We start from the raw sequence: 46,245 nt of genomic DNA on the forward strand, positions 1-46,245 counted from the left end.
GCTATGACAATGCGATGGCCGAGACAATTAATGGCCTCTACAAGGCTGAGGTCATTGAACATGAGGGCCCTTGGCAAGGCAAAAAAGACGTCGAATTTGCCACGCTCGATTGGGTCCATTGGTTCAATCACGAACGCCGCTTTGGACCCATCGGATACATTGCTCCAGCACATGCAGAAAGGAACTTCTATGACAGCCTGAACACTGTTACTCTCGCCGCAGAATAGGAACTCAACTGTCTCCGATAAACCCGGTCTGGTTCAAATTGCAAAAGGTGGCAAGACTTGCTTCACAGTTTCAGCTTTTATCATTTCCGACCGACTAAAGCTACGCGACACCTTAATCGACGAAATGCAAGACGCGCATAAGTTCGATTTTGTGAAAATGAATGACCATCTAGAACACATCATAGAGGCCGCCGAAGCACATCATGACCACTGAACTCACAGCCCTCACCCTCGCTGCCATCCTGCAAATGTGCCAATTCGGTGCTTATGCTTGGATCGCGAATAAAGAACTCGGCACAAAATACACGATGGGCAACCGTGACGAGGAAGCAAAACCTAGCCAATTGCTTGGCCGTCACAAACGCGCGCTGAACAACCACTTTGAGGGCCTCGCCCTTTTCACCATCGCCGTAATCGCCGTGCAATTTAGCTTTGCCTCAAATGGCGTGACGCAAGCCTGCGCAGGTTTCTACCTTGGCGCGCGCATCCTCTATGTGCCCGCTTATGTCCTCGGCCTCACGCCCGCGCGTTCCATCATCTGGGCTGTCGGGTTTCTTGCGACCCTCATCATGCTCATTGCTGCCCTGCTTTGATGCATTTCCGTTTCACAACTATCCCGGGGGAATTGGCGTTCGCACATATTGGTGACTACGCCTCGCTCCCCCTTCCAATGCGCCAATCATCTGCATAGTATGTGCATAACTTGTGCATACTTTGTGCATCCCCATTTCCGCCCTCAGGAGAATACCAATGGCATCATATGACGTAATCATTATCGGCGGCGGCCCTGGCGGCTATGTTTCCGCAATCCGCTGCGCTCAACTCGGCCTGAAAACCGCTTGTGTCGAAGGCCGCGACACGCTTGGTGGCACCTGCCTAAACGTGGGTTGTATTCCGTCAAAGGCGCTGTTGCATGCATCCCATTCCTATCATGAAGCCACCCATAACTTCACCAAAATGGGCCTGATGGGCAAATCCCCGTCCATCGACTGGAACCAAATGCTGTCCTATAAAGACGACGTCATTGGCCAAAACACCAAAGGCATCGAATTTCTGTTCAAAAAGAACAAGGTAGATTGGCTTAAAGGTTGGGGTTCCATCCCCGAAGCAGGCAAAGTCAAAGTCGGCGACGAAGTACATGAAGCGAAAAACATCGTTGTCGCAACTGGATCCGAAGCCGCATCCCTGCCAGGTATTGAAATCGATGAAAAGATCGTCGTCACATCTACCGGCGCGTTAGAACTTGGCAAAATACCCAAGAAAATGGTTGTCATCGGCGCTGGCGTCATCGGCCTAGAGATGGGTTCCGTTTACGCACGCCTTGGTTCCGAAGTGACCGTGGTCGAATTCATGGATAACGTCTGCCCAGGCATGGATCTGGATGTTTCCAAAACCTTCGCGCGTTCACTGAAAAAACAAGGTCTTAAGTTGGTTTTGGGCGCAGCGGTACAGTCTGTGGAAACCACAAAAACCAAAGCCAAGGTCAACTACAAGCTTAAGAAAAACGACAAGGAAGCCACTATTGATGCGGACGTCGTTCTTGTCGCGACGGGTCGCAGACCTTTCACTGACGGTCTTGGTCTAGACGCGCTTGGCGTCGCCATGACACCACGCGGACAAGTCGCCACCAATGATCACTGGGCAACCAATGTTCCGGGCATCTACGCCATTGGCGACGCAATCGAAGGCCCAATGCTGGCCCATAAAGCCGAAGACGAAGGCATGGCTGTTGCCGAAGTCATCGCAGGCAAAAAAGGTCATGTGAACTACGGGGTTATCCCCGGTGTGGTTTACACAGCACCCGAAGTTGCGACAGTTGGTAAGACTGAAGAGCAGCTGAAAGAAGAAGGCCGCGCTTACAAAGTTGGCAAGTTTTCCTTCATGGGCAATGGCCGCGCAAAAGCCATGTTTGCCGGCGATGGTTTCGTGAAGCTTCTGGTTGATGCAGAAACAGATCGCATCCTTGGCGGACACATCCTTGGCCCGCAAGCTGGCGAGATGATCCACGAAATCTGCGTCGCAATGGAATTTGGCGCAAGTGCCGAAGACATCGCCCTGACATGTCACGCCCACCCGACCTGTTCGGAAGCCGTGCGCGAAGCGGCACTCGCTTGCGGTGATGGCGCGATCCACGCATAGATCCCTCGGGGGAGGTTTTTATGACTTCCCCCGACCTTTAATCCGCGTTAACGGTACCGACCTTCGGGCAATTTACGCCCCAGTTTCAATCAGTACAGGTCAACAGTTATGCGTTTTCTATCCGCACTTCTTTTCATATTCACCCTTCCATTACTAAGTGTCACCAACGCCGAAGCCCGCGGGTTCGGTGTGATTGCAGGGTCGTCACAAAATCTGGAATACGTTGAAGACTCATCCATTCCCCCCGCAGAGTTCGGGCGATCATCTGGCGTTATTTCGGTGTGTCGCGTCTCCAAAAGTTACCATCTGTTCTTTCTCAGCATCTGGAAAGAAGCTGGCCACTATGGGTTGTCAGACGCCGGTTGCACGGGCGAATCTTATTACACGATTTCACGATCAGAATTTCAACAGGCCCAGCGCGACAATCAGATCAGCAAAGATCTTCCTTCACGCCCGACCCTGACGTTCCTTGAACTTCTTATGGGCAGCTATGGGTTATTCGTCTTTCTCGCATTGGGTTTATACCTGTTGAACAGATATAAAAAACAACAACTTAAGGACAAAGAATTGCAGCAAAGCATGGATCAGGCTGATCCTGCGGACCTTAAGGCGCTTGGCGCCATGACCTATATCGCGGGTGTTGATGGCAAAATTGACGCCGATGAGATCGCGCTTATTCACCGAATTTGCCGTGAAAACCTCGGGGATATTTTTGACACGGACTTAATCACCCAGGTTTGTAACGACGCGGCTGCAAGTCTTACACATGAGCATTTCAAAGATTACGCTCCCGATCTAACACCCGAGCAACATCTAAAAGTTCTGAAATCTGCTTTTCAGGTGGCGAGCGCTGATGGCGAGATATCTGACAAAGAACGCGATTTTCTTGAAATACTAAGCGCCGACATGGGCATCAGCACAGAGGTCTTTGACACCCTTCTGGCAGAAAATAGCACGCCAGAAGCCTAACCTTTAAAGAACATACGGGTGGCTGAAAAACACGGCTACCCGTATATATCGCGAATTAAAACGATACAGTTCAACGACGTTGGGCAAAGAAATCTTTCAACAACATCGCGCATGTATTTTCCTGAACCCCATCGATCACTTCCGGCACGTGATGCGCTTGAGGATGGTCAAAAATACGCGGCCCCTGACCAATGCCACCGGATTTTGGATCAGAAGCGCCATACACCAGCTTCGCAATCCGTGCAGCAGAAATCGTCATGGCGCACATCGGGCATGGCTCTAGCGTCACCCATAGTTCGCACCCCGGTAAGCGTTCCTGGCCCAGCGCCGCACAGGCTTCGCGGATGACCAAAACCTCCGCATGGGCCGTCGGGTCATTCAGCTCGCGTGTGCGATTTCCGGCGCGCGCAAGGATATTACCATCGGTGGACACTAAAACCGCGCCAACGGGCACTTCACCACGGGCAGCCGCCATATGCGCTTCGTCCAGCGCAATGTCCATATATGTCGTAAATCCAATCACAGCCCGTTCATGCCCTGGCAATCACGTTCTGCCAAGCAGCTTTCCCTTTTCGCAGTACCAGGGTAAAGCGAGCACATGACAGATAAACCCAACACCCCCCGCACCGATGTCCGCAGTGATGCCCGCGTCGGTGATCGTATCGCCAAAGTAATTGCCCGCGCAGGCGTGGCGTCGCGCCGTGATGCAGAACGTTTGATCGCAGATGGCCATGTCACTGTGAACGGCAAGCTGATTGACAGCCCAGCCCTGAACGTCACGAGCAAAGACAAAATCACTGTGAAAGGTGAAAGCTTGGCGGAACCGGATGCCCCGCGTGTGTGGTTATATCATAAACCCACGGGTCTTGTGACTTCGGCGCGCGATGAAAAAGGTCGCGACACGGTGTTTGATAATCTGCCCGAAGCCATGCCCCGCGTGATGAGTGTCGGACGCCTTGATATCAACTCTGAAGGTTTGCTTTTGCTGACCAATGACGGCGGATTGAAACGTCAGATGGAACTGCCTTCAACGGGCTGGTTGCGTCGCTATCGCGTGCGCGTGAATGGCCGCCCTCAGGATGCCAGCTTTGATCCATTGCGCAAAGGCATTCGGGTTGAGGGTGAACAATTTCAGCCGATGCAGGTGACGCTTGACCGGCAACAGGGCGCAAATGCCTGGCTGACCGTTGCAATCCGCGAAGGCAAAAATCGTGAAATTCGTCGTGCGATGTCCCAGATAGGTTTCGAAGTAAACCGTTTGATGCGTATCAGTTACGGACCATTCCAGCTGAACGAACTTAAGTCCGGCGAAGTGGAAGAACTGAAATCGCGGGTGATCCGAGACCAGTTGGGGTTGGATAGCGTAGATGAAAAACCAACCCTCACGCAACGCCGCAAACCCAGTCAGAACGCAGGTACAAAGCCTGGCAGTAAGTTTGGTGGCAGATCCAACGGCAAGCCAAGTTCAAAACCCGGGGCAAGTGGGAAAGCCCGGGGCAGTAAATCTCAGGCGGATTTCTGGGCAGCGGCCCCGGATGAAGGCGGACGCAAGCCACGTGGCAAATCGGGCAGCAAGCCAAACGCACGCCCGACGGGAGGAACCAGTCGCCCACTCTCCAAGGGAAAACCCACAAACGGACGGTCGGGAAAAGGTCCAGCGCCCCGTAGCGGTCGCTAAAAATCCGATCAGGGCAGCCCTTCGGCACCTCTTGTTAACCAGTTCGTGTTTTTCTATTCTTCGACGTGCATTCCCGACCATGCCAGACCTTATGGGGAATAGAATGAAGAACAACATCATACCCACGTATCGCCTAGGCGTGCAGATACGCGTAATTTGTGCGATTGTAGGACTGCTATTCGCAATCGGGACACCCGTATTTGCGGCAGACGAACGCAAAATATTGGTCATGGGCGATTCTCTGATGGCGTGGAACCGCAGCTCGGGCAGATCTGTCGCAAAATTTCTGGAACGCGAGTTGGGGTCACGGGTGCAAGACCGATCCAGAGTCGGCGCATCCATTATCAGCAAAACACCATTGTTCTCATCCGCAGGGCTTAGTATTCCGTTGCAATTCCGTGCAGGCCGGCGAGATTGGATTATTCTCAACGGTGGCGGTAATGACCTGCTGTTTGGCTGCGGTTGCAATGCCTGCGATGACCGAATGGATCAATTGGCCGCGGCTGATGGGTCATGGGGTGCAATTCCCAATCTTCTGGACCGCCTCAGCGCCACTGGCGCACGGGTAATCTATATCGGCTATCTACGCAGTCCTGGGGTTGGGTCCATGATTGAACATTGTCGCGATGATGGCGATGAATTGGAACGACGCCTTATCCGCATCACACGACAAATGCCTGGCGTTGACTTCGTCTCGCTGCGCGATCTTGTGCCTGCCGGTGACCGATCTTACCACGCCCTAGACATGATCCATCCATCAGCCAAGGGCAGCGCATCTATCGCCCAACGCATAGCGGCAATTATGCGTCGCTAACCTGGGCATAACGGGGCCGCATCGACTGCCCCATTTACAAATCCATCGACATTCCGCAAAACAGGCCAATAATTTTTAGCGAGCCGGAGCGGAACATGTCCGAACTTTTAACGATCGAGAACCTAGGTAACCTTATAATGCTCTGCTTTTTGCAGGCTGTTTTGGGGTTTGATAACCTCCTGTACATCTCTATTGAAAGCCAGCGCGCGCCCAAGGAATCCCAAAAATCGGTTCGATTCTGGGGCATCATTGTTGCGGTTGCACTGCGAGTTATTCTGCTGTTTGTCATGATCCGACTGATCGGTGCCCTTTCCGCGCCCTTCCATGTTTTCGACATGCTTGGCATTCTTGAAGGTGGTGTAAACTTCGCAACCGTTGTTTTTGTCATAGGTGGTGTTTTCATCATGTATACAGCTGTCAAAGAGATCAGCCATATGCTGACCGTCAGCCATCTTGATAAGGCCGTTGGCGACAAATCTGGAAAATCTGCGGCCCAAGTCGTAATGATGATCGTCCTTATGAACTTGATCTTCAGCTTTGATTCAATTTTGTCTGCCCTTGCAATCACCGATGTCTTCCCAATTCTCGCGGCTGCGATCCTTATTTCAGGTCTTGCGATGTTGTTGCTCGCAGATGGTGTTACACGCTTCCTTGAAAAGAACCGTATGTACGAAGTTCTTGGGCTGTTTATTCTGCTGATCGTCGGTGTTGTTTTGCTTGGTGAAGCTGGTCCAGCGGCTGCACATGCGATGCATGATGACAGTCTTACCTTGAAAGTTTTTGGCCATGAGATCATTCCGATGTCCAAATCAACCTTCTACTTTGCAGTGATTGTGCTGTTTGCAGTTGAGATCATTCAATCTGGTTACCAACGCAAACTAAATCATGAACGCGGCGCTGGGGGTACTTCCAACCATTAATTCCCCCACCCCGGTGCTGGCATGGCACGTTCTGATGTCCTATATAGGTACAGAACGACCAATTCTTCACTGGGGAAATGTTGATATGGGTGGAAATGGGGTTAAAAACCTTGGGTTTTGGCTGCTGATGGCGCTGATCATTTATGCAACCTTTAAAGGGGCTGCATAATGGCCAAGCGATTTGGTGGCGACTTCAGCCCAAACAACGCACAAAAACCAACGGGCGCGCCAGTCGCGCCCAACCATAGACCTGCAAAGGCAACATTAGGTGACCGCTTTCGCGCGCGCATGATGTTCATCCTTCCGGTCCCTTTGGCCTTCAAGGCTTTTGGACGCGAACCACTGGCCCTCACCCTCACGCTTTTGGCCTTCGGGGCACTGATTTTGGCGGCCTGGCTGACCCGTGAAGGTCTGCGCGCCGAAGCGGAATTCAACGCACGCCAAGTCGCGCGTCGCCCCGCATTACCACGCAAAATGATCGGCTCAGCCCTGACAGGGGTAGGTGTTTTACTTGCTGCATTCACCGGCATGGGCGGCCTGTTTGGGCCCATCGCCCTTGGTGTTGTGGCCGCTGCCTGCCACGCGATTACCTTTGGTTTCGACCCGCTTGGCGACAAAGGCATGGAAGGTATTGATCGTTTTCAGGCTGACCGTGTTGCACGTGCGGTTGAGGACGGCGAAGAACATCTCGAAGCAATGCGCGATGCGATCACCCGCACCCACGACCGCATGCTGACCACACGCGTTGAGCGTTTCGCCATCACAGCACGAAACATGTTTCGCACGGTCGAAGACGATCCACGCGACTTAACCGCAGCGCGAAAATACCTTGGCGTTTATCTAAAAGGTGCGCGCGAAGCGACGGTGCAATATGTTTCGATCGCCACACGCGGACCTAACGCCCAGGCGCGTGAAAAATACGAAGCCCTGTTAGACGACCTTGAAACAGGTTTTACCGCAAGAACCGAAAAGCTTCTTGAAGACGGGCAGGACAACCTAGATGTCGAAATCGAAGTGCTGCGTGATCGTCTTACACGCGACGCAGCCCATTAACCTTTCATAACAAACCAATTCCACGAGGATCCAAATCCATGAGCACAACAGTTAAAGAAAAAGCCGAAGCCCGCAGCGCGGAAATTACCGAAATTTCAGCTGTAACCTTGGCAGAACCATCTACGGCACTTGTACCATTGGCCGAAGCCGACGCCCCTGTCGCCGCAGAAATCAGCAAGCGTATGGCTGAAATCGACATGAGCGATACAGGATCCATCGTTAGCTTTGGCTCAAGCGCGCAAGAAGAACTGCAAGTCATCAGCCAAGCCATGCTGAACGACGTACGCAACAAAGATGTTGGTCCAGCCGGTGACAGCCTGCGCGGGATCGTTTCCACCATCCGTGGCTTTTCCATTACCGAGTTGGATGTGCGTCGCAAACGGTCCTGGTGGGAAAAATTGATGGGCAAAACCGCGCCATTCGCAAAGTTCATGGCACGTTTCGAAACAGTTCAAGGTCAGATCGACAAGATCACTGACAACTTATTGGATCATGAACACAAGCTGTTGAAAGACATCAAATCGCTTGATCAGCTGTATGATAAAACCCTCGCGTTTTATGACGAATTGGCGCTGTATATCTCTGCCGGTGAAGAAAAACTGCGCGTGCTGGACGACGATGTAATTCCAGCCAAAGCGGCCTCTGTGGATGCCGCCCCCGAAGATCAGCAGGTGATGGTTGCACAAGAACTGCGTGATCTGCGCGCCGCACGTGATGACCTGGAACGCCGCGTTCATGACCTGAAACTCACGCGTCAGGTGACAATGCAATCCTTGCCATCCATCCGCTTGGTTCAAGAAAATGACAAATCCTTGGTTACAAAGATCAACTCGACTTTGGTTAACACAGTGCCGCTCTGGGAAACACAACTGGCCCAAGCCGTTGCAATCCAACGCTCGACCCAAGCAGCGGATGCCGTACGCGAAGCGACCGATCTGACCAACGAGCTGTTGACCGCCAACGCCGAGAACCTGCGCGTTGCGAACCAAAAAGTACGCACCGAAATGGAACGTGGTGTGTTCGACATTGAGGCTGTGAAATCTGCGAATGAAACTTTGATTGCGACGATCAACGACAGCCTGCAAATTGCAGACGAAGGCAAAGCCCGTCGTGCCGCTGCCGAAGAAGATCTGAAAAAGATGGAAAGTGACCTTAAGGATACGCTTGCCTCTGCCAAGGCGCGCGGTGATAGTACTGGCGATACAATCGCGACAACGGTGTCTTCTTAAGGCATCCAACGGGAGCATCCATGCTGCATCGGATTTTTGCCTCAGTTTTCATGGTCACGGGGCTCGCCTTTACGGCGGGCTGCACCCCGGCCACAGGCCCCGTGTCAGAAGTACAGCAAAACCGACTGCACCCGGATCTCTCAACTGCGGGTATCCAAACAAGCCAGCAAAGCCTTGCAATGAAACAACATCTTGCCCAAACGGAACAGGCCAGCCTGTCCAGTGGGCGGATGCGTCGTGACACGGCCCCAAGTGATGCACGCTTTACGCGCAGTGACTTGGTCGAAAATTTCATGGCAATCGCATTGTTCAACGAAACCAACGCAGCCCATGGCCAGATGCGTCGGTCCCCGGCCCCCCTGCGTCGCTGGAATTCCCCTATTCGATTCGGGGTCTATTTCGGCCAAGACGTGCCACCGAACCAACAGCGACGAGATCTCGCAAGCATCAGCGATTTTGCACGGCAGCTTTCAAATGCCAGCCGTCATTCTGTCACTGTCGCCGCGCAAAATCCAAACTTTCACGTCCTCGTCCTAAACGAACATGAGCGCAAAAGCTGGCATCAAGAACTGCGCCAAATTATTCCTGACCTTCGTGCACAAGACGCAGCAACCATTCTCAGTTTGCCCCGGCACAAACAATGCCAAATGTTTGCGTGGGATCCGCAGAACTCGGGCGTTTTCAACCTAGCCGTCGCCGTCATACGCGCAGAACACCCCGACCTCACACGGCTGTCTTGTTTTCACGAGGAACTTGCACAAGGCCTAGGGCTACCCAATGACAGCCCTGATGCGCGCCCATCCATCTTCAATGATGACGAAGAATTCGGGCTTTTGACCCGTCACGACGAATTGCTTCTTCGCATTCTTTACGATCCCCGATTGCGCCCTGGCATGTCTGCCAGCCAAGCGCGTCCGATCGTTGAAAAAATTGTGGCTGACCTAAAGATCAGCACAAGTAGTTAACCAAAGGAAAAACCCATGGGTATTTTAGATTTTCTGACCGGCCAGTTCATCGACGTGATCGAATGGACCGACGATACGCATGATACAATGGTTTGGCGCTTTGAGCGCGAAGGCCATGAAATCAAATACGGCGCAAAGCTGACCGTCCGTGAAGGACAAGCCGCGGTTTTCGTGCATGAGGGCCAATTGGCCGACGTTTTCACCCCAGGCATGTATATGCTTGAAACCAATAACATGCCGATCATGACCAATCTGCAGCATTGGGATCATGGGTTTGAAAGCCCGTTCAAGTCAGAAATCTATTTCATCAACACAACACGGTTCAATGACCAAAAATGGGGCACAAAAAACCCCTTGATGTTGCGTGATCCTGAATTCGGCCCGACCCGTATTCGCGCCTTTGGCACCTACTCTGTGCGCGTGAAAGATGCGGGGCGCTTCCTGACGGAAATCACCGGTACCGACGGCGAATTCACTATGGATGAAATCAGCTTCCAGATCCGCAATATCATCGTGCAGGAGTTTTCCCGCGTAGTAGCGGGGTCTGGCATCCCTGTGTTGGACATGGCAGCAAACACAGGCGACCTGGGCAAGCTGATTGCAACCGAGATTTCCACGACAATCGACAGCTATGGCCTATCGATCCCGGAGCTTTACATCGAAAACATATCTCTGCCGCCTGCGGTCGAAGCTGTTCTAGACAAGCGCACCTCAATGGGGATCGCTGGGGATCTCGGCAAATACACCCAGTTTTCTGCAGCCGAGGCCATGACTGCCGCGGCAAATAATCCAGGCGGTGACGGCGGCATGAGCGCCGGTATGGGCATGGGTATGGGCATGGCGATGGCGCAGCAGATGAATTCTGCGATGACGCCACAGGCAGGACCATGGGGTGCGGCACCAGCACAGGCTGCTGCAACACAGGCAGCTCCCCCGCCCCCTCCCGTGGAAAAGCTCTGGCATATTACCGAAGGCGGCGCGACCACTGGGCCATTTTCCCGCGCGGCCATGGGCACAAAAGTAGCTGACGGCAGCTTGACCCGTCAGACGTTGGTCTGGGCTGCGGGTCAGGATGGTTGGAAAAAAGCGGCGTCGATCGTCGAACTGGCCCAGCTATTCACCATCTTGCCGCCACCGCCACCGCCGGGCAGCTGACATAATAAGACCGCGTGGATCACAGCTTTTCACGCGGTCATCTACCGTTATATCGGTAAATCCGCATGTTATTCTGCCGCCATTTGCAACAATCTGCCAACCAGATAGTGAAACCTGAAATCCCTTGCCGCAGAACCATGCAGACCTATGCTGGGTAAAATCTCGAAGGGAAATATCATGAACCGACGCACGCTTGTTAAATGGTTACACTGGTTAAGTTTTGCGTTGTTGATCTATTTCTTTGCTGTTGAACCCGACGACGACATGGCCGACGCGGGAGCAGCACTGTCCACGCATGCCGGTGCTGGGGTTCTGCTGGCCATGGTCACCGGGATTTGGCTGTTCCTCTGGTTGCGCAAAGGGCTTTTGGGGCGTGCCGGGCCAAAACTTCCGGGTTGGGGCACGAAATTCCACACGTTAAATCACAAGCTTTTGCAGATTGGTGTGCCTGTGGTCGTTGCCTCTGGTGCCTTTGCGGGCTTGGCCGCACCCTTCGTGATCAAAGGTTTCGGCGTGATACCGATTAACTTTGCCGGGGGTAGCAAAACCTTGCATGAATTCGCCACTGAAATTCATGAAATCGTCTTTGACGCCCTGATCATTCTGATCGTTCTACACGGGGCATTTCACGTCTGGCGGCATCTGCGCTTAAAGGATAATGCTTTGCGTATTATGCTTCCCAAAATCCTGCACCGCTGGCTTTGATACATGTCTGACACTAAAGAAACCCATCGTTTTCCCTGTAACGCCTGCGGATCGGATCTGCGTTTTGATCCGGCTGCCGGCCTATTGAGCTGCGACCATTGCGGCAACACCGAGGTGATGGAAGGCCACGGCGCCCCCCCGCGTTCAGATGCAATCCGAGAGCTAGACTTTCGCGCTGCGCTAAACGCCCGCCTGCCCGAAGCGGATACAGAAGAAATTCGCACATCATCTTGCACGAACTGCGGCGCGCAGGTCGTGTTTTCCGACCAGAACCACGCCCAGGAATGTCCATTTTGCGCAACCCCTGTCGTCACTGACACGGGCGCATCCCGTCAGATCAAGCCCAAAGCCGCCCTGCCCTTCGCCTTGGAAGAACGTGCCGCCCACGACCAGATGAACGCTTGGCTTGGCAAACTTTGGTTTGCCCCTGGTGGCTTGCAGGAATACGCCCGAAAGGGCCGTAAAATGAACGGCATCTATGTCCCTTATTGGACCTACGACGCCGATACGAAATCGCGTTATTCGGGTCAACGCGGCACCGTCTATTACGAGAACCGTACCGTTACAGTAAACGGAAAAACCGAAATACGGCGCGTCCAAAAGATTCGTTGGTGTAATGTTTCAGGCCGGGTCGCCCGGTTTTTCGATGACGTGTTGGTGCTTGCCAGCCGCAGCCTGCCTAAAAAATACACCGACGCTTTGGCGCCATGGGATTTGTCCCATCTCGAACCTTATCGGCCGGAATATTTGGCAGGTTTTAATTCCGAAGGCTATGTCGTCGAATTGTCCGATGGCTATAACGAAGCCCGGACCTTGATGGACAACGTCATTCGCCGCGACATCAAATTCGACATTGGCGGTGATCGCCAGCGGATCAGTGCCGTAGACACCAGCGTGTCCGATGTGACGTTCAAGCATATCCTTTTGCCGATTTGGATGGCTGCCTATAAATATCGTGGCAAAACCTATCGTTTCGTGGTCAACGGACAAACGGGCCGCGTTCAAGGCGAACGCCCTTGGTCGGTTTGGAAGATCACATTTTCTGTCATCATCGGTTTGATCGTCGCCGGTGGCGTCGGATATTTGATCGCACAAAACCAATAAGGAAAGCGTATGAAAGCAGTGGTTCAACGAGTCTCTGAGGCCAGCGTCGATGTGGATGGTATTCGTATCGGGGAAATCGCTGAAGGCGTGCTGATTTTGGTCTGCGCCATGCAAAGCGACACCGAAGCCAACGCAGATAAGCTTACAGCTAAGATCGCAAAATTACGTATTTTTCGCGATGAAGAAGGCCGTATGAATCGGTCTCTTTCAGAGACAGGCGGTGCCGCTTTGATCGTCAGTCAATTCACATTGGCCGCTGATACATCCCGGGGTAATCGCCCTGGTTTTTCAGCCGCCGCCCCCCCGGAAGACGGCGCACGGCTTTATGAATATTTTATCACCCGCATGCAGTCAGAGGGCATTTCTGTTCAGACCGGACAGTTCGGAGCCGACATGAAAGTTCGCCTTCTCAATGACGGCCCAGTCACCATCCCAATGGAGTTCTGATCAGCCGGTTTTCTTTACAAACTGCGTCAAGATCACAATTTGCTGGCCATTCACCCGACCCTCAATATGCGTTTCATTATCCGGCGACAGGGAAATATTGCGCACTGCAGTGCCGCGTTTCGCCGTAAAGCCACCACCTTTCACAGGCAGGTCTTTGATCAAAACAACCGCGTCCCCAACAGCCAAAACAACGCCATTGCTGTCCCGGTGAATAATCGCATTTTCATCTGGTAGATCCGCCTCGGCCCAGGCTAAAACATCGGGTTCCAGATATGCGATGTCCAGCAAATCACGCGCCCAAGCTTCCGATTTCAAACCGAACAACAACCGATAAGCCAGAACCTTCACCGCATCGGTTTCAGACCAGATCGCCTCATTCAAACATTGCCAATGCGGTGCTTCGGTCAGCGGGCCTTTCACGCCAGAAAGACATGTCTCGCACAGATCAACCACGGCGTCCCGCGGGGCCATGCTGTGGCTGGTCAATGGGGTAGTATTTGAACAAATTTCGCAAGTGGCTGACATGGGTTTTCCTCTTTCAGGCTGCCCGCCCTATACCATGTTTCCCGCCCACCAAAAGCGCCCAACGCCTATTTTCCGGTTTACTCGCAGAAAATCTTACCCAGATGCAAAACCAGTCTGGAATACCAAGCAGTAATCCGCCAGTAAGATGCGAATTTGGATGATTGGACCGATTGGTCCAGAAGGATGCAAAATGACCCCTATCGAAAATACCGACTATAAATTTGGCCCAGGCCAGGCCCTAATCGGGGCACAGATGCTGTTCGTCGCCTTTGGTGCCCTCGTCTTGGTGCCACTGCTGACAGGTCTGAACCCCAGCGTTGCCCTCTTTACCGCAGGCCTTGGCACCCTGATTTTTCAGATCGTGACCAAGGGCAAAGTCCCCGTATTTCTGGCGTCATCCTTTGCGTTCATCGCCCCCATTGGTTACGCGACCCAAACCTGGGGTCTTGCAGCGACCACCGGGGGCCTGGCTGCGGCTGGCCTGCTGTATGTGGCGCTAAGCTTTGCGATTCGCATCTTTGGCAGTGGCTTTCTGCACAAACTTTTGCCCCCCATCGTGGTGGGCCCGGTCATCATGATCATCGGCCTGTCGCTTGCGCCAGTTGCTGTGAACATGTCCACGGGTCTTGCGGGTGACACGCAGATCATGGCGAAATCCACCGCATTGATCATCGCGGCTGTATCCCTTGGTGCAACGATGCTGACCGCGATTCTTGGGCGCGGAATCATGCGTATTGTGCCGATCCTTGTCGGCGTGATTGCGGGTTATATCGCAGCGATCATCATGGGCATGATCACAGGCGAAAGCCTGATCAATGGGGCCGCCTTCACAAGCGCGCCATGGTTCGCAATCCCGGCCTTTGTCACACCGGAATTCAACTTTGCAGCCATCATGTTCATCCTGCCCGTCGCGATTGCACCAGCGATCGAACATTTCGGTGACATTCTGGCCATCGGCAACGTCACCAAAAAAGATTACATGGAGGAGCCAGGCATCGAGAACACCATGCTGGGTGATGGTCTTGCGACGATGGCCGCTGGCTTCCTTGGCGGACCACCGAACACCACCTATTCCGAGGTCACAGGTGCCGTGACCCTGACACGTGCCTTTAACCCGGCGATCATGACATGGGCCGCAATCTTTGCGATTGTACTGTCTTTTGTTGGCAAACTTGGCGGCGCGCTTGGCACGATCCCAATGCCGGTTATGGGCGGCATCATGATCTTGCTGTTTGGCATGGTGACTGTGGTTGGCCTGTCTGTGCTGACACGTCTGGGCGACGCCCTGACAGAGCCGCGCAACATGGTGATTGTCTCAACTATTCTGGTGGTCGGGCTGGGTGGTTTGACAATCAACTTCGGAGAAGGTTTCGCACTCGCAGGTATCGGCCTGTCCGGCATCGCCGGTCTGGTTCTGAACCTGATCCTGCCCAATCCAGCCCCTCAGAACTGATCCAACTTTAGACAGTTTTGGAAAATGCCCGGCCTTTGCGCCGGGTATTTTTATGGCCGCAGATAAATCCCCTAGCCCACAAACAAAAAGGCGACCCGAAGGCCGCCTTTTCAAAGTCTATTAAGGAAGGTTTACTCTTCTTCAGCGTAGTCTTCCATCGGAGGACATGTGCAGATCAAGTTCCGGTCGCCGTACACGTTGTCGACACGGTTCACAGGGGACCAATATTTGTCCACACGGAAAGCACCCGCAGGGAAGCAAGCCTGTTCGCGTGAATATGGACGATCCCATTCACCCACCAGATCTTCAACAGTATGCGGCGCGTTTTTCAGCGGGTTGTTCTCCGCATCAGATTTGCCGCTTTCAATGTCACGCACTTCACTGCGAATATCTTTCATCGCAGCGATAAAGCGGTCGATCTCGGCTTTTGGTTCAGATTCTGTTGGCTCAACCATCAGCGTACCAGCAACAGGCCAGGACATGGTCGGCGCGTGGAAACCGTTATCGATCAAACGCTTAGCGATATCATCCACGGTTACATGCGCGCTTTCGTCAAGCGGGCGTGTATCAAGGATACATTCATGCGCCACACGACCATTCTCGGCTGAATACAGGATGTCATAATCATCCTTCAGACTTGCTGCGATATAGTTCGCGTTCAGGATCGCAACCTTGGTTGCTTGGGTCAGGCCTGCGCCGCCCATCAACAAGATATAGGCCCAAGACACGGGAAGGATCGAAGGTGATCCAAATGGTGCCGCTGAAACCGGACCAACAGCGCCCGCATATTCAGGGTGCCCAGGAAGATGCGCGATCAGGTGTGATTTCACACCAATCGGACCCATGCCTGGCCCACCACCACCGTGTGGAATGCAGAAGGTTTTGTGCAGGTTAAGGTGGCTTACGTCACCGCCTACGTCCCCTGGACGCGCAAGACCAACCATAGCGTTCATATTCGCGCCATCGATGTAAACTTGGCCGCCGTGATCATGGGTGATCTGGCAGATTTCTTGTACGGTTTCCTCAAACACACCATGCGTGGATGGGTATGTGATCATACAAGCCGCAAGGCTGTCAGAGTGCTTTTCCGCTTTCGCGCGGAAATCCGCAACGTCAATGTTACCCTTATCGTCAACCAAAACCGGTACAACTTTCCAGCCAACCATTTGGGCGGATGCTGGGTTTGTACCATGGGCAGAGGTTGGGATCAGACAAACATTACGTGCGCCTTCACCGTTTGCCTTGTGGTAACCACGGATGGTCAAAAGACCCGCATATTCACCCTGCGCACCAGAGTTTGGCTGCTGTGAAATCGCATCATACCCTGTGATTTGGCACAGTTTATCATTCAAGTCTGAAATCATCTCGGAATAACCAAGCGCTTGATCAGCCGGCACAAATGGGTGCAGGTCGCCAAATTCAGGCCAAGTTACAGGGATCATCTCAACCGTCGCGTTCAGCTTCATTGTACAGGACCCAAGTGGGATCATTGAACGATCAAGCGCGAGGTCACGGTCAGCCAGACGACGCATGTAACGTGTGATTTCTGCTTCAGCCCGGTTCATGTGGAAGATCGGGTGTGTCAGATATTCAGTTTCACGCAGCATTGAGTCTGGCAAACGATATTCGCGGTTCGCTTTGCTGTCGTCCTTTTTGTCGATGCCAAAAGCACGCCAAACAGCCTCGATGGTTTCTGGACGGGTTTGTTCATCCAGGGAAATACCAACACGATCTTCGCCCACTTTACGCAGGTTCACGCCATTGTTGACAGCCGCTTGCATGACAACGCCTTGCAAAGAGCCAACTTCAACGGTGATCGTGTCGAAGAACACTTCTGGTGCCACGTTAAAGCCTGCTTCTTCCAGACCTTTCGCCAGACGGGATGTCTTACGGTGCACGGATTGTGCAATCGCTTTGATGCCGTCAGGGCCGTGATACACAGCGTACATGGACGCGATAACAGCCAGCAGAGCCTGCGCTGTACAAACGTTAGAGTTCGCCTTTTCACGACGGATGTGCTGTTCACGAGTTTGCAGCGCCAGACGCATGGCTTTGTTGCCACGACTATCAATGGACACACCGATGATACGGCCTGGCATGGAACGTTTCAGCTTGTCATTGGTCGCCATGTAAGCAGCGTGTGGGCCACCGTATCCCATTGGAACGCCGAAACGCTGGGTGGAACCGATGGCGATATCTGCGCCCATTTCACCAGGTGATTTCAGCAATGCCAGCGACAGGATGTCAGCCGCAACAACCGCGATTGCTTTGTGCTCATGCAGGGCCGCGATTTGTGCAGTGAAATCACGCACATGACCGTTGGTGCCAGGGTATTGGAAGATCGCACCAAAGTGTGCGCCAGCTTCCATATCCGCAGGATCCGCAACAGTCACGTCAATGCCCAGAGGCTCCGCACGTGTCTTGATCACGGCGATGGTCTGTGGGTGACAGAATTTGTCCACAAAGAACGAAGCGGCGTTTGACTTGGATTTGCCCGCGCGTTTCGCCATTGCCATGGCTTCAGCCGCTGCGGTCGCTTCGTCCAGCAAAGATGCGTTTGCAATTTCAAGGCCTGTGAAATCAGACACCATGGTCTGGAAGTTCAACAGCGCTTCAAGGCGGCCTTGAGAAATCTCAGGTTGGTAAGGCGTATAGGCCGTGTACCAAGCAGGGTTTTCCAGAATGTTACGCAGGATCGGCGCAGGTGTGGTTGTGCCGTGGTAACCCTGACCAATCAAGGACGTCAGAACTTTATTTTTCTTCGCAATTTTCTTCATGTGATGGAGCGCGTCACGCTCAGACATCGCATCACCCCAATCAAGCGCCGCTTTCTGGCGGATCGCTGCTGGAACGGTGTCGTCGATCAGTTCATCAAGGGTTGTATACCCGATGACCTTCAACATCTCCGCCATTTCCTGCGGGGCTGGCCCGATGTGGCGACGGTTGGCGAAGTCATAGGCTTCGTAGTCAGTAAGCTTGAATGACATGTAATTTCCCCCTGGGGCAGGCTGTGCAGCAATATCCGGCCAGGGGATCTGGCCGGATATTTGTTATTTTCAGATTAACCGATGAAGGATTTGTAATCCGCTTCTGACATCAGGTCATCAACCTGTGACAAGTCAGACATTTTCACTTTGTAGATCCAAGCGTCGCCTTCTGGGCTTTCGTTCAGCGCAGCAGGGTTGCCTTCCAGCATCTCGTTGGCTTCAACGATGGTGCCATCTACGGGTGCGTAGATTTCGGAAGCGGCTTTAACAGATTCGATCACGCCGATCTCGTCGCCTTTTTCGAACTCGTCGTCTGCATCTTTTTGCTCAACGAACACAACTTCACCAAGTTGCTCTGCAGCGTGTGCAGTGATACCGATTGTGGCGATATCACCTTCAACGGCAATCCATTCGTGGTCTTCTGAATAATAGGTGGACATTTTACTTATCTCCCGATGTTAACGCTGTCAGCGCTTATAGTTTTGCTGCACAAATGGCAGTTTGACAATCTCTGCGGGCTGAGTTTTCCCGCGGATGACCAGATTTACCTTCTCGCCGGCCTCTCCGTGACCTTTTGAGACGTAACCCATAGCAACCGGACCACCCACTGTTGGGCCAAAGCTGCCGGATGTGATGGCACCGATGGTGTTGCCCTCAACGCATTGCACTTCGACGCCAGCACGCGCAGGGGCACGACCTTCTGGTTTGATACCAACCAACAGTTTCGCAGGACCTTCTGCCAATTCACGTTGAATGCGGTCCGCACCAGGGAAGCCGCCTTCTTCTTTGCGACGCTTCTGCATCGCCCAAGTCAGGTTGCCTTCCACAGGCGAAGTTTCGCCATTGATGTCATTTCCATACAGACACAGGCCAGATTCCAGACGCAGACTGTCACGGGCTCCAAGGCCAGAGACATCACAATCGTCATTTTCAAGGAACAGGCGTGTCAGGCGAACCGCGTCGCCTTCTGGGATGGAAATTTCATAACCATCTTCGCCGGTGTAACCCAGACGTGAAATGCGACATGATACACCATCAATGTCAGCCACGGTTGTCGCCATGAAGGTCAGTTCCGCTGCTTCTGGGCAATGCGCCGCAACAACTGCTTCGGCTTTTGGGCCCTGCACCGCGATCAGCGCGCGATCGGTAATCTCACGCACTTCAATACCTTCAAGGTTTGCGCGCATGTGTGGGATATCTTGGTCACGCATAGACGCGTTCACAACAAGATAGATGAAATCACCAGCGTTGGACACGATCAGGTCATCCATAATGCCGCCAGTTTCATTGGTGAAGAAACCGTAACGACATTTGCCAGGCTTCAGTGTGGTGAAGGCTTGTGGGCAAAGCGCTTCTAGCTTTTCAGCGGCACCCTCACCATGCAGTTCAACCTGCGCCATGTGGGACACGTCAAAAATCGCAGCTTTCTCGCGGCATTGGTTGTGTTCACCCATGATGCCCAGCGGGTATTGCACAGGCATTTCCCAGCCCGCGAAGTCTACCATTTTTCCGCCAAGTTCGACGTGAAGATCATAAAGCGGTGTGCGGCGTGGCTCAGTCATACTCTGCTTCTCCCTGAATGCGCAGGTCTTGCCCGCGCGGTGTTTCCAGTATTTCCCCTATAAGGGAAAAAATTTCCCCTTAAGGAACTTTTTCTGATTAGACTCATTTAAAGTGCAAATCAATACCTCATTCTGTATTGATTTCCTGCACGCGGTTTTGTGAAAAGGACGCCCAAATGGCCGAAATGGAAGATATTCAGCCCCTACGTGGCTTGGAAGCGGCTGAAATTGCCCAAGACAGCGCAGGTCTTGCACGTCTTATCCGTGAAACACGGCGCACGCGCGGCTGGACCTTAGAGGAAACGGCGAAACGTGCGGGAATCGGTCGATCCACACTGTCTAAGATCGAAAACGATCAAACCCGCGCAGGCTTTGATATCATTCGTCGCCTCACCGAGGCATTGGATCTGCAGACCCCGCAACTGTTTGTCCAAAGCAAATCCCGTGAAATCGCCGGTCGCCGCGATGTGACACGCAAAGATCACGGCGAAATGCGGAAAACCGAAACCTATGAACATGAATTATTGTGCACAGAAATCACCAGCAAATCCATGCTGCCCTATCTATCGCGTATCCGCGCCCGTGACATGTCGCAGTTCGGAGAATGGGTGCGCCATCGCGGCGAAGAATTCATGTATGTGCTGGAAGGCGACGTCGAATTGCACACCGAACACTACCGCCCGCTACGCCTAGGCACCGGCGATTCCGTTTATTATGACGCCTCAATGGGCCATTGCTGTGTTTCCGTCAGCGAAGAAGACGCGCTGGTCTTGTGGGTTTCGCAGGATATGTGATCGCTTCATCAATAGATAAAAAAAGGGCGCCCGAAGTGATCCGGACGCCTGTTATCAATTGTTGTAATTAGGTTTTAAGAGAACAAACCAGTGACTTTGCCCCAAACGGATGTCTCTGCTTCTGGTTCAGTTCCGGCGGCTACAACGTCACCACCATCAAATTCTGGCAGGGCTTCGCCCTCAAAGTGCTCTTCATCGGCTTGAACGACAGCTTTTTCCACCACTTCAGGGGTAAAGATCGCCAGAAGCCCCAGCATTTTGGACAGGGTCCCAGGACCCGCCATGCCATCAACCGCCACGCCATTTGCCGCCTGAAATTCTTCTACGGCTTTCTTTGTGCCCGCACCAAAGTGGCCGTCTGCACCAATTCCAAGACATTCCTGCATATTTTTGACCATCTTACCACGTGATCCGACGCGCAGAAGAATCAGCTCTGGCAGGCCCATTTCTGCAAATGTGTCTGGCCCAGCGATGCCATCAACCGCCAAGCCGTTCGCTTGCTGGAATTCTTTCAAGGCTTTCTCGGTGCCGCCACCAAAGTCGCCGTCAGCCGCAACGCCCAATTTTTCTTGCAAGCGTTTTACAGGTGCGCCTTTGAGGCCACGTTTCAGAATAGACATAGTTAATAAACTCCAGATTTCACATGTCCGGAGGATAACCAGTTTCGATTCGCGTGTCTAACAATTGCACCGCAATCAGTAGCATTTCGCGGATAAATCTATTCGGCGCTGGCGCGAATGATCGACCCAGCGCCGTGATCTGTGAACAGCTCAAGCAAACAGGCATTCGGTGCCCGTCCATCCAAAATCACCGCAGCGCGAACACCACCAGAAATCGCATCAAGGCAAGTTTCCGTTTTGGGGATCATCCCACCTTTGATCACACCATCCGCGGTCATCTGACGGATATGTTCAACGGTCAATTCGGTCACGACCTCGCCCGACGCATCACGGACGCCATCCACATCGGTCAGCAACAACAGGCGATCTGCCTCAAGTGCAGCCGCAATCGCGCCCGCAGCCGTGTCACCATTGATGTTCAATGTCGCGCCATCACGGCCGACGCCAAGCGGTGCAATCACAGGAATCGTGTCCGCATCAAACAGGGTTTGTAAAACGGCAGTGTCGACCTCAGCCGGCGTGCCAACAAGGCCCAACACAGGGTCTGTCACATCGCAGGTGATCAGATGCGCGTCTTTGCCGGAAAGCCCGACAGCCCGCCCACCTTCGGCATTGATCGCTTGGGTTATTTTCTTATTCACACGTCCCGACAGAACCATCTCAACCACTTCAATCGTGGCTTCATCCGTCACACGTTTACCATTCACAAACTCAGATTTAATATCAAGTTTACCCAACATCTCGTTGATCATCGGACCACCGCCATGCACGATCACGGGGTTCAAGCCAACTTGCTGCATCAGAACAACGTCACGCGCGAACGTCGCAATCGCTTCGTCGTTGCCCATCGCGTGGCCACCCATTTTGATCACAACAATCGCGCCGTCATATCGCTGCAGATAGGGCAGAGCTTTTGACAGAGTGCGGGCAGTGGCGATCCAGTCCTGGTTCATGGCGTCTTGCTTCTTCATCTTGTTACCTGGTAAATTTTGACCCGATCAGGTCAGCGTGGCAATGATACTGCGCAGGGTTTCAATCCCATCGCCCTTTTCAGAACTGGTCATAACGATCTCAGGGAAGGCTGCGGGATGTTTTTGCAATTCTTTGCGCGTTTGATCTAGGTTCTTCTGGCGATCTGCGACGCTAACTTTATCCATTTTCGTCATCACGACCTGAAACGCCACAGCAGATCGGTCCAACAATGACATGATTTCATGGTCGACCGGTTTCACACCATGGCGCGTATCAACCAATACGAACGCCCTGCGCAATGTTGCACGTCCGGAAAGATAACGCTTCAACAAACGTTGCCATTTCTCAACCACTGGCAATGGTGCATTCGCGAAGCCATAACCAGGAAGGTCGACCAGATAATGACTGTCTTCACCCGCGCAGAAATAGTTGATTTCCTGGGTACGGCCTGGTGTATTAGATGCACGTGCCAGCGCCTTGCGCCCGGTCAACGCATTGATCAAACTTGATTTTCCAACGTTTGAACGCCCTGCAAAACACACTTCTAAGCGGTCGTCCGGCGGCATTCCATCCATCGCAACCACACCTTTTAGAAAGGTGGTTTCGCCAGCAAATAACATGCGGCCTTTTTCACGTGTGAAGTCATCAGGTTCTTCGGCCAGCGGGAATTTCACTTCCATCAGAGCACCTCAACTTTGTCATCGACGGTGATTTCACCGGCTTTTGTTACCACCGCATGCACACCCATTTCTTGGATGTCCCATCCGCGTTTTAATGCACCCAAAGTGTCCGCGTCACGTTCACCAGTCTCGGGATTTGCTTCTGTCATACGACAACGGGTTATTTCTTTGCGAATATAAAACTCTGTGCTCCCGATGCGGATGTTTTTGCCAACCCAACTGCGTTCTTCCCAAGGGTCAAGCCCCGCGACCAGCATGTTCCCGCGCCAACGCAAAGGCGAAATACCCTGCCCAAGCCCTGCCCCAATCGCATCATTGCTGGCAAGATTGATCAGGGACAACGATACAGTTTGGCTGTCCGTCATCGCGTTCTGCGCCTTAATGATCGCCACTGGCTTTGGTCGTCCATCCGGCGTTAGGTCCTGTAACCAGCCAATCAACCGCGCTTGGTCATTCGCATCATCCGGGTTCACCGTGATCCCAGGCTTTTGCGGATGTGTCAACGTCAGCGTCTGACTGGCTTGATCAACTTTGCATTCCAAGGCCTGCAAAAGCGGTGCCGACGCCCCACGTGAAAAATTGGGGCAGCGATGCCAGCCATCTTCACTTGGGGACAGTTTCGCATTTGCATGCGCCACAGCCCAGAGACGATCCAACGGTAACGCGCGACTGGGATCCAGCCGCGCGCTTACGATGGCTTCACGCCCATGCGCCTTAATTGGATGGCGCCAAATCTGGGCGAGTGTTCCCATCAGCTGTTTTTCTCACGCTTCTTTATGCCGGATTTGATGTTGCCAAAAATATCCGGTTTGTGACCATGGCTGCGCATAATTGCATATTGCTGCATGAAGGTGATTGTGTTGTTCGCAATCCAGTAAAGAACCAGACCAGAGGCAAAGCCGCCCAACATGAACATGAAAACCCAAGGCATCCAAGCAAAGATCATCTGTTGTGTCGGATCAGTTGGAGCAGGGTTCAACTTCTGTTGTAACCACATTGAGATACCCAACAGGATCGGCAGAACACCAAGCGAAATAAACACAAGAATGCTGCTTGGATCTGGCGCTGCGAATGGCAGCAACCCAAAGAGATTCAAGATCGAACTTGGGTCAGGCGCGGACAGATCGCGGATCCAGCCAATCCACGAAGCGTGGCGCAGTTCCAAGGTTACAAAGATCACTTTATACAACGAGAAGAAGATCGGAATTTGCACAAGGATCGGCAAACACCCAGCAGCTGGGTTCACTTTCTTTTCCTTGTACAGCTTCATCATTTCTTGCTGCAGTTTTTGACGATCATCGCCTGCTTTTTCTTTCAGCTTTTCCATTTCGGGTTGGATTTCTTTCATCCGCGCCATGGAAACATAAGATTTATACGCAAGCGGCAGAACCATCGCCTTGATTACAAGTGTCAGCGCGATAATCGCCCAACCCATATTACCAATCAAACCATTCAGCGTATGCAGCAGCCAGAAAATCGGTTTCGTGAAGAACGAGAACCAACCCCAATCGATGCTATCGATATAATCTGTGACCCCTTCTTCGCGCTCATAGTTGCGAATGGTTTCCCATTCTTTCGCACCGGCAAACAAACGTGTCTCGATGGCTTCTTCTGTGCCTGCAGCAACCGAAATCGTCGGCAGCAGCGTTTCAGCGATATAGATTTCACGCCCATCAATATAACGTTCCTTCGCAGTGAAGGCTTGGCCAACACCTGGGATCAACGTCGTCATCCAATAGTGATCGGTGAAACCAATCCAGCCGTCGTTCTCGACTGTGGTGATTTCAGCGCGCGAACCTTCTGCGGGGACATAATCAAGCTCGGTGATATCATCATAATCAGTCTCCTCACGGATCCCGTCTGCATTACGGATCGCGCCTTCATGGAGAATGAAAAAACCCTTCAAATCTTTTGGCTCACCGTGGCGCGCAATCAAAGCATAAGGCGCAAGGGCTGCAGTGGTATCGCTGTTGTTGGTGACTGACTGGCGGATCGTGAACATGTAGTTCTCGTCAACTGACATTGTACGACGGAACACTTGGCCAACGCCATTGTCCCAGATCAAGGTAACAGGCGTCTCCGCCGTCAGAACTTCGCCACTTTCAACTGACCAAATCGTGGATGGGCCAGGAACATTTTCCGTCGTCAAAACACTGCCTTGCAGCGGACGCCAACCATGTTGGGCGTAATAAGGCGCATCACTTCCATCGGGCGATAACAAAGTCACAACATCAGAATCATCCGCCTGTGTTTCGCGGTAATCATTCAAACGCAGGTCATCGATCCGACCGCCGCGTAGGGACAAAGACCCCGTCACACGTGCCGTCTGAATGTCCAAACGCGGTGCTTCGACTTGAGTTTCAACCCCGGTATCAACGACCGCCGCAACTTGACCGTCTGTTGCGGAAACAGTGCCAGATCCCGTCAGTTCAGTGCTTGCCACGATTTCTGTTGCATTTGGATCAACATCGACAGGCTGTTCTGCTGGGAAAAAATATGTCCAAGACAGCATAACAAGCCCGCTCAAAGCGATAGCTAGAATGAGATTCTTATTCTGGTCGTCCATGCGATCCCGCCCATATTCCCTGTTAAAACTCTGAACGGGTTGAACAAGCCTAGGGGCAAAAGGTCAAGCGATTTCGGTCGAATTCACACCCAAACTGGAAGAACAAGCCCGTTTTCGCGCAGTTTCATCGGATTAGCAAACCTGCTCAGTCATCCAAGTTTACCACCGATGCGCAATGTCGCGTTCAACTTGGCTTCATGAACACCGATCCAGGCCGGAAGATCCTCCAGCGGCATGGGGCGCGCCACGCCAAACCCCTGCACATGACCACAACCAAGTTGAGCAAGCATTGCGTGTTCCCCCGGTGTTTCAACCCCTTCCGCCAGGGTTTCCAATTGAAGCTGTTCTGCCATGGTCAAAATCGCGGAAATCATACGTTGTTGAGATTGATCTTCATCCACCTTGGATACGAAGGACCGGTCAATCTTCAAGCGCCCAATTGCAAAACGTCGGATACTCGAGATCGAGGCATGCCCTGTGCCGAAATCATCTAGGTCAATGTAACACCCAAGTTCCGACAAACCTTTGATGTTGCGAGAGATCATATCCCCATCATGGTCGGCGATGACGTTTTCTAAGATCTCGATGCCCAAGCGCTGCGGGGCAAGATCAAAACGATCCAATTCCCAGCGAATTCGCTCGACCAAGCGCGGATCTCGCAATTCAGCGTCTGAAAAGTTCACGCCCATCACGGGGATAACAGTGCCAGCTTCGTCAAGCGACTTCAGAGCTGTCAATGCGTGGTATAAAATGACCTCGCCAAGTCGCCCAGATAGACCGCATGCATCAATAATAGGCAAAAAGTCTGACGGGGGCACCACCCCGCGGTCAGGGTGGATCCAACGGGCCAAGGCTTCCACGCCAGTCACTTTACCCGTGTTTGTAGAGACTTGCGGCTGATACCACGGCCGTATTTCACCATTCGACAACGCCTTTTCAATACGCGCACGTAATTCTGGGTCTGGCATAATTTCCAGCTGCATTTCTTGGGTGAAGGCGCGAATTGACCCTGCCCCCTGTTGTTTCGCATGCCGCAAGGCCACCGCCGTTGCATCGAGCAACGCCTCAGCACCGTTACGTGGGCTACGAGACAGCAAGCAAAAACCCGTGCAAGCGGTTAAGTGTACATTCATGTTTTTGAGAACCAAGGGTTCCTCGATGGCTTCGTGCAATCGCGCCGCTAATTGAATCATCGCTTCGAGATCAATCCTGCGAATAGGCGAAAGACCCAGGATAAATCCACTTCGTCCGTTGCGCGCAAGAACGTCCGAACTGCGCAAAACCGACTGCATTCGCCCAGTAACTTTCTGCAGGATTTCATCACTAGCTTCCTCGCCAAGTCGGGCAGCCAATCCACGAAAGTCGTCAAGTTCCACCGCCACACAGGCAGTAGAACTGCCCGAGGTTCTCGCCCCAGAGATCCATTCGTCAAGAGCTTGGGTCAATCCACTTTTCAACACCAATCCCGTGGTCGCATCGCGCGGAACCTCTGCAAACCCAAGCGACTTCGAATGCATGATGGAATAATACAAAAGCGGGATCAGGACGGCCACCGTCACCAATCCGACATCCCCAAACAGTCGATTTGCGGCAAGCATAACCACCGGCAACAGCACAACCCCATGTCGGATGTTCCGCTGCAAATCTTGGCCGATGATACGCTTAATCTGGAAGAATGGATTACTGGATTTATTTCGCATAGTTTCGCCTTGATTGTCCCCACCGAAAATGTCGAGGAATTCAACCAAACTTTAGCGCCTGTTTTTCAGGTATCCATTAACGCAGCTGAGGAACTTGTGTCTCATTTTCTTCAATTTCACCCGATCCGGCTTCCTTTCGACGGATAAGCCCCGCAAAATCGAACAAAGCTGGGTCCAACAAATGCGAAGGTCGAGCATTCATCAACGCGCGAAACATCACCTGACGTCGCCCGGGACTGTTCTTTTCCCAACCATCCAAAATGCCCTTAACCTGTTGGCGCTGCAGCCCATCTTGTGAGCCGCATAGATCACAGGGAATCACGGGATACTTCATGGCAGAGGAAAATTTCTCGCAATCGGCTTCGGCCACATGTGCCAACGGGCGATAGACGAAAAGATCACCTTCCTCGTTCACCAGTTTCGGGGGCATCGTTGCCAACCTCCCCCCATGAAACAAGTTCATGAAGAATGTCTCCAATATGTCATCCCGGTGGTGGCCCAAAACAACCGCCGAGCAACCTTCTTCGCGCGCGATACGATACAGATTCCCGCGCCGCAGACGTGAGCAAAGCGCGCAATATGTGCGCCCAGCTGGAACTTTATCTTTTACAATCGAATAGGTGTCTTCATAGACAACCTTATGAGGTACCTGCATTTTTTCTAGGAATTCAGGCAATACAGTGGCCGGAAAGCCCGGCTGACCCTGATCAAGATTACAGGCCAATAACTCCACCGGCAGCAACCCGCGCCATTTCAATTCGTGCAGGACGGCAAGCATCGTGTAACTGTCTTTACCGCCAGAAAGGCAGACCAGCCAGCGCGTACCGGGCTCAATCATCCCGTATTGTTCAATCGCCTCCCGCGTGGCGCGTACAATGCGCTTGCGCAGCTTTTTGAACTCAGTGGTTGAGGGGGCGCCGTAAAACAGCGGGTGGATATCATCAGCTTCATCATACATGCGCCTGCAATAGTAGATGAAACGCTTTGCTGCAAGCGTGCTTCAGTGATGATCTTTGGGCTGCTCAATCCGTTTTGGCGGCACAGGATCGTAACCCTCACCTCCCCAAGGGTGACAGCGAAAGATGCGGCGTACTGTCAACCATGTGCCTTTGAAAGCACCATGTTTTTCAAGCGCTTCCATAGAATATGCGGAACATGTGGGTTGAAACCGGCACCCATGACCAACCCACGGAGACAACAGAAGGCGATAGGCACGCACCGGCAAAGAGACAATGAACGCGAGCGGGGTCATGTTATGCACCCTCGGCCGTTTCAAGCGCGTTTGACTTGGGCCGCGCTGGTTTAGGGTTGTGTAGCTTCCCCAGCGCCTTACGCAAATCCTTGCGCAACTCAAGAAAGTCACGTTCCGCTGTCACTTTCGCACGCCCAATCAACACGTAATCGCAACCATCGCGCCCGCTTTCGGGCAGCTCAAGCCGAGCGATCTCACGCAAGCGGCGCTTAGCACGATTGCGTGCAACTGCATTCCCAACCTTTTTGGAACAGGTGTAACCAATGCGCATGCCGTCTGCTTCATCCGGCTGGCGCGTTCGCATCTGCAGTATGAACGCCGGCGCAACCGCGCGTTTTGCGCGTGCGACTTTCAAAAAGTCACGCCGCTTTTGCAATACGGACAGGCAAGCGGAAACCGCCGTAGGCGTTTCCACCTCGGCGGTTGCAACTTTCATCTCAGCATTGGGCGTAATCATCGGGGTATCCCGCTCGCCCAAGTCTTTATGCGCTGAGTTCAGCACGGCCTTTAGCACGGCGCGCGTTGATGATTTTACGGCCAGCTTTAGTCGCCATGCGTGCGCGGAAACCGTGGCGGCGTTTACGAACGAGGTTCGAAGGTTGGTATGTGCGTTTCATAGCGCGTCTCCATCATATTAGCTTGCGAGATCCAAAACAGATTCGAAAGCTCCAAAATCTCTGAACCCGGTCTTTAGGAGGCTTAGGCCGGGAAGTCAATTCATGCATCCCGCTTTTGTCCCTTCAAGTCAGAACTTTCTGCATGAAAGGTCATATCGCCACTATTAGGTGCCTAGGAAAGGTCCAAATGTTGCAGTGTCGCGCCTAAACACCATCTAACTATTACAGTTTCACCCGGTTTTCCATCCTTCTAGATTCGTTTCCTTCACCCTTGTTCACCCCTGCGTGAGGCCCCTGTCACTTTACACCAGAACACCGCATATTGTGATGAATACAAATAGATGGATCCACCTGATGTCTGAACAAGCCCCCCCACATACAGCGCAACGCCTGCTTCCTCTGCTGGTGATTCTTGTCGTTGCCGCCGTTGGGGCGTTTACTTTGCGTGACCATCTTAACTTTGAGACTCTAGCCGCAAATCGTGAGACCCTCGCGGCTTTTCGTGACAATCATTACCTTCTTGCTGCGATCATATTTATTGCAATTTATGTTGTGATTGTTGCGTTTTCATTACCAGGCGCGACGATTGCCACCTTGACTGGCGGCTTCCTGTTTGGTGTCTTCCCCGGCGCATTGTTCAACATTTCGGCTGCCACCTTTGGCGCGGTGGTAATCTTCTTGGCCGCCAGATGGGGATTGGGCGAAAAGCTCGCTGCCAAAATGGAAGGCGCTGACGGCACGATCAAGAAGATCAAAGACGGCATTGACGAAAACCAATGGTCTATGCTGTTTCTAATCCGCTTGGTTCCCGCAGTTCCCTTCTTCATCGCCAACCTTATTCCTGCCCTTGTGGGCGTGTCCTTATGGCGTTTTGTGGTCTCTACATTCCTAGGAATCATCCCAGGTGGCCTTGTTTACACGTCTGTCGGGGCGGGCCTTGGCGAAGTATTTGATCGCCAAGAAACCCCTGATCTCGGTGTCATCTTTGAACCGCACATCTCATTCCCGATCCTCGGCCTTTGCGCCCTCGCCGCTTTGCCAATCCTGCTTAAAGCTCTATCGAAAAAGGCCTAACCTATGAAACGCATCAAAACTGACCTTTGTATTATCGGTGCCGGATCCGGCGGGCTTTCTGTTGCCGCGGGTGCTGTACAAATGGGTGCCGATGTCGTGCTAATCGAAGGTCACAAAATGGGTGGCGACTGCTTGAACTACGGTTGCGTGCCATCAAAAGCCTTAATAGCAGCCGGAAAGGCAGCCCACGCAATGGAAGCTGGTGACCCGTTTGGGGTGACGGCGGCAGCGCCAAAGATCGACTTCAACCGTGCAAAAGCGCATGTCGCCGATGTTGTGAAAACCATTGAACCCCATGATTCCGTAGAACGTTTCGAAGGCCTAGGCGTCAACGTTATTCAAGAATATGGGCGATTCATTTCACCAACAGAAATTCAAGCTGGAGACACGATCATCGCCGCACGTCGATTTGTTATTGCGACGGGCTCATCCCCTCTCCTGCCCCCAATCCCGGGCTTGGACACTGTCCCCTACGACACAAATGAAACCATTTTCGAACAAACCAAACGCCCGGATCACTTGCTTATCATTGGCGGCGGCCCCATCGGTATGGAAATGGCGCAAGCCCATCGACGGCTAGGCTGCCAAGTCACTGTCATCGAAGGCGGAAAGGCCTTGGGCAAAGATGACCCCGAGATGGCTGAAATCGTTTTGCGAAATCTAAAATCGGAAGGCATCGAAATTGCCGAGGATGCCCTCGCATCTGAAATTCGCGGCGCTGCGGGTGCCATTGAGGTAAAAACTCATGATGGGCGCGTGTTCAAAGGCACACATCTATTGATGGCCGTAGGGCGCAAGTCAAACATCGAACGCCTTGACCTGGAGATCGCCGAAATTGAAGTTGAAAACAACCTCATCAAGGTGGACGCGGGATTGCGCACAAGCAACCGCAAGGTCTACGCGATCGGGGACGTGGCATCGCCGTTACAGTTTACGCATGTCGCAGGCTACCACGCAGGGATTGTCATCCGATCGGCTTTAACAGCGATGCCAGCAAAGGCACGCACATATCACATTCCTTGGGCAACATATACCGATCCGGAATTAGCCCAGGTCGGCCTGACAGAAGCCGAAGCGCGCGAAAAATATGGGGCGAAACTGGAAGTTCTAAGATTCGATTTTAGCGGCAATGACCGTCTTATTGCCGACGGAAAAGCACGCGGCTTGATCAAAGTCATGGTCGTCAAAGGAAAGCCCGTCGGCGCATCAATCGCAGGCCCCCAAGCTGGCGAACTGATAAACACTTGGGCGCTGGTCATTGCCAATGGGTTGAAAATTGGTGCCGTCGCCGCAATGGTTGCACCCTATCCGACAGTTTCGGAAATAAATAAGCGCGTAGCGGGTGTTTACTATTCGCCCAGATTATTCGAATCTAACACAGTAAAGCGTGTTGTACGGGCGGTTCAAAAATGGCTCCCCTAATCACTTGGGTGAAATAAAATGGGTCTAAATACTCTCTCTGGACGTTTCCTGATATTGACCGTCATCTTCGTGATGCTGGCCGAGATTATGATTTTTGTCCCTTCGATTGCGCGTTTCCGCGAAGATTATTTGCTTTTGCGCTTGGAACGCGCGCAGATCGCTTCACTGGCGGTTCTGGCAAACGACATGATCGATCCTGAACTGGAAGCCGAGCTGTTGGATTCTGCGGGCGTTTACAACGTGGTTCTGCGTCGCAACGATTCGAGCCAACTTGTGCTGTCATCCCCCATGGACGCCATGGTCGACAGCAGGTTTGACCTGCGCGAGGCCCCGGCAACCACATTAATGTGGGACGCCGTGAAGCGTCTTTTTGACACACAGCCACGCGTCGTGACGCTTTTGGGTCAACCCGTGCGCGAAGGTGGGATGTTGATCGAAGTTACCATGAACACCGGTAGGTTGCGCATGGCGATGATCGACTATGGCCTTAACATTTTGCTGCTGTCGGCGGTCATTTCAGCAATTACAGCCGTGCTGCTGTTTATTGCGGTGCGTGGCATCATCGTGCTTCCAATCAAGCGCGTTGTTTCTGTGATGCAGGCCTATGCCAGAGCGCCCGAGGACGCCCGCACCGTCATAATGCCTGATTCAAGCGTGCGAGAATTGCGTGAAGCTGAAGATGCCTTGGCTTCAATGCAGCAAGAAATCACAGGGGCATTGCGCCAAAAGGAACGTCTGGCGCAACTTGGTGGCGCAGTCGCCAAAATTAGCCACGACCTGCGCAATATCTTAACGGTAACTCAGCTGATGGCCGACCGTATGGAAGGCATTGAGGACCCAACGGTCAAGCGGATTGCGCCAAAGCTTATCAGCTCGGTCTCGCGTGCCGTTAATCTATGCGAAAGCACGCTGGCCTTTGGCAGAGCGGAAGAACCTACACCAAATCTCGATCAATTCGCCTTGCCCCCCCTTGTACGTGACGTGGTCGAAAGCGAACGCCTTGCCGCAGGGGCCGATTGCCCCGTGATCATCAAAGATGATGTCCCCGACACGATGAATATCATCGCGGATGCAGAACAACTTCATCGCATTCTGTCTAACCTTGTGCGCAATGCTCGGCAAGCCGTCGCTGCCAACATGGATGCGGGCAGCGTCACCATTGGCGCATCCGAAACCGAACAAGAATGGTGCTTGCATGTCCAAGATACGGGGCCTGGCCTACCTGCCAAGGCCCGGGACAACCTATTCACAGCGTTTCAAGGGAACGCCCGGAAAGGTGGCACCGGGTTAGGCCTTACCATTTCAGCCGAATTGGTCCGCGGGCATGGTGGCCGACTTGAGCTTGCGGAAAGCAACGAAAATGGCACATGTTTTGCCATCTACCTCCCCAAAGAAACCGCTTAAACAACGGGTCACACAGCCCATATATTTGCATGGGAAAAATGTTTACTTTTTGGGTAAGTGGTGGCGGTACAGGGATTTGAACCCCGGACACGCGGATTATGATTCCGCTGCTCTAACCAACTGAGCTATACCGCCGTACCGTGGTGGATTTAGAAGGGCACGGCCCAATCGTCAAGGGATAATACTCACTTTCGGCACGAAAATCGTGAAGAAGTTGAAAAATATCATTTTTGCAGAATTTCAAGGCGCATGACTTGGCCTATTCGCGTTGGAAGTCAGCCCACTTCAAGCCCACCGTCCGATGTATAGGGGACCTACCCAGTTTAGACAGAACAATGAGATGATATTTTAGGGTTTCGCCCAATGAATTAAGGGCTTTCACGCCAATAAGTGGCGGAAGTGGTTTTAGACAAGAATACGCAAAAACCTCTCATTTCGGCATACCGAATGAGATTAAACAGTCCAAAAATGAGAATTATGATCAGAGAATGCGAGCGCGCAGACAAATATCATCCGAACTTTAAATACAGTGGTGGCGAACAGCATTCCCGGCGCGACTCTTTCAGGCAACACGATCACATTGCCAGAGGGTGTTTACGATATTCGCGCCCTTGCGCCTGCTATACGGGTGGATGGTCATAAAGCTCATTTGTTCAACGTCACCGACAATGTGATCGCGTTGGCAGGGGCCAATGCGTTTTCAGCTGCTGTGGGAGGCAACTACCAAACGGACAGTGTCGTTGAGGGTCGCTTGGTTGTGCCATCGGGTGGCCGCGATTTTACATTGCGCCACTACGTCCGAAGTGCCCGTACGAACGGCTTCGGCTTAGCAGTCCCCGGTTCGGGCATTGAAGTCCATTCAAGTGTTTCAGTATGGAAGGTGTGAACATGAACGTCTCAAAGCTTGAGAATGGTGTCGTGGTGCAGACATGGCGCGACGTGGAAACGACAGATGAGTTCCGCGTCAAATACGGCCTGTACGGTGCTGAATATAGCGCAACGCCTGAAGGTGTTGGCCCCGGCCATGTTGTGAATGACAAGGGGGAATATTCGACACCAGCCATCAAAGTGACCCCTGAACAGGTTACAGAAGAACGCAATCGGCGCATCACGGCAGGCTTTAAGTTTGAGGGCCATTTCTTCCAGGCTGATCCTGAAACCCTGGGCACAAGGCTGTCGAGCAAGTCGTGCGGCAGGCATTATTGTTGGCTAGCTCTTCGTACCTAAGCTTAAAGGGATTAATGACATACTTCGAATATCTTCAAGGCTTGCTTGGAAACAATGATTTCGCCTGTGTGTTGAATCAAAAAGGAACAGGAATCGACCGAGAAAAAATAGCTAAAATTGATTTGAAAACAATTCCGCTTGGGTTCCTAACTGCAACTACTCATGCAAAAGATGAGAGCTGGGAAGAATTTAATGAGCATGTTTGCACAAAACTAAAGCTCATTGATAGTGCTACCTGGTCAACCCACATTGAAGCAATGGATCATACAGCACGACCATTAGTTGAGAAGCTGTCTACTTCGGGTTGTTCCCTAGATAGTTCAAAATTTCGTGGACCACTGCAAAATTTAATTCTCGGCGTACTTTCTGAGGAAATAACTCCCACGACGGACCAAGGGGCAATAGACATTTTGATGACAGCTCTCGACGAAAGCTGTCACGCTGATATTTGGAGAACGATTAGAGAAAAAATCACAGACGTGACGCCGGAATCATTGGCAGCTGCATTCCATCTATTTCCAACGCTTTTGTCTGATTTTGTTCAGCGCGGCCGTCCCATCACTGCAGGCGAAAAAGATAAGATAATTAGGTATATTCTATGCTCTGCACTCGAAGGGCGCAATCGCGAGGTTCTCGAAATTTTCGTACAGATGGAATACTCACTAATTTCACGCTTCAAGAGATCGTCAAATGATAGCACGAATACACTTCTTGATGGTGCAATGAAGTCGTTTTCAGATTCAGATGAGGACCGAAACTGGATTCGAACCGTTAGTGAAGCCATTATGGGCAAGAAGCGCACTAAAACAATGTGGGACGTGTGGTTTGGCGCGTAATCGGCCCATCATATTGAGGATCTCCGCTGTGGGCTGACAGCGGGGATTTCAATCAACTTTCCGAATTCACCGATAAAACTGCAGAGAGAGACTTCAAATTTAACGCTTCTGCTCCATCTGTCCATCAGTAGGTATGAACGGAGACAGGAAATGAGCGGTTTTATTAAGGTATCAGCTGGGCAGGCTTGCAAGGTAGCAGAAGCATTTGACGGTCGCTGGGAATGGAAGGCAGCAAATTCAGTGGTCAAAGAAGCGATTGATGCAGACGGTTGCGTGATCGCTTACCTTGACGGAACAGGCTACTATGTACACACTTCATACGCCACACTAGACCTTTCCCACATCACCGCCTGATTTGCCCCATCTGTCTAAACAGGCCCGCACCTCAGTCTAATTCGGCGCGGCGAGCTATACGATGGTGACCTTACATGTCAGACGGGTTTGGTCGATCCAACAGCATGCTTCCCTGAAACAGAGCCTTAACACGATCAGCCATAAAATCGATGAACAGGCGTGACTTAGGATCTTGATGGCGACGATGCGCATATAGCAATGCAAGTTGAACCGGCAATGGCGGCGTCTGCGTCGCAACGGGTACCAATGCCCCGGTTTGCAAATGTGCGGCCACCTCAAAGCGCGGCTTCAGAACAATCCCCTGCCCTTCCAATGCCCAATTGGTCAGCACATCCCCGTCGTCTGTCTCAAACGGGCCGGTTATCGCAAAACGCTTCAGTCCGTCCTGGGTCTGCAACTGCCACTGAAATTCGGGTGCCCCTGGGAAACGTAAAATCAGGCAATCATGTTTATCAGCAACAATATCCGCGCCAGTCTTCGGCATGCCGCGCGCTTTTATATAGTCAGGCGAGGCACAAAGCAGTCGATCACAATCGGCAATTTTTCGAATTTTAAGATTGCTGTCCTCTGGCGTGCCCAGAAAAAAGGCGACATCTAATCCTTCTTGCGCCAAATCTATCCGACGATCTGACAGGCGCAGCCGCACATCCACCAGGGGATATTCTTTCTTAAAATCAGGTAACAGAGGCGCAATAAAACGACGCCCAACCCCCAAAGGTGCCGCAACATACAGTGACCCCCGCGGATTGCTGGTCACATCAGAAATCGCCGCCTCAGCATCTTCCACCGCCTCGATGATCCGTTGCGCCCCTTCATAAAATAATTGCCCCTGCTCGGTCGCATTCAGGGACCGTGTGGTGCGTTGAAACAGGCGTACATTCAGATGATTCTCCAACTGAGAAATACGTGACGAAGCAACTGCCGGTGAAATCCGTTGGTCTCGTGCTGCCGCAGACATTGACCCCAACTCATACACGCGGACGAATGTGCGGATGTTTTCAAAATATGACATATAGCAAACTTCCTAACATTCAGATCCGCACCTATTCAAAAAACGCTGCGTGCCTGCATTGATTGTCGTATGAAATTTGAAACTGTCGGGAAATATCATAAATAGCAAGATAAAACGACACATGCGATACTGCATGTGCCATAAGATAAGAAAACGGGGAGACACTGATGCAGGATCTGGCGATAATGTTTGACTGGCTCGGCTTTGCCGTGCGTTGGTTACATGTGATTACGGCGATGGCCTGGATTGGGGCTTCATTTTATTTCATTGCACTAGATCTGATGTTGAAACCCAGTGATACCCTACCCGGGGGGGCCTCAGGTGAAGAATGGGAAGTGCACGGCGGCGGTTTTTATCACACCATCAAATATATGGTTGCCCCAGCAGAAATGCCCGAGCATCTGACCTGGCATAAATGGCAAAGCTATTCGACCTGGCTGTCGGGTGCAGCCTTATTGATGATCGTATATTGGGCGGGTGCCGAATTATATCTGATCGACCTTGCCAAAGCTGAGTTGTCCCAATTCACCGCCATTTTGATTTCTGCGGGGTCTTTGACCATTGGCTGGCTGGTCTATGACACATTGTGTAAATCCAAACTGGGCGAAACACCGACATTTCTGATGGTGTTGCTCTTTGTGCTCTTGGTGATCATGGCTTGGGGTTACAACCAAGTGTTCACTGGACGTGCTGCTCTGCTGCACTTAGGGGCCTTCACAGCCACCATCATGACCGCAAATGTCTTCCTGATCATTATGCCGAACCAACGTATCGTGGTTGGGGATCTGAAAGCGGAACGCACACCAGATGCAAAATACGGCAAAATTGCTAAGCTGCGTTCAACTCACAACAACTATCTGACGCTGCCCGTTATTTTCCTCATGCTGAGCAACCATTACCCGTTGGCCTTTGCCACCGAATACAACTGGTTGATCGCAAGTCTTGTGTTCTTATTGGGCGTTACCATACGACACTATTTCAACACGATACACGCAGGCAAAGGCAACCCAACTTGGACGTGGCTTGTGTCGGCCCTGATCTTCATTCTGATCATGTGGATTTCAACCGCACCTCTGCGCCAAGACACCTATGAGGAATCGCAGACACGCGCATTGACCCCGGTGGAACAAGTCTTTGCCAGCGCGCAAGGGTTTGAAGACGCCGCAAATATCGTTGCCGGACGTTGTTCAATGTGCCACGCACGTGAACCATTCTGGGACGGCATTCACCGCGCACCCAAGGGCATGTTGCTGGAAACGGAAGCCGACATCGCGCGCGCGGCAAAGCAAGTCTATCTACAAGCGGGTGTCACCCACGCCATGCCACCTGCCAATATCACAGCAATGGACGACGATGAGCGCGCCAAAATTCGAGCTTGGTATCAAGCTGCGCGCAACGAACTGCCATTCAGTTTGGCGATGCATTAAACGCCCACGATTGAGCTTCCCGCAACAACGCCCTAAGCTGCATTTAAATTGGGGACATTGCCGTGAGCGACTTACCGACAGCGCGTGACACTATCTTGACCCTTGCCATCGGCGGGGCGTCTGGTCTTGCTTTTCAAAGCTTGGGCATCTCAGCCCCGTTTTTGACGGGCCCGGCCCTGATGGTGACGCTTGCTGCCCTATTTGGCCTGCACACACATGTGCCTGATCGACTACGCGATATGTGCATGCTTGTTCTGGGTGTTGGCGTCGGCGCAGGCGTGACACCGGATGTCATCCAAGCCGCCCTCACATGGCCCATCAGCTTCTTGGCTCTAACGCTGGTTCTGTTCCTCACCATTCACCTCAATGTGTTGCTTTTCTCGAAGGTCTTTAACTTCTCAAAAGCTGAGGCAACCTTGGCGTCAGTTCCGGGTTTGCTTAGCTATGTGATTGCAATCGCCGAGGACAAGGGCGTAAGCGTCACACGCGTCAGCTTGGTGCAAACACTGCGTGTGATGTTGCTAACCCTTGCGGTGCCGCCTGTGATGTGGCTGATCCCGCATGCGTCAGTCCCGATTACCGCCCCCCCAGAAACGATGGGCTATGGCCTCACGGCCTTGCTTCTTATCTCTGGCGCAGGATTTGCATGGGTCATGCGTCGCAGAAACATCCCCGCTGCTATTTTTCTTGCTGGCTTTACCGTCTCAGCCGTCAGTCACCTGACCAATGTTACACCCGGACAGCTGCCTATGTGGTTAGGCCTGAGCGCCTTTTGCATCATCGGCACCCTAATCGGGAGCCGCTTTAAAGGCGTAACCCTCACGGCGCTGCGCGAATCCTTACTTGCAGGCCTGACCATGACGTTCGTAGCCTCATTGATTGCATTGATCGGTGGCACCGTCGTCGCATTGCTATTGAACCTATCGCCCGAGGCGCTGTTTATCTCATTCGCCCCAGGCGGGCTTGAGGTCATGATCGCATTGGCCGCACAAATGAATGTCGACAGCACCTTTGTCGCCGCACATCACATCGCACGCTTACTGATCCTAATGGCTTTGGTTCCTGTTATGCTGCGGGGCTTGAAATAGGGTCTGGATACCCGCAGTCGACGTTCCGCTAGGGCCAAGATCCACAAAGCAAAACCCCCGCCAGTTTCCTGACGGGGGTTTTATTATTTTAACCGATTAGGCTGACAATTCGCAATGCGGATCGCAGTTTACCAATCTTCGCGTACGACTGTACGTGTTTTAACTGAGAGTTTCATCGCAGCAAGGCGCAGAGCCTCGCGCGCGACTTCCTCAGAAACACCGTCGATTTCGAACATCACACGGCCTGGCTTAACTTTGCAAACCCAACGGTCAACAGAGCCTTTACCTTTACCCATACGAACTTCGATAGGTTTCGCAGTTACCGGTACATCCGGGAAAATGCGGATCCATACACGACCTTGACGTTTCATGTGGCGGGTCATCGCACGACGAGCTGCCTCAATCTGACGCGCAGATACACGCTCAGGGGTGGTTGCTTTCAGTCCGTAAGTGCCGAAGTTCAGATCAGAACCACCTTTTGCAAGGCCTTTGATCCGACCTTTGTGCATCTTACGGAATTTGGTACGTTTTGGTTGTAGCATCTAACTGCCTCCTTAGCGACGGCCGCCAGCACCACGTGGTGCAGGGCCTTCTTGGAGTTCCTGGTGTCTACGATCGTGAGCAGATGGATCATGTTCCATGATCTCACCTTTAAAGATCCAGACTTTGATCCCGATGATGCCATAGGCAGTCTCGGCTTCGTAGGTCGCATAATCGATGTCCGCGCGAAGCGTATGCAAAGGCACACGACCTTCACGATACCATTCAGTACGCGCGATTTCTGCACCACCAAGGCGGCCAGCAACGTTAACGCGGATACCAAGAGCACCCTGACGCATCGCGTTCTGAACAGAACGTTTCATCGCACGACGGAAGGATACACGACGTTCCAGCTGCTGAGCGATGTTCTCAGCGACCAGTTGGCCATCCATCTCTGGCTTGCGAACTTCAACAATGTTGAGGTGCAATTCAGAGTCAGTCATCGCAGCAAGTTTTTGACGCAGAGTTTCAATGTCTGCACCTTTCTTGCCAATGATAACGCCAGGACGTGCAGTGTGCACTGTGACGCGACATTTCTTGTGTGGACGTTCGATGATCACACGGGATACACCAGCTTGCTTGCACTCTTTGCCGATGAATTCGCGCATGCGAATATCTTCGAGCAGAAGATCACCGTAATCTTTGGTGTTTGCGTACCAGCGGCTGTCCCAAGTGCGGTTCACCTGAAGGCGCATGCCAATCGGATTTACTTTGTTACCCATTATGCTTGCTCCTCGACCTGGCGAACAATGATTGTCAGCTCAGAGAACGGTTTCAGGATCTTGCCAAAACGACCACGAGCACGTGGACGACCACGTTTCATTGTCATGTTTTTACCAACCCAAGCTTCCGCCACGATCAGCTCATCAACATCCAAGTTATGGTTGTTTTCAGCATTTGCGATTGCGGACTGGAGACATTTCTTAACATCACCAGAAATACGACGCTTGGAGAAAGTGAGGTCGGTCAGAGCCTTGTCAACTTTCTTACCACGGATCATACCTGCAACCAGGTTCAGCTTCTGCGGGCTAGTACGGAGCATGCGAAGTTTCGCCATTGCTTCGTTGTCAGCCACGCGGCGTGCGTTTTTCTCTTTACCCATGGCTTTTACTTCCGCTTCGCTTTTTTATCCGCGGCGTGACCATAGTAGGTCCGTGTCGGGGAATATTCACCGAATTTCTGGCCAATCATTTCCTCGGATACGTTTACCGGGATATGTTTTTTGCCGTTGTATACACCAAAAGTCAGACCCACAAATTGTGGAAGAATGGTGGAACGACGGGACCAGATTTTGATCACTTCATTGCGGCCAGATTCGCGTGACGCTTCGGCTTTCTTAAGCACATAAGAGTCAACGAAAGGACCTTTCCATACAGAACGTGACATAGATTAACGCCCCTTCTTCTTAGCGTGACGCGAGCGAATGATAAGCTTTTGCGACGCTTTGTTTTTGTTGCGAGTACGCGCACCTTTGGTCGGCTTGCCCCAAGGGCTTACCGGGTGACGACCACCTGAAGTCCGGCCTTCACCACCACCGTGAGGGTGATCTACCGGGTTCATTACAACACCACGAACGCTTGGACGAATGCCTTTGTGGCGCATACGGCCGGCTTTACCAAAGTTTTGGTTGGAGTTGTCGGGGTTAGACACGGCACCAATTGTTGCCATACATTCCTGACGTACCAAGCGCAGCTCACCTGAAGACAGGCGGATCTGAGCGTAGGAACCGTCACGACCAACAAACTGAGCATAAGTACCAGCAGCACGAGCGATCTGGCCGCCTTTAGCTTGCTTCAACTCAATGTTGTGAACGATCGTACCGATTGGCATGCCAGAGAACGGCATAGCGTTGCCTGGTTTGATATCGGCTTTTGCAGATGAGATAACAGTATCACCAATAGCCAAGCGCTGTGGCGCAAGGATGTAGGTTTGTTCACCATCTTCATATTTGATAAGTGCGATAAATGCGGTCCGGTTAGGATCGTATTCGATACGCTCTACGGTCGCAGGAACGTCAAATTTGTTCCGCTTGAAATCGATAATGCGGTAAAGACGTTTAGCGCCCCCACCCATACGACGCATAGTGATCCGTCCGGTGTTGTTCCGGCCGCCCGATTTAGTCAAACCCTGTGTTAGGGATTTAACTGGACGTCCTTTCCAAAGCTCCGAACGGTCGATCAGAACCAGCCCTCGCTGGCCTGGCGTGGTCGGTTTATACGACTTAAGTGCCATGCTTTCTGTCTTCCGTTTAGCTGTGCGAACCCAACCCGAATGGTCACGGTCCGCTATGTAAGCCCCCCGAAGGTGGCCAAAATATAGGGCCCCGAAGGTCCCCAAGTTCAAATGTCAAAGACCCCGGAACGAATCCGAGGTCAGCTAGACTTGCGCGAAGTACCAGAGAAAGCGGGGGGTGTCTATAGGAAGCGGTGGAAATAAAGGATTTCACAAAGGGCCAGCGCGTTGCAAGCAGCTAGCTTCTAGGTCACGCAGACGTCTCAATCTTTACAACGCGCCGCCAAGTAAGACACAAAACTTGAACATGCCCCCAACATGAAGAGTGCATCAACCTCATCTACATTTGCGGTATCTTCAAATACTTTTGCATGCCTCACGCCGTCTTCATCATTGGTATAACCATACAGTGAAGAGAACGCATTTTTCAAACCACCATGAATCGGCCAGTCGCGTTCAATTGCCTTCAAGGCGTCACCGAGCGTTTTCGCTCCAGGATGTATTTTCTTTGCGATAGACTCCACTGCGTGAATACTCTCACGTACAGATCCGGCCCAATCTCCACCCTTCAGTTCTGCACCCGCAGAAACAAGATGGCTCCGCGCAGCATCGGCGCCGCTACCTTCTGCGTCAGACAGCGCCGCCATAAAGGCGTCAGCCTGTTGGGGCGTGCCGACAGCAACAATCTGATTATCAACAACACGATACGCAGAGCGAGACTGTATGAATACCTGCGATATCTCACCCTTCAACGTCGAACTACAGCTTGAACTACGCAATAAAAATTCGATGAAATCAAACAGCCGGTAGAATGAAAACTTCGCGGTCGCAGCTTGGAACGTCTCTTTCCAGAGGTGCACATCGGGCTTGTACGTCGCAATGCTCCATCCAAAAAACAGCACATGCATATCACGGGTTACACGCTCCCAATCTGACTGGAAGTAGATATTAATACCGTTCCAGCCACACTCTCGTGCTATTTCCAGATCAATATAATAGTGGAGTATCCGTCGAAACTCGCCAGACACCTCTCCGAGTTTTAATTGAGGTGGTATTTCCTCAAATCCATGCCGTTGTGAGAATGGCACATATGCTTCGCCCGTCATGAAAATCGTCCTTAGATATCTAAATGTCGGCAGCTTATTCTTTGCCCCATGCGATATCTACCACAAACAACAAAACCCCCCGCCTTGCGGCGAGGGGTTTCAATTTTTTCACAAAAATTTCGACTTACAGTCCGGTGGACACGTCGATTGTGTTGCCCTCTTCAAGGGTAACATATGCTTTTTTGACGTCTTTACGACGGCCAGGCATACCCTTGAAGCGTTTGGTTTTACCCTTAGTGATGGAAGTGTTAACCGCCTTCACCTTCACACCAAAGAGAGCTTCAACAGCTTCTTTGATCTGTGGTTTGTTGCTGTCGATCGCAACTTCGAAAACAACCGCACCATTTTCAGATGCCATAGTTGCCTTCTCAGTGATGATCGGCTTGCGTATTACGTCGTAGTGTTCTGCTTTAGCACTCATTTCAAACGAGCCTCCAGAGCTTCAACACCTGCTTTAGTGATCACAAGTGTATCACGTTTCAGGATGTCGTATACGTTTGCACCCATAGTTGGCAGAACATCGAGTCCGTCAATGTTGCGCGCAGCCTGAGCGAAATCTTCGCTTACAGATGCACCATCGATGATCAATGCACGTTTCCAACCAAGATCCTTGACTTGCTTCGCCAGAGCAGCAGTTTTGCCACCTGTATCAGCATTGTCGATCACAACCAGTTCACCAGCTTTCAGCTTAGCAGACAAAGCGTGACGCAGACCCAAAGCGCGGAACTTTTTGGTCAGGTCGTGGCCATGGCTACGAACAACTGGGCCTTTGTAAACACCACCACCGCGGAAGATTGGCGCAGAGCGAGCACCGTGGCGTGCGCCACCAGTGCCTTTTTGGCGATAGATCTTCTTGGTAGAGTACTTAACTTCGGAACGGGTCTTCACTTTGTGAGTACCAGCTTGCGCGTTGTTGCGCTGCCAGCGAACCACACGGTGCAGAATGTCTGCGCGTGGCTCAAGACCAAACAGTGCTTCGTCCAAATCAATGGACCCAGCAGCGCCGCCGTCGAGTTTGATTACATCAAGTTTCATTCTTCAGCACCCCCTTCAGAGGCTTCAGCCGGAGCCGCAGCGGACTTCAGTGCAGCCGGGAAAGGCAGACCTTCCGGAGCTTTCTTTTTCACAGCGTCTTTAACTGTGACCCAGCCACCTTTGGAACCAGGAACGGCGCCTTTGATGAACACGAGACCACGGTCAGCGTCTGTACGAACAACTTCAAGGTTCTGAGTAGTGATACGGGCAGCACCCATATGACCAGCCATTTTCTTACCTTTGAAAACTTTGCCCGGATCCTGACACTGGCCTGTTGAGCCGTGTGAACGGTGAGAGATAGACACACCGTGTGTCGCACGCAAACCGCCAAAGTTGTGACGCTTCATAGCACCCTGAAAACCTTTACCAATGGAGGTACCGGAAACGTCTACTTTTTGGCCTTCAAGGAAGTGCTCAGCAGAGATTTCAGCGCCAACATTGATCAATGCGTCTTCAGACACACGGAATTCAACGATTTTGCGTTTTGGGGCAACGTTTGCAGCTGCAAAGTGACCGCGCATCGCTTTTGATGTGCGTTTCGCTTTTGCAGAACCAGCGCCGAGTTGAACAGCCGTATAGCCGTCTTTGTCAGCGGTACGGTTTGCAACAACCTGCAGGCCGTCGAGATGAAGAACAGTAACAGGGATCTGTTTGCCGTCTTCCATGAAAAGGCGGGTCATGCCAACCTTTTTAGCGATAATACCAGAGCGCATATTCTATACCCTCCTTAAACCGAGATCTGTACGTCAACGCCAGCAGCGAGGTCGAGCTTCATCAGCGCGTCAACAGTCTGTGGTGTTGGGTCAACAATGTCTAAAAGACGCTTGTGTGTACGGATTTCGAACTGATCGCGAGATTTCTTATCAACGTGTGGGCCACGAAGAACAGTGAATTTTTCGATCTTGTTTGGCAACGGAATCGGGCCACGAACCTGAGCGCCTGTGCGCTTGGCTGTGTTTACGATTTCCTGAGTAGATGCATCAAGCACCCGGAAATCGAATGCCTTGAGCCGGATGCGAATATTTTGACTTGCCATTATAGTTGGCCTTTCGCGGCTGTAAGCCGGTTGAGAGGTCGAGATCACATCATTGTGCCCCCACATCGAACCTTTAGAGAGAATCGAATCCCCTCAACGTCCACATAAATGCGAACTTGCGCGATATACGAGGGAAACGGACGTCATAGCAAGAGGGAAAGTTTAAAAGTCGCTACTGCCCCCTCAAGCGTCCACGATAGTCGACCACTAGCGCGATGAGGGACAGTGCCCATAGCGCAGCTATAACCGCGACAAACTTTGCCAGAAAACTAAAATCTTTAGCGTAATTTTCTCGCCGATCTCCCGCCCATGCCGCGAAGAACCTTGGCTCTGAGGTCATGTCGATACCCAGCGAAGCGACGTCTCGCATAAATTCATCCGTATCTGTAATGCCTGAATAAATGTCACCACGAAACACTATGACGCCACTCTCATCAATGTGGTTATCATACCACATCCTCAATTCAGCATCCGACATAAACGGCAGCGTGACGACTCCCGTCAGCTTATCTGATCCAACACCAGACAAGAGAAGTACAATCTGTCCAGCCAATCCGTATTCTAGTACGTTCTCACCATCGACCTCAGCACGAACATAGACTTCCTTTGATCCCACAATGTCAGCCACAGCATTAAACGCGTCAAGCTCCGTTGGCACGACCTGAGCTGCCGGTAGTCTATTTGTGAGGTTAATGTCGCTCCATAGACCTCGGGCATTATTAAACAATGCTACGGAAAGAAATGCGAACACCACGAACAGTACGATCTTGCGCGCTTGAGAAGGCCGAGGGGTTGATCGCCCTCGGTATATTCGCCCTACCGCAAGCACAGAAAATATCATCAGCAGCACAATCCAAAACATCAAGTCACCATCCAAATTTAACTGATCATATTATGCTCCCGACCGAGCGAAAATGACAACCGGCTTGATAGGAGATTTTACTGTTTTCTTCGCCTGCGCAGCCGTATTTGATTGTGCCAAAGCCTGGTGCCCCAACAAAAAGGCCGCCCAGTTGGGCGGCCTTTTCTTTTGATCAAACCGAAGTTCGAATTCCTTACGGAAGTTCGACCTTACTCTTTGATTTCGGAAACAACACCGGAACCAACTGTGCGGCCACCTTCGCGGATCGCGAAGCGCAGGCCGGTTTCCATCGCGATTGGCGCGATGAGTTCAGCTGACAGTTTCAAGTTGTCGCCTGGCATAACCATCTCGGTGCCCTCAGGAAGGATCACTGTGCCGGTGACGTCAGTTGTACGGAAGTAGAACTGTGGACGGTAGTTCGCGAAGAATGGTGTGTGACGACCACCTTCATCTTTGG

54 protein-coding genes and 1 tRNA gene are annotated in these 46,245 nt (G+C 52.2%); 26 read left to right on the forward strand and 29 right to left on the reverse strand.

Translation table 11 applies throughout. The annotated features are described in order from the left end of the window. The 4 genes from RJ38_RS04525 to RJ38_RS04540 all read left to right on the forward strand — a co-directional run. Positions 1 to 227, forward strand: a 227-nt coding sequence (locus RJ38_RS04525; protein WP_039017716.1) for an integrase core domain-containing protein, incomplete at its 5' end; no start/stop codon positions are given. 203 nt (positions 228 to 430) lie between these two features. After that, positions 431 to 820 (forward strand): MAPEG family protein, encoded by a 390-nt coding sequence (locus RJ38_RS04530; RefSeq protein ID WP_039017717.1) that lies wholly within the window; start codon positions 431 to 433, stop codon positions 818 to 820. Positions 821 to 977: 157 nt separating this feature from the next. Beyond that, positions 978 to 2,366, forward strand: a complete 1,389-nt coding sequence (lpdA, locus tag RJ38_RS04535) for a dihydrolipoyl dehydrogenase (protein WP_039017718.1) — start codon at positions 978 to 980, stop codon at positions 2,364 to 2,366. A gap of 108 nt (positions 2,367 to 2,474) precedes the next feature. Next, complete coding sequence (locus RJ38_RS04540) at positions 2,475 to 3,335, forward strand: tellurite resistance TerB family protein (protein ID WP_039017719.1); 861 nt, start codon at positions 2,475 to 2,477, stop codon at positions 3,333 to 3,335. Between the two features lie 70 nt (positions 3,336 to 3,405). On the opposite strand, the gene RJ38_RS04545 is transcribed toward RJ38_RS04540, so the two are convergent. After that, positions 3,406 to 3,855 (reverse strand): nucleoside deaminase, encoded by a 450-nt coding sequence (locus RJ38_RS04545; RefSeq protein ID WP_039017760.1) that lies wholly within the window; start codon positions 3,853 to 3,855, stop codon positions 3,406 to 3,408. A gap of 78 nt (positions 3,856 to 3,933) precedes the next feature. Here RJ38_RS04545 and RJ38_RS04550 point away from each other — a divergent pair, with 78 nt between their 5' ends. From RJ38_RS04550 to dtd, 11 genes are all read left to right on the forward strand, one after another. After that, positions 3,934 to 5,013 carry a pseudouridine synthase gene (locus tag RJ38_RS04550; protein WP_052245198.1) on the forward strand — a complete coding sequence of 360 codons (1,080 nt, stop codon included), beginning with the start codon at positions 3,934 to 3,936 and terminating at the stop codon, positions 5,011 to 5,013. 103 nt (positions 5,014 to 5,116) lie between these two features. Beyond that, entirely contained in the window at positions 5,117 to 5,827 is a 711-nt protein-coding gene (locus RJ38_RS04555; RefSeq protein WP_052245199.1) for an SGNH/GDSL hydrolase family protein, read from the forward strand. A 95-nt stretch (positions 5,828 to 5,922) separates the two neighbouring features. Further along, positions 5,923 to 6,747 carry a TerC family protein gene (locus RJ38_RS04560; protein WP_039017720.1) on the forward strand — a complete coding sequence of 275 codons (825 nt, stop codon included), beginning with the start codon at positions 5,923 to 5,925 and terminating at the stop codon, positions 6,745 to 6,747. Further along, positions 6,713 to 6,916, forward strand: a complete 204-nt coding sequence (locus tag RJ38_RS19040; RefSeq protein ID WP_162183549.1) for a hypothetical protein — start codon at positions 6,713 to 6,715, stop codon at positions 6,914 to 6,916. Before RJ38_RS04560 ends, RJ38_RS19040 begins: the two co-directional genes overlap by 35 nt. After that, positions 6,916 to 7,800 (forward strand): 5-bromo-4-chloroindolyl phosphate hydrolysis family protein, encoded by an 885-nt coding sequence (locus RJ38_RS04565; RefSeq protein WP_039017721.1) that lies wholly within the window; start codon positions 6,916 to 6,918, stop codon positions 7,798 to 7,800. The genes RJ38_RS19040 and RJ38_RS04565 overlap by 1 nt, the downstream gene beginning before the upstream one ends. A gap of 38 nt (positions 7,801 to 7,838) precedes the next feature. After that, positions 7,839 to 9,029: a toxic anion resistance protein gene (locus RJ38_RS04570; RefSeq protein WP_039017722.1), complete on the forward strand. Its 1,191-nt coding sequence runs from the start codon at positions 7,839 to 7,841 to the stop codon at positions 9,027 to 9,029. 20 nt (positions 9,030 to 9,049) lie between these two features. Further along, positions 9,050 to 9,994: a DUF2927 domain-containing protein gene (locus tag RJ38_RS04575; protein ID WP_052245200.1), complete on the forward strand. Its 945-nt coding sequence runs from the start codon at positions 9,050 to 9,052 to the stop codon at positions 9,992 to 9,994. Between the two features lie 15 nt (positions 9,995 to 10,009). Beyond that, entirely contained in the window at positions 10,010 to 11,149 is a 1,140-nt protein-coding gene (locus RJ38_RS04580; protein WP_039017723.1) for an SPFH domain-containing protein, read from the forward strand. A gap of 177 nt (positions 11,150 to 11,326) precedes the next feature. Further along, positions 11,327 to 11,854: a cytochrome b gene (locus RJ38_RS04585; protein ID WP_039017724.1), complete on the forward strand. Its 528-nt coding sequence runs from the start codon at positions 11,327 to 11,329 to the stop codon at positions 11,852 to 11,854. Positions 11,855 to 11,857: 3 nt separating this feature from the next. Then, positions 11,858 to 12,958 (forward strand): TFIIB-type zinc ribbon-containing protein, encoded by a 1,101-nt coding sequence (locus tag RJ38_RS04590; RefSeq protein WP_039017725.1) that lies wholly within the window; start codon positions 11,858 to 11,860, stop codon positions 12,956 to 12,958. A gap of 9 nt (positions 12,959 to 12,967) precedes the next feature. After that, a complete protein-coding gene (gene dtd / locus RJ38_RS04595) occupies positions 12,968 to 13,405 on the forward strand; it encodes a D-aminoacyl-tRNA deacylase (protein ID WP_039017726.1) in 438 nt (145 codons plus the stop codon). On the opposite strand, the gene RJ38_RS04600 is transcribed toward dtd, so the two are convergent. Further along, complete coding sequence (locus tag RJ38_RS04600) at positions 13,406 to 13,930, reverse strand: PhnA domain-containing protein (RefSeq protein ID WP_039017727.1); 525 nt, start codon at positions 13,928 to 13,930, stop codon at positions 13,406 to 13,408. It lies immediately after the preceding gene. A 190-nt stretch (positions 13,931 to 14,120) separates the two neighbouring features. Here RJ38_RS04600 and RJ38_RS04605 point away from each other — a divergent pair, with 190 nt between their 5' ends. Next, positions 14,121 to 15,383 carry a uracil-xanthine permease family protein gene (locus tag RJ38_RS04605; RefSeq protein ID WP_039017764.1) on the forward strand — a complete coding sequence of 421 codons (1,263 nt, stop codon included), beginning with the start codon at positions 14,121 to 14,123 and terminating at the stop codon, positions 15,381 to 15,383. 131 nt (positions 15,384 to 15,514) lie between these two features. Here RJ38_RS04605 and gcvP read toward each other — a convergent pair whose 3' ends face one another. The 3 genes from gcvP to gcvT all read right to left on the reverse strand — a co-directional run bounded on the left by gcvP (position 15,515) and on the right by gcvT (position 19,932). Continuing rightward, entirely contained in the window at positions 15,515 to 18,370 is a 2,856-nt protein-coding gene (gene gcvP, locus RJ38_RS04610; RefSeq protein WP_039017728.1) for an aminomethyl-transferring glycine dehydrogenase, read from the reverse strand. 74 nt (positions 18,371 to 18,444) lie between these two features. Next, entirely contained in the window at positions 18,445 to 18,810 is a 366-nt protein-coding gene (gene gcvH, locus RJ38_RS04615; protein ID WP_039017729.1) for a glycine cleavage system protein GcvH, read from the reverse strand. Positions 18,811 to 18,837: 27 nt separating this feature from the next. Further along, positions 18,838 to 19,932 (reverse strand): glycine cleavage system aminomethyltransferase GcvT, encoded by a 1,095-nt coding sequence (gene gcvT, locus RJ38_RS04620; RefSeq protein ID WP_039017730.1) that lies wholly within the window; start codon positions 19,930 to 19,932, stop codon positions 18,838 to 18,840. 185 nt (positions 19,933 to 20,117) lie between these two features. Between gcvT and RJ38_RS04625 the strand changes: the two genes are divergently transcribed. Further along, positions 20,118 to 20,726, forward strand: coding sequence for a helix-turn-helix domain-containing protein (locus tag RJ38_RS04625; RefSeq protein WP_039017765.1), 609 nt, complete (start codon positions 20,118 to 20,120; stop codon positions 20,724 to 20,726). 74 nt (positions 20,727 to 20,800) lie between these two features. Here the strand turns inward: RJ38_RS04625 and RJ38_RS04630 are convergent, their stop codons facing one another. The 10 genes from RJ38_RS04630 to rpmH all read right to left on the reverse strand — a co-directional run bounded on the left by RJ38_RS04630 (position 20,801) and on the right by rpmH (position 29,133). After that, positions 20,801 to 21,346, reverse strand: coding sequence for a peptidoglycan-binding domain-containing protein (locus RJ38_RS04630; protein WP_039017731.1), 546 nt, complete (start codon positions 21,344 to 21,346; stop codon positions 20,801 to 20,803). Between the two features lie 98 nt (positions 21,347 to 21,444). Then, entirely contained in the window at positions 21,445 to 22,317 is an 873-nt protein-coding gene (argB, locus tag RJ38_RS04635; RefSeq protein ID WP_039017732.1) for an acetylglutamate kinase, read from the reverse strand. 27 nt (positions 22,318 to 22,344) lie between these two features. Then, a complete protein-coding gene (gene yihA / locus RJ38_RS04640) occupies positions 22,345 to 22,998 on the reverse strand; it encodes a ribosome biogenesis GTP-binding protein YihA/YsxC (RefSeq protein WP_039017733.1) in 654 nt (217 codons plus the stop codon). Continuing rightward, a complete protein-coding gene (locus RJ38_RS04645) occupies positions 22,998 to 23,750 on the reverse strand; it encodes an MOSC domain-containing protein (protein ID WP_052245201.1) in 753 nt (250 codons plus the stop codon). Before RJ38_RS04645 ends, yihA begins: the two co-directional genes overlap by 1 nt. Then, positions 23,750 to 25,564 (reverse strand): membrane protein insertase YidC, encoded by a 1,815-nt coding sequence (gene yidC, locus RJ38_RS04650; RefSeq protein WP_039017735.1) that lies wholly within the window; start codon positions 25,562 to 25,564, stop codon positions 23,750 to 23,752. The genes RJ38_RS04645 and yidC overlap by 1 nt, the downstream gene beginning before the upstream one ends. Positions 25,565 to 25,713: 149 nt before the next feature. After that, on the reverse strand, positions 25,714 to 27,264 hold the full coding sequence (locus tag RJ38_RS04655; protein WP_082005633.1) for a putative bifunctional diguanylate cyclase/phosphodiesterase: 1,551 nt from the start codon (positions 27,262 to 27,264) through the stop codon (positions 25,714 to 25,716). Positions 27,265 to 27,340: 76 nt separating this feature from the next. Next, positions 27,341 to 28,222: a tRNA 2-thiocytidine(32) synthetase TtcA gene (gene ttcA, locus RJ38_RS04660; RefSeq protein ID WP_039017736.1), complete on the reverse strand. Its 882-nt coding sequence runs from the start codon at positions 28,220 to 28,222 to the stop codon at positions 27,341 to 27,343. A gap of 42 nt (positions 28,223 to 28,264) precedes the next feature. After that, a complete protein-coding gene (gene yidD / locus RJ38_RS04665) occupies positions 28,265 to 28,516 on the reverse strand; it encodes a membrane protein insertion efficiency factor YidD (RefSeq protein WP_039017737.1) in 252 nt (83 codons plus the stop codon). Between the two features lies 1 nt (position 28,517). Beyond that, complete coding sequence (rnpA, locus tag RJ38_RS04670) at positions 28,518 to 28,973, reverse strand: ribonuclease P protein component (RefSeq protein WP_052245203.1); 456 nt, start codon at positions 28,971 to 28,973, stop codon at positions 28,518 to 28,520. A gap of 25 nt (positions 28,974 to 28,998) precedes the next feature. Next, the gene (gene rpmH / locus RJ38_RS04675) at positions 28,999 to 29,133 is read right to left on the reverse strand and encodes a 50S ribosomal protein L34 (RefSeq protein ID WP_039017738.1); all 135 of its coding nucleotides are present in this window, start codon (positions 29,131 to 29,133) and stop codon (positions 28,999 to 29,001) included. 354 nt (positions 29,134 to 29,487) lie between these two features. On the opposite strand from rpmH, the gene RJ38_RS04680 reads away from it, so the two are divergent. Genes RJ38_RS04680 through RJ38_RS04690 form a run of 3 tightly spaced genes read left to right on the forward strand, consistent with a single transcriptional unit; the run spans position 29,488 to position 33,033 of the window. After that, positions 29,488 to 30,207 (forward strand): TVP38/TMEM64 family protein, encoded by a 720-nt coding sequence (locus RJ38_RS04680; protein ID WP_039017739.1) that lies wholly within the window; start codon positions 29,488 to 29,490, stop codon positions 30,205 to 30,207. A gap of 3 nt (positions 30,208 to 30,210) precedes the next feature. Further along, a complete protein-coding gene (locus tag RJ38_RS04685) occupies positions 30,211 to 31,629 on the forward strand; it encodes a dihydrolipoyl dehydrogenase family protein (protein WP_039017740.1) in 1,419 nt (472 codons plus the stop codon). A gap of 18 nt (positions 31,630 to 31,647) precedes the next feature. Next, on the forward strand, positions 31,648 to 33,033 hold the full coding sequence (locus RJ38_RS04690) for a sensor histidine kinase (protein WP_039017741.1): 1,386 nt from the start codon (positions 31,648 to 31,650) through the stop codon (positions 33,031 to 33,033). Positions 33,034 to 33,091: 58 nt separating this feature from the next. On the opposite strand, the gene RJ38_RS04695 is transcribed toward RJ38_RS04690, so the two are convergent. Then, positions 33,092 to 33,168 (reverse strand) — tRNA-Met (locus RJ38_RS04695). A 397-nt stretch (positions 33,169 to 33,565) separates the two neighbouring features. Between RJ38_RS04695 and RJ38_RS04700 the strand changes: the two genes are divergently transcribed. The 4 genes from RJ38_RS04700 to RJ38_RS04715 all read left to right on the forward strand — a co-directional run bounded on the left by RJ38_RS04700 (position 33,566) and on the right by RJ38_RS04715 (position 35,450). Continuing rightward, positions 33,566 to 33,919, forward strand: a complete 354-nt coding sequence (locus tag RJ38_RS04700) for a hypothetical protein (protein ID WP_156121751.1) — start codon at positions 33,566 to 33,568, stop codon at positions 33,917 to 33,919. Then, complete coding sequence (locus tag RJ38_RS04705; RefSeq protein WP_039017742.1) at positions 33,907 to 34,260, forward strand: hypothetical protein; 354 nt, start codon at positions 33,907 to 33,909, stop codon at positions 34,258 to 34,260. The genes RJ38_RS04700 and RJ38_RS04705 overlap by 13 nt, the downstream gene beginning before the upstream one ends. A 14-nt stretch (positions 34,261 to 34,274) precedes the next feature. Beyond that, positions 34,275 to 35,096, forward strand: coding sequence for a hypothetical protein (locus tag RJ38_RS04710; RefSeq protein WP_039017743.1), 822 nt, complete (start codon positions 34,275 to 34,277; stop codon positions 35,094 to 35,096). Positions 35,097 to 35,246: 150 nt separating this feature from the next. Continuing rightward, entirely contained in the window at positions 35,247 to 35,450 is a 204-nt protein-coding gene (locus RJ38_RS04715) for a hypothetical protein (protein ID WP_039017744.1), read from the forward strand. A gap of 70 nt (positions 35,451 to 35,520) precedes the next feature. Here the strand turns inward: RJ38_RS04715 and RJ38_RS04720 are convergent, their stop codons facing one another. Next, entirely contained in the window at positions 35,521 to 36,462 is a 942-nt protein-coding gene (locus tag RJ38_RS04720) for a LysR family transcriptional regulator (RefSeq protein ID WP_039017745.1), read from the reverse strand. 167 nt (positions 36,463 to 36,629) lie between these two features. Here RJ38_RS04720 and RJ38_RS04725 point away from each other — a divergent pair, with 167 nt between their 5' ends. Together RJ38_RS04725 and RJ38_RS04730 are read left to right on the forward strand one after the other, a co-directional pair. Further along, positions 36,630 to 37,889, forward strand: a complete 1,260-nt coding sequence (locus RJ38_RS04725) for a urate hydroxylase PuuD (protein ID WP_039017746.1) — start codon at positions 36,630 to 36,632, stop codon at positions 37,887 to 37,889. 62 nt (positions 37,890 to 37,951) lie between these two features. Further along, the gene (locus RJ38_RS04730) at positions 37,952 to 38,977 is read left to right on the forward strand and encodes an AbrB family transcriptional regulator (protein ID WP_039017747.1); all 1,026 of its coding nucleotides are present in this window, start codon (positions 37,952 to 37,954) and stop codon (positions 38,975 to 38,977) included. A 128-nt stretch (positions 38,978 to 39,105) separates the two neighbouring features. On the opposite strand, the gene rplP is transcribed toward RJ38_RS04730, so the two are convergent. From rplP to RJ38_RS04790, 12 genes are all read right to left on the reverse strand, one after another. Beyond that, the gene (gene rplP / locus RJ38_RS04735; RefSeq protein ID WP_039017748.1) at positions 39,106 to 39,519 is read right to left on the reverse strand and encodes a 50S ribosomal protein L16; all 414 of its coding nucleotides are present in this window, start codon (positions 39,517 to 39,519) and stop codon (positions 39,106 to 39,108) included. Positions 39,520 to 39,531: 12 nt separating this feature from the next. Then, complete coding sequence (gene rpsC / locus RJ38_RS04740) at positions 39,532 to 40,239, reverse strand: 30S ribosomal protein S3 (protein WP_039017749.1); 708 nt, start codon at positions 40,237 to 40,239, stop codon at positions 39,532 to 39,534. After that, positions 40,239 to 40,619, reverse strand: a complete 381-nt coding sequence (gene rplV / locus RJ38_RS04745) for a 50S ribosomal protein L22 (protein ID WP_039017750.1) — start codon at positions 40,617 to 40,619, stop codon at positions 40,239 to 40,241. Before rplV ends, rpsC begins: the two co-directional genes overlap by 1 nt. Before the next feature lie 5 nt (positions 40,620 to 40,624). Next, complete coding sequence (gene rpsS, locus RJ38_RS04750; protein ID WP_039017751.1) at positions 40,625 to 40,903, reverse strand: 30S ribosomal protein S19; 279 nt, start codon at positions 40,901 to 40,903, stop codon at positions 40,625 to 40,627. Between the two features lie 3 nt (positions 40,904 to 40,906). Further along, complete coding sequence (rplB, locus tag RJ38_RS04755; RefSeq protein WP_039017752.1) at positions 40,907 to 41,749, reverse strand: 50S ribosomal protein L2; 843 nt, start codon at positions 41,747 to 41,749, stop codon at positions 40,907 to 40,909. Between the two features lie 263 nt (positions 41,750 to 42,012). Next, complete coding sequence (locus RJ38_RS04760) at positions 42,013 to 42,855, reverse strand: AbiJ-NTD4 domain-containing protein (RefSeq protein ID WP_156121752.1); 843 nt, start codon at positions 42,853 to 42,855, stop codon at positions 42,013 to 42,015. A 124-nt stretch (positions 42,856 to 42,979) separates the two neighbouring features. After that, positions 42,980 to 43,276, reverse strand: a complete 297-nt coding sequence (locus tag RJ38_RS04765) for a 50S ribosomal protein L23 (protein ID WP_039017754.1) — start codon at positions 43,274 to 43,276, stop codon at positions 42,980 to 42,982. Further along, positions 43,273 to 43,890 (reverse strand): 50S ribosomal protein L4, encoded by a 618-nt coding sequence (gene rplD, locus RJ38_RS04770; RefSeq protein WP_039017755.1) that lies wholly within the window; start codon positions 43,888 to 43,890, stop codon positions 43,273 to 43,275. The genes RJ38_RS04765 and rplD overlap by 4 nt, the downstream gene beginning before the upstream one ends. Then, entirely contained in the window at positions 43,887 to 44,603 is a 717-nt protein-coding gene (rplC, locus tag RJ38_RS04775; RefSeq protein ID WP_039017756.1) for a 50S ribosomal protein L3, read from the reverse strand. The genes rplD and rplC overlap by 4 nt, the downstream gene beginning before the upstream one ends. A 14-nt stretch (positions 44,604 to 44,617) precedes the next feature. Continuing rightward, positions 44,618 to 44,926, reverse strand: coding sequence for a 30S ribosomal protein S10 (gene rpsJ, locus RJ38_RS04780; RefSeq protein WP_039017757.1), 309 nt, complete (start codon positions 44,924 to 44,926; stop codon positions 44,618 to 44,620). Positions 44,927 to 45,098: 172 nt separating this feature from the next. Continuing rightward, on the reverse strand, positions 45,099 to 45,791 hold the full coding sequence (locus tag RJ38_RS04785) for a hypothetical protein (RefSeq protein ID WP_156121753.1): 693 nt from the start codon (positions 45,789 to 45,791) through the stop codon (positions 45,099 to 45,101). Between the two features lie 206 nt (positions 45,792 to 45,997). Then, positions 45,998 to 46,245, reverse strand: a 248-nt coding sequence (locus tag RJ38_RS04790) for an EF-Tu C-terminal domain-related protein (RefSeq protein ID WP_039017759.1), incomplete at its 5' end; no start/stop codon positions are given.

It is taken from the genome of Halocynthiibacter namhaensis (genome assembly GCF_000812685.1).
GTDB lineage: Bacteria > Pseudomonadota > Alphaproteobacteria > Rhodobacterales > Rhodobacteraceae > Halocynthiibacter > Halocynthiibacter namhaensis.

What these genes read in the sequence shown, in the direction of transcription:
- RJ38_RS04530 (WP_039017717.1), top strand. Translation starts at nt 431, where the DNA reads ATGACCACTGAACTCACAGCCCTCACCCTCGCTGCCATCCTGCAAATG.
- lpdA (WP_039017718.1), top strand. Translation starts at nt 978, where the DNA reads ATGGCATCATATGACGTAATCATTATCGGCGGCGGCCCTGGCGGCTAT.
- RJ38_RS04540 (WP_039017719.1), top strand. Translation starts at nt 2,475, where the DNA reads ATGCGTTTTCTATCCGCACTTCTTTTCATATTCACCCTTCCATTACTA.
- RJ38_RS04550 (WP_052245198.1), top strand. Translation starts at nt 3,934, where the DNA reads ATGACAGATAAACCCAACACCCCCCGCACCGATGTCCGCAGTGATGCC.
- RJ38_RS04555 (WP_052245199.1), top strand. Translation starts at nt 5,117, where the DNA reads ATGAAGAACAACATCATACCCACGTATCGCCTAGGCGTGCAGATACGC.
- RJ38_RS04560 (WP_039017720.1), top strand. Translation starts at nt 5,923, where the DNA reads ATGTCCGAACTTTTAACGATCGAGAACCTAGGTAACCTTATAATGCTC.
- RJ38_RS19040 (WP_162183549.1), top strand. Translation starts at nt 6,713, where the DNA reads ATGAACGCGGCGCTGGGGGTACTTCCAACCATTAATTCCCCCACCCCG.
- RJ38_RS04565 (WP_039017721.1), top strand. Translation starts at nt 6,916, where the DNA reads ATGGCCAAGCGATTTGGTGGCGACTTCAGCCCAAACAACGCACAAAAA.
- RJ38_RS04570 (WP_039017722.1), top strand. Translation starts at nt 7,839, where the DNA reads ATGAGCACAACAGTTAAAGAAAAAGCCGAAGCCCGCAGCGCGGAAATT.
- RJ38_RS04575 (WP_052245200.1), top strand. Translation starts at nt 9,050, where the DNA reads ATGCTGCATCGGATTTTTGCCTCAGTTTTCATGGTCACGGGGCTCGCC.
- RJ38_RS04580 (WP_039017723.1), top strand. Translation starts at nt 10,010, where the DNA reads ATGGGTATTTTAGATTTTCTGACCGGCCAGTTCATCGACGTGATCGAA.
- RJ38_RS04585 (WP_039017724.1), top strand. Translation starts at nt 11,327, where the DNA reads ATGAACCGACGCACGCTTGTTAAATGGTTACACTGGTTAAGTTTTGCG.
- RJ38_RS04590 (WP_039017725.1), top strand. Translation starts at nt 11,858, where the DNA reads ATGTCTGACACTAAAGAAACCCATCGTTTTCCCTGTAACGCCTGCGGA.
- dtd (WP_039017726.1), top strand. Translation starts at nt 12,968, where the DNA reads ATGAAAGCAGTGGTTCAACGAGTCTCTGAGGCCAGCGTCGATGTGGAT.
- RJ38_RS04600 (WP_039017727.1), bottom strand. Translation starts at nt 13,930, where the DNA reads ATGTCAGCCACTTGCGAAATTTGTTCAAATACTACCCCATTGACCAGC.
- RJ38_RS04605 (WP_039017764.1), top strand. Translation starts at nt 14,121, where the DNA reads ATGACCCCTATCGAAAATACCGACTATAAATTTGGCCCAGGCCAGGCC.
- gcvP (WP_039017728.1), bottom strand. Translation starts at nt 18,370, where the DNA reads ATGTCATTCAAGCTTACTGACTACGAAGCCTATGACTTCGCCAACCGT.
- gcvH (WP_039017729.1), bottom strand. Translation starts at nt 18,810, where the DNA reads ATGTCCACCTATTATTCAGAAGACCACGAATGGATTGCCGTTGAAGGT.
- gcvT (WP_039017730.1), bottom strand. Translation starts at nt 19,932, where the DNA reads ATGACTGAGCCACGCCGCACACCGCTTTATGATCTTCACGTCGAACTT.
- RJ38_RS04625 (WP_039017765.1), top strand. Translation starts at nt 20,118, where the DNA reads ATGGAAGATATTCAGCCCCTACGTGGCTTGGAAGCGGCTGAAATTGCC.
- RJ38_RS04630 (WP_039017731.1), bottom strand. Translation starts at nt 21,346, where the DNA reads ATGTCTATTCTGAAACGTGGCCTCAAAGGCGCACCTGTAAAACGCTTG.
- argB (WP_039017732.1), bottom strand. Translation starts at nt 22,317, where the DNA reads ATGAAGAAGCAAGACGCCATGAACCAGGACTGGATCGCCACTGCCCGC.
- yihA (WP_039017733.1), bottom strand. Translation starts at nt 22,998, where the DNA reads ATGGAAGTGAAATTCCCGCTGGCCGAAGAACCTGATGACTTCACACGT.
- RJ38_RS04645 (WP_052245201.1), bottom strand. Translation starts at nt 23,750, where the DNA reads ATGGGAACACTCGCCCAGATTTGGCGCCATCCAATTAAGGCGCATGGG.
- yidC (WP_039017735.1), bottom strand. Translation starts at nt 25,564, where the DNA reads ATGGACGACCAGAATAAGAATCTCATTCTAGCTATCGCTTTGAGCGGG.
- RJ38_RS04655 (WP_082005633.1), bottom strand. Translation starts at nt 27,264, where the DNA reads ATGCGAAATAAATCCAGTAATCCATTCTTCCAGATTAAGCGTATCATC.
- ttcA (WP_039017736.1), bottom strand. Translation starts at nt 28,222, where the DNA reads ATGTATGATGAAGCTGATGATATCCACCCGCTGTTTTACGGCGCCCCC.
- yidD (WP_039017737.1), bottom strand. Translation starts at nt 28,516, where the DNA reads ATGACCCCGCTCGCGTTCATTGTCTCTTTGCCGGTGCGTGCCTATCGC.
- rnpA (WP_052245203.1), bottom strand. Translation starts at nt 28,973, where the DNA reads ATGATTACGCCCAATGCTGAGATGAAAGTTGCAACCGCCGAGGTGGAA.
- rpmH (WP_039017738.1), bottom strand. Translation starts at nt 29,133, where the DNA reads ATGAAACGCACATACCAACCTTCGAACCTCGTTCGTAAACGCCGCCAC.
- RJ38_RS04680 (WP_039017739.1), top strand. Translation starts at nt 29,488, where the DNA reads ATGTCTGAACAAGCCCCCCCACATACAGCGCAACGCCTGCTTCCTCTG.
- RJ38_RS04685 (WP_039017740.1), top strand. Translation starts at nt 30,211, where the DNA reads ATGAAACGCATCAAAACTGACCTTTGTATTATCGGTGCCGGATCCGGC.
- RJ38_RS04690 (WP_039017741.1), top strand. Translation starts at nt 31,648, where the DNA reads ATGGGTCTAAATACTCTCTCTGGACGTTTCCTGATATTGACCGTCATC.
- RJ38_RS04705 (WP_039017742.1), top strand. Translation starts at nt 33,907, where the DNA reads ATGGAAGGTGTGAACATGAACGTCTCAAAGCTTGAGAATGGTGTCGTG.
- RJ38_RS04710 (WP_039017743.1), top strand. Translation starts at nt 34,275, where the DNA reads ATGACATACTTCGAATATCTTCAAGGCTTGCTTGGAAACAATGATTTC.
- RJ38_RS04715 (WP_039017744.1), top strand. Translation starts at nt 35,247, where the DNA reads ATGAGCGGTTTTATTAAGGTATCAGCTGGGCAGGCTTGCAAGGTAGCA.
- RJ38_RS04720 (WP_039017745.1), bottom strand. Translation starts at nt 36,462, where the DNA reads ATGTCATATTTTGAAAACATCCGCACATTCGTCCGCGTGTATGAGTTG.
- RJ38_RS04725 (WP_039017746.1), top strand. Translation starts at nt 36,630, where the DNA reads ATGCAGGATCTGGCGATAATGTTTGACTGGCTCGGCTTTGCCGTGCGT.
- rplP (WP_039017748.1), bottom strand. Translation starts at nt 39,519, where the DNA reads ATGCTACAACCAAAACGTACCAAATTCCGTAAGATGCACAAAGGTCGG.
- rpsC (WP_039017749.1), bottom strand. Translation starts at nt 40,239, where the DNA reads ATGGGTAACAAAGTAAATCCGATTGGCATGCGCCTTCAGGTGAACCGC.
- rplV (WP_039017750.1), bottom strand. Translation starts at nt 40,619, where the DNA reads ATGGGTAAAGAGAAAAACGCACGCCGCGTGGCTGACAACGAAGCAATG.
- rpsS (WP_039017751.1), bottom strand. Translation starts at nt 40,903, where the DNA reads ATGTCACGTTCTGTATGGAAAGGTCCTTTCGTTGACTCTTATGTGCTT.
- rplB (WP_039017752.1), bottom strand. Translation starts at nt 41,749, where the DNA reads ATGGCACTTAAGTCGTATAAACCGACCACGCCAGGCCAGCGAGGGCTG.
- RJ38_RS04760 (WP_156121752.1), bottom strand. Translation starts at nt 42,855, where the DNA reads ATGACGGGCGAAGCATATGTGCCATTCTCACAACGGCATGGATTTGAG.
- RJ38_RS04765 (WP_039017754.1), bottom strand. Translation starts at nt 43,276, where the DNA reads ATGAGTGCTAAAGCAGAACACTACGACGTAATACGCAAGCCGATCATC.
- rplD (WP_039017755.1), bottom strand. Translation starts at nt 43,890, where the DNA reads ATGAAACTTGATGTAATCAAACTCGACGGCGGCGCTGCTGGGTCCATT.
- rplC (WP_039017756.1), bottom strand. Translation starts at nt 44,603, where the DNA reads ATGCGCTCTGGTATTATCGCTAAAAAGGTTGGCATGACCCGCCTTTTC.
- rpsJ (WP_039017757.1), bottom strand. Translation starts at nt 44,926, where the DNA reads ATGGCAAGTCAAAATATTCGCATCCGGCTCAAGGCATTCGATTTCCGG.